41 protein-coding genes, 2 tRNA genes, 3 rRNA genes and 1 pseudogene (2 of these 47 only partly in view) are annotated in these 57671 nt (G+C 70.1%); 26 read left to right on the top strand and 21 right to left on the bottom strand.

What is annotated here, in order from left to right; all coding sequences use genetic code 11:
* The 8 genes in view from QM788_RS01325 to lipA are tightly spaced (at most 22 nt apart) and all read left to right on the top strand, a layout consistent with a single transcriptional unit that may run on beyond the window.
* Positions 1-84 carry the final stretch of a CopD family protein gene (locus QM788_RS01325; protein ID WP_415659680.1) on the top strand. The gene continues 345 nt to the left of window position 1, outside the view, so 84 of the gene's 429 nt are visible here — the last part of the coding sequence; the start codon falls outside the window, past its left edge; its stop codon occupies positions 82-84.
* 13 nt (positions 85-97) lie between these two features.
* Complete coding sequence (locus QM788_RS01330; protein ID WP_415659681.1) at positions 98-1198, top strand: VanZ family protein; 1101 nt, start codon at positions 98-100, stop codon at positions 1196-1198.
* Between the two features lie 14 nt (positions 1199-1212).
* Positions 1213-1536 carry a (2Fe-2S) ferredoxin domain-containing protein gene (locus tag QM788_RS01335; RefSeq protein ID WP_415659682.1) on the top strand — a complete coding sequence of 108 codons (324 nt, stop codon included), beginning with the start codon at positions 1213-1215 and terminating at the stop codon, positions 1534-1536.
* On the top strand, positions 1533-2156 hold the full coding sequence (locus QM788_RS01340) for an alpha/beta hydrolase (RefSeq protein ID WP_415659683.1): 624 nt from the start codon (positions 1533-1535) through the stop codon (positions 2154-2156). The genes QM788_RS01335 and QM788_RS01340 overlap by 4 nt, the downstream gene beginning before the upstream one ends.
* 22 nt (positions 2157-2178) lie before the next feature.
* Complete coding sequence (locus tag QM788_RS01345) at positions 2179-3324, top strand: D-alanyl-D-alanine carboxypeptidase family protein (RefSeq protein ID WP_415659684.1); 1146 nt, start codon at positions 2179-2181, stop codon at positions 3322-3324.
* Positions 3324-3608 carry a DUF493 family protein gene (locus tag QM788_RS01350; protein ID WP_415659685.1) on the top strand — a complete coding sequence of 95 codons (285 nt, stop codon included), beginning with the start codon at positions 3324-3326 and terminating at the stop codon, positions 3606-3608. The genes QM788_RS01345 and QM788_RS01350 overlap by 1 nt, the downstream gene beginning before the upstream one ends.
* Positions 3609-3615: 7 nt before the next feature.
* The gene (gene lipB / locus QM788_RS01355; protein ID WP_415659686.1) at positions 3616-4284 is read left to right on the top strand and encodes a lipoyl(octanoyl) transferase LipB; all 669 of its coding nucleotides are present in this window, start codon (positions 3616-3618) and stop codon (positions 4282-4284) included.
* A 2-nt stretch (positions 4285-4286) separates the two neighbouring features.
* Entirely contained in the window at positions 4287-5249 is a 963-nt protein-coding gene (gene lipA, locus QM788_RS01360; RefSeq protein ID WP_415659687.1) for a lipoyl synthase, read from the top strand.
* On the opposite strand, the gene QM788_RS01365 is transcribed toward lipA, so the two are convergent.
* Both QM788_RS01365 and QM788_RS01370 read right to left on the bottom strand, forming a co-directional pair.
* Complete coding sequence (locus QM788_RS01365; RefSeq protein WP_415659688.1) at positions 5246-5740, bottom strand: TlpA disulfide reductase family protein; 495 nt, start codon at positions 5738-5740, stop codon at positions 5246-5248. The two genes, lipA and QM788_RS01365, sit on opposite strands and share 4 nt — an antisense overlap.
* A gap of 10 nt (positions 5741-5750) precedes the next feature.
* Positions 5751-6566, bottom strand: a complete 816-nt coding sequence (locus tag QM788_RS01370) for a hypothetical protein (protein ID WP_415659689.1) — start codon at positions 6564-6566, stop codon at positions 5751-5753.
* A gap of 178 nt (positions 6567-6744) precedes the next feature.
* Between QM788_RS01370 and QM788_RS01375 the strand changes: the two are divergent.
* Positions 6745-7537: pseudogene (locus tag QM788_RS01375) on the top strand (IS5 family transposase); the annotation flags it as partial.
* Positions 7538-7551: 14 nt separating this feature from the next.
* On the opposite strand, the gene QM788_RS01380 reads toward QM788_RS01375, so the two are convergent.
* The gene (locus tag QM788_RS01380) at positions 7552-8799 is read right to left on the bottom strand and encodes a CaiB/BaiF CoA transferase family protein (protein WP_415659690.1); all 1248 of its coding nucleotides are present in this window, start codon (positions 8797-8799) and stop codon (positions 7552-7554) included.
* 71 nt (positions 8800-8870) lie between these two features.
* Between QM788_RS01380 and QM788_RS01385 the strand changes: the two genes are divergently transcribed.
* The 3 genes from QM788_RS01385 to QM788_RS01395 are packed head-to-tail and all read left to right on the top strand — an operon-like array spanning position 8871 to position 10051.
* Positions 8871-9368 carry a hypothetical protein gene (locus QM788_RS01385; RefSeq protein WP_415659691.1) on the top strand — a complete coding sequence of 166 codons (498 nt, stop codon included), beginning with the start codon at positions 8871-8873 and terminating at the stop codon, positions 9366-9368.
* Positions 9369-9377: 9 nt separating this feature from the next.
* Positions 9378-9785: a PTS sugar transporter subunit IIA gene (locus QM788_RS01390; RefSeq protein ID WP_415659692.1), complete on the top strand. Its 408-nt coding sequence runs from the start codon at positions 9378-9380 to the stop codon at positions 9783-9785.
* A complete protein-coding gene (locus tag QM788_RS01395) occupies positions 9782-10051 on the top strand; it encodes an HPr family phosphocarrier protein (protein WP_415659693.1) in 270 nt (89 codons plus the stop codon). Before QM788_RS01390 ends, QM788_RS01395 begins: the two co-directional genes overlap by 4 nt.
* 6 nt (positions 10052-10057) lie before the next feature.
* Here QM788_RS01395 and QM788_RS01400 read toward each other — a convergent pair whose 3' ends face one another.
* Complete coding sequence (locus QM788_RS01400; RefSeq protein WP_415659694.1) at positions 10058-10867, bottom strand: GNAT family N-acetyltransferase; 810 nt, start codon at positions 10865-10867, stop codon at positions 10058-10060.
* Positions 10868-10982: 115 nt separating this feature from the next.
* Between QM788_RS01400 and ptsP the strand changes: the two genes are divergently transcribed.
* The 9 genes from ptsP to QM788_RS01445 all read left to right on the top strand — a co-directional run bounded on the left by ptsP (position 10983) and on the right by QM788_RS01445 (position 22805).
* A complete protein-coding gene (gene ptsP, locus QM788_RS01405) occupies positions 10983-12764 on the top strand; it encodes a phosphoenolpyruvate--protein phosphotransferase (protein WP_415659695.1) in 1782 nt (593 codons plus the stop codon).
* 637 nt (positions 12765-13401) lie between these two features.
* A 16S ribosomal RNA gene (locus tag QM788_RS01410) occupies positions 13402-14925 on the top strand.
* Positions 14926-15116: 191 nt separating this feature from the next.
* A tRNA-Ile gene (locus QM788_RS01415) sits at positions 15117-15193 on the top strand.
* A gap of 23 nt (positions 15194-15216) precedes the next feature.
* A tRNA-Ala gene (locus QM788_RS01420) sits at positions 15217-15292 on the top strand.
* Between the two features lie 314 nt (positions 15293-15606).
* Positions 15607-18481, top strand: a 23S ribosomal RNA gene (locus QM788_RS01425).
* 182 nt (positions 18482-18663) lie between these two features.
* A 5S ribosomal RNA gene (gene rrf, locus QM788_RS01430) occupies positions 18664-18776 on the top strand.
* Together the 16S, 23S and 5S rRNA genes with 2 tRNA genes alongside form the textbook arrangement of a ribosomal RNA operon.
* 453 nt (positions 18777-19229) lie before the next feature.
* Positions 19230-19940, top strand: coding sequence for an aquaporin Z (gene aqpZ, locus QM788_RS01435; RefSeq protein WP_415659696.1), 711 nt, complete (start codon positions 19230-19232; stop codon positions 19938-19940).
* 166 nt (positions 19941-20106) lie between these two features.
* Positions 20107-21060, top strand: coding sequence for an amino acid ABC transporter substrate-binding protein (locus QM788_RS01440; RefSeq protein WP_415659697.1), 954 nt, complete (start codon positions 20107-20109; stop codon positions 21058-21060).
* On the top strand, positions 21057-22805 hold the full coding sequence (locus QM788_RS01445) for a diguanylate cyclase domain-containing protein (RefSeq protein WP_415659698.1): 1749 nt from the start codon (positions 21057-21059) through the stop codon (positions 22803-22805). Before QM788_RS01440 ends, QM788_RS01445 begins: the two co-directional genes overlap by 4 nt.
* A gap of 28 nt (positions 22806-22833) precedes the next feature.
* On the opposite strand, the gene QM788_RS01450 is transcribed toward QM788_RS01445, so the two are convergent.
* From QM788_RS01450 to QM788_RS01465, 4 genes are all read right to left on the bottom strand, one after another.
* Positions 22834-25764 (bottom strand): EAL domain-containing protein, encoded by a 2931-nt coding sequence (locus tag QM788_RS01450; RefSeq protein ID WP_415659699.1) that lies wholly within the window; start codon positions 25762-25764, stop codon positions 22834-22836.
* A gap of 171 nt (positions 25765-25935) precedes the next feature.
* A complete protein-coding gene (locus QM788_RS01455) occupies positions 25936-26916 on the bottom strand; it encodes a 4-hydroxyproline epimerase (protein WP_415659700.1) in 981 nt (326 codons plus the stop codon).
* A complete protein-coding gene (locus QM788_RS01460) occupies positions 26913-27827 on the bottom strand; it encodes a dihydrodipicolinate synthase family protein (protein WP_415659701.1) in 915 nt (304 codons plus the stop codon). Before QM788_RS01460 ends, QM788_RS01455 begins: the two co-directional genes overlap by 4 nt.
* Before the next feature lie 59 nt (positions 27828-27886).
* Positions 27887-29647 (bottom strand): methyl-accepting chemotaxis protein, encoded by a 1761-nt coding sequence (locus QM788_RS01465; RefSeq protein ID WP_415659702.1) that lies wholly within the window; start codon positions 29645-29647, stop codon positions 27887-27889.
* 143 nt (positions 29648-29790) lie between these two features.
* Here QM788_RS01465 and QM788_RS01470 point away from each other — a divergent pair, with 143 nt between their 5' ends.
* Together QM788_RS01470 and QM788_RS01475 are read left to right on the top strand one after the other, a co-directional pair.
* Complete coding sequence (locus QM788_RS01470; RefSeq protein WP_415659703.1) at positions 29791-30372, top strand: hypothetical protein; 582 nt, start codon at positions 29791-29793, stop codon at positions 30370-30372.
* 46 nt (positions 30373-30418) lie between these two features.
* A complete protein-coding gene (locus tag QM788_RS01475; RefSeq protein WP_415659704.1) occupies positions 30419-30910 on the top strand; it encodes a hypothetical protein in 492 nt (163 codons plus the stop codon).
* On the opposite strand, the gene QM788_RS01480 is transcribed toward QM788_RS01475, so the two are convergent.
* Positions 30911-32425: a malonate--CoA ligase gene (locus tag QM788_RS01480; RefSeq protein ID WP_415659705.1), complete on the bottom strand. Its 1515-nt coding sequence runs from the start codon at positions 32423-32425 to the stop codon at positions 30911-30913.
* Positions 32426-32631: 206 nt separating this feature from the next.
* Complete coding sequence (locus QM788_RS01485; RefSeq protein ID WP_415659706.1) at positions 32632-33144, bottom strand: response regulator; 513 nt, start codon at positions 33142-33144, stop codon at positions 32632-32634.
* A 195-nt stretch (positions 33145-33339) separates the two neighbouring features.
* Between QM788_RS01485 and uvrA the strand changes: the two genes are divergently transcribed.
* Positions 33340-39042, top strand: a complete 5703-nt coding sequence (gene uvrA, locus QM788_RS01490) for an excinuclease ABC subunit UvrA (RefSeq protein ID WP_415659707.1) — start codon at positions 33340-33342, stop codon at positions 39040-39042.
* Between the two features lie 207 nt (positions 39043-39249).
* The gene (locus QM788_RS01495; protein WP_415660298.1) at positions 39250-41991 is read left to right on the top strand and encodes a S9 family peptidase; all 2742 of its coding nucleotides are present in this window, start codon (positions 39250-39252) and stop codon (positions 41989-41991) included.
* A gap of 21 nt (positions 41992-42012) precedes the next feature.
* Here QM788_RS01495 and QM788_RS01500 read toward each other — a convergent pair whose 3' ends face one another.
* Positions 42013-42483, bottom strand: coding sequence for an Lrp/AsnC family transcriptional regulator (locus QM788_RS01500; RefSeq protein WP_415659708.1), 471 nt, complete (start codon positions 42481-42483; stop codon positions 42013-42015).
* A 112-nt stretch (positions 42484-42595) separates the two neighbouring features.
* Here QM788_RS01500 and QM788_RS01505 point away from each other — a divergent pair, with 112 nt between their 5' ends.
* Positions 42596-46129, top strand: coding sequence for an indolepyruvate ferredoxin oxidoreductase family protein (locus tag QM788_RS01505; RefSeq protein WP_415659709.1), 3534 nt, complete (start codon positions 42596-42598; stop codon positions 46127-46129).
* 10 nt (positions 46130-46139) lie between these two features.
* On the opposite strand, the gene QM788_RS01510 is transcribed toward QM788_RS01505, so the two are convergent.
* The 10 genes from QM788_RS01510 to QM788_RS01555 all read right to left on the bottom strand — a co-directional run.
* Positions 46140-47075 (bottom strand): transglutaminase family protein, encoded by a 936-nt coding sequence (locus QM788_RS01510; RefSeq protein ID WP_415659710.1) that lies wholly within the window; start codon positions 47073-47075, stop codon positions 46140-46142.
* Entirely contained in the window at positions 47072-49729 is a 2658-nt protein-coding gene (locus QM788_RS01515) for a circularly permuted type 2 ATP-grasp protein (protein WP_415659711.1), read from the bottom strand. The genes QM788_RS01510 and QM788_RS01515 overlap by 4 nt, the downstream gene beginning before the upstream one ends.
* On the bottom strand, positions 49726-50016 hold the full coding sequence (locus QM788_RS01520) for a type II toxin-antitoxin system RelE/ParE family toxin (RefSeq protein WP_415659712.1): 291 nt from the start codon (positions 50014-50016) through the stop codon (positions 49726-49728). Before QM788_RS01520 ends, QM788_RS01515 begins: the two co-directional genes overlap by 4 nt.
* Before the next feature lie 11 nt (positions 50017-50027).
* Positions 50028-50249: an addiction module protein gene (locus QM788_RS01525; protein WP_415659713.1), complete on the bottom strand. Its 222-nt coding sequence runs from the start codon at positions 50247-50249 to the stop codon at positions 50028-50030.
* Positions 50250-50298: 49 nt separating this feature from the next.
* The gene (locus QM788_RS01530) at positions 50299-51153 is read right to left on the bottom strand and encodes an alpha/beta fold hydrolase (RefSeq protein WP_415659714.1); all 855 of its coding nucleotides are present in this window, start codon (positions 51151-51153) and stop codon (positions 50299-50301) included.
* 62 nt (positions 51154-51215) lie between these two features.
* Positions 51216-54644, bottom strand: coding sequence for a DUF2126 domain-containing protein (locus QM788_RS01535; protein ID WP_415659715.1), 3429 nt, complete (start codon positions 54642-54644; stop codon positions 51216-51218).
* A 23-nt stretch (positions 54645-54667) separates the two neighbouring features.
* Entirely contained in the window at positions 54668-55603 is a 936-nt protein-coding gene (locus QM788_RS01540) for an alpha-E domain-containing protein (RefSeq protein ID WP_415659716.1), read from the bottom strand.
* A complete protein-coding gene (locus tag QM788_RS01545; RefSeq protein WP_415659717.1) occupies positions 55593-55751 on the bottom strand; it encodes an alpha-E domain-containing protein in 159 nt (52 codons plus the stop codon). Before QM788_RS01545 ends, QM788_RS01540 begins: the two co-directional genes overlap by 11 nt.
* 13 nt (positions 55752-55764) lie before the next feature.
* Positions 55765-57198: a circularly permuted type 2 ATP-grasp protein gene (locus QM788_RS01550; RefSeq protein ID WP_415659718.1), complete on the bottom strand. Its 1434-nt coding sequence runs from the start codon at positions 57196-57198 to the stop codon at positions 55765-55767.
* 157 nt (positions 57199-57355) lie between these two features.
* Positions 57356-57671, bottom strand: the final stretch of a protein-coding gene (locus QM788_RS01555) for a TonB-dependent receptor (RefSeq protein WP_415659719.1). 1694 nt of this gene lie beyond the right edge of the window; only the last 316 of its 2010 coding nucleotides appear in the window; its start codon lies off the right edge, out of view; the stop codon is at positions 57356-57358.

Genomic DNA, 57671 nt, shown 5'->3' on the forward strand with positions numbered 1-57671 from the left:
CACCGCTGGCTGCGTGTCTACAACGAGAGTGCCGTGCTGCTGTTCGCGGCCATCGTCGTGCTGGTGACGGTCAAGCCCTTCTGACCGGGTGCGCCGCATGCACCGACGGCAGAGTTCCGCCACCTGGCTGCTGCTGGCCCACACCGGGCTGGTGGTCTACGCGAGCCTGTATCCGTTCTGGCCGTGGCGCTGGCCGCCCGGCATGGGCTGGCCGTGGCTGTTCGGCCTGCCGTGGCCGGCGCGGTTCTGGGCGTTCGACGTCGAGGCCAACCTGCTGGGCTATGTCCCGCTGGGGGTGCTGGGCTTCGCGGCGGCGATGCGCTCGGGCTGGGGGCTGCGCTGGGCCTGCGCGATGGGGCTGCTGCCGGGGCCGCTGCTGTCGCTGCTGATGGAGACGCTGCAGTTCTTCCTGCCGGGGCGGGTGCCGTCGCTGTCGGACTGGGTGCTCAACAGCGCCGGCAGCACGCTGGGCGCGCTGCTGGGCCTGGTGCTGCACGGCCTGGGCGGCCTGCAGCGCTGGGAGGACCTGCGCGACCACTGGTTCGGCGCCAGCAGCGCGCCGGCGCTGGCGTTGCTGGCCATCTGGCCGCTGGCGCTGCTGTACCCCACGCCGCTGCCGTTCGGCCTGGGCCAGTGGCTGCCGTGGTGGCGTCAGACGCTGCTGGACGCGCTGGCCGGCACGCCCTGGGCGCTGCACTGGGGCGACGCGGTGACCGTCGAGCACGACCTGCCGCCGGGCCTGCGGGCGCTGGCCATCGGGCTGGGGCTGGTGGCGCCGGTGCTGCTGATGATCACGGTCGCGCGGCCAGGCCTGCGCCGGCTGGTGCTGGCCGGCGGCGCCATCGGGCTGGGGCTGCTGGGCACCGCCACGGCGACGGCGATGGCCTTCGGGCCGGACCATGCCTGGGCCTGGCTCAGCGACGCCACGCGGCCCGGCGTGGGCCTGGGCGTGGCGCTGTGCCTGCTGGCCTGCCTGCTGCCGTCGCGCGTCGCGGCGGCGCTGGGCCTGTTCGTGCTGTGCGCGCTGGTGGCGCTGATCAGCATCGCGCCCGGCGACCCCTACCTGGCGTTGAACCTGCAGGCCTGGGAGCATGGCCGCTTCGTCAACTTCTACGGGCTGACCCGCTGGGCGGCCTGGACCTGGCCCTTCGTGGCGCTGGTCTGGCTGACCGCGCGGCTGGTCCAGAACCCCCGGTGAGAGAATCGCCCGCGATGAGTTACTACCAACGCCATCTCTTCGTCTGCCTGAACCAGCGCCAGGGCGAGGCCAGTTGCGCCGACCACGATGCACAGGGCGCGTTCGAGCACTGCAAGGCCCGCGTGAAGCAGCTGGGCCTGGCCGGCAAGGGCGGCGTGCGCGTCAACAAGGCCGGCTGCCTGGACCGCTGCGCGGGCGGCCCGGTGGCGGTGGTCTACCCCGAGGCGGTCTGGTACTCGTGGGTGGACCACGGCGACCTGGACGAGATCGTCGAGCGCCACCTGCGCGACGGCCAGGTCGTCGAGCGCCTGGTGCTGCCGGAGAGCATCGGCCGATGAACGCGCAGACCGATAAGCGCCTCGTCCCCGGCCCGGCCGGCCAGATCGAGGTGGCCATCGACCTGCCGGCCGGCGGCGCCGCGCCGGCCGGGCTGGCGCTGATCTGCCATCCCAACCCGACGCAGGGCGGCACGATGGACAACAAGGTCGTGCAGACGCTGGCGCGCGCCTTCGTCCAGTTGGGCTGGCGCGCGGTGCGCTTCAACTTCCGCGGTATCGGCCGCAGCGAGGGCGGCTGGGACGAAGGCCGCGGCGAGGTGGACGACGCGCTGGCCGTGCTCGACGCCGTGCGCGCGCCCGGCGAGGCCTTGCTGCTGTCCGGCTTCTCCTTCGGCGGCTACGTGGCCTCGCGGGCCGCGCCGCGCGTGCGCGAGCCCGCGCGGCGGCTGGTGCTCGTCGGCCCCGCCACGAGCCGCTTCGACACCGCCCCCGTGCCGGCCGACACCGTGGTGATCCACGGCGAGGTGGACGACGTGGTGCCGCTCGCCGCCGTGCTCGACTGGGCGCGGCCGCAGAGCCTGCCCGTCACCGTCGTGCCCGGCGTGGGCCATTTCTTCCACGGGCAGCTGCCGCTGCTCAAGTCCCTGGTGGTGCGTGCCTTCGATCCCTCGAAGCTCTGACGGCCGCGCCCGAACCGATCCCATGAAACGACTGCTTGCCTCCTTTCTCGCCACCCTTTCCCTGGCCGCCCAGGCCCAGGCGCCCCAGCCGCCCGAGATCGCGGCGCGCAACTACGTGCTGATCGACCTGACCACGCACAAGACCCTGGCCGAGCGCGACGCCGACGCGCCGCAGGACCCGGCCTCGCTGACCAAGCTGATGACGGCCTACGTCGTCTTCAACGCGGTGCGCGACAAGAAGCTGACGCTGGAGCAGGCGCTGCCCGTCTCCAAGCGCGCCTGGGACGAGCGCAAGGGCGACCCCTCGCTGATGTTCATCGACACGACGATGACGCCCAAGGTCGACGAGCTGCTGCGCGGCCTCATCATCCAGAGCGGCAACGACGCCGCCGTGGCGCTGGCCGAGGGCGTGGCCGGCAGCGTCGAGGGCTTCGTGCAGCTGATGAACCGCCAGGCCCAGGCCTGGGGCCTGAAGCACACCGAGTTCCGCAACGTCACCGGCATGAGCGAGCCCGGCCACAAGGCCAGCGCGCGCGACATCGCCACCGTGGCGGCCCACATCATCACGGACTTCCCCGAGTACTACGGCTACTACTCGCAGCGCGACTACACCTACAACAAGATCCGCCAGGACAACCGCAACCTGCTGCTGCGCCGCGACCCGACGGTGGACGGCATGAAGACCGGCTACACCGCCGCCGCCGGCTACTGCCTGGTGGCCAGCGCCAACCGCGACTTCCCGAACGGCAAGCGCCGGCTGCTGTCGGTCGTCATGGGCACCGCGTCCAAGGAGGCCCGCGCGAGCGAGAGCCAGAAGCTGCTGAACTGGGGCTACACCGCGTTCGACGCCGTCAAGGTCTACGACGCCGGCAAGGCCATCGCCACCGTGCCCGTCTGGAAGGGCCAGGCCAAGGAGGCCAAGCTGGGCGCGGCGGGCGCCGTCTACGTGGCCGTGCCGCGCGGCGATGCGGCCAAGCTGCAGACGCAGGTGGAGCGCACCGACCCGCTGGTCGCGCCGCTGAACAAGGGCCAGCGCGTCGGCACGCTGCGCGTGACGACGACCGCCGGCGCGCCGGTGGCCGAAGTGCCGCTGGTGGTGCAGGAGGGCGTGCCGGAGGCCGGCCTCTTCGGCCGCGCGTTCGACGCCCTCCGCCTGTGGATCAAGTGATGGACTTGCCGCCCGACATCCCGCCCGAGCAGTCGCTCATCGAGTACCCGTCGCGGTTCCCGATCAAGGTGATGGGCGCGCACGTCGAGGGCTTCGTGGCCGCCGTCGCGCACGTGGCGCGGCAGTTCGACCCGGCGTTCGACGCCGCCACCATCGAGCAGCGCCCGAGCAAGGGCGGCAACTACCTGGGCCTGACCCTCATCGTCACGGCCACCAGCCGCGAGCAGCTCGACGAGCTCTACCGCACGCTGACCACGCACCCCATGGTCAAGGTCGTGCTTTGATGGCGCCATGATCGTCAAGCCCCTGGGGCGGGTCGATTACCTGCCCACGCTGGAGGCGATGCGCGCCTTCACGGCGGCGCGCGACGCGGACACGCCGGACGAGCTCTGGCTCTGCGAACATCCGCCGACCTTCACGCAAGGCCTCGCCGGCCGGCCGGAGCACCTGCTGCTGCCGGGCGACATCCCGGTCGTCGCCACCGAGCGCGGCGGGCAGGTCACCTACCACGGCCCCGGCCAGGTCACCGCCTACCCGCTGGTGGACCTGAGGCGGCTCGGCATCTACGTCAAGGAATACGTGTTCCGGCTGGAGACGGCGCTGATCCAGGTGCTGGACGGCTACGGCGTCACCGGCCTGCGCGTGGCCGGCGCGCCGGGCATCTACGTGCGCCCGGGCGACCCCCGCAGCCACGCGGCGCTGGCCGGCCCGGCGGACCCGGGCGATCCGTTCAGGGGCCTCGCCAAGGTGGCGGCGCTGGGCATCAAGGTCAGCCGCCACTGCACCTACCACGGCCTGGCGCTGAACGTGGCGATGGACCTGGTGCCCTTCCAGCGCATCAACCCCTGCGGCTATGCGGGGCTGGCCACCACGTCCCTCGATAAACTCGGGGTGATCACCGACTGGCCGACCGCAGCCGGCCGGCTCGCCGAGCGGCTCTCGGCCCAGCTGACCCCCTGACCATGACCGACACGACGACGACCTACGACCCCAGCGTCAAGCAAAAGGCCGAGGCCAAGACCTCCCGCATTCCGATCAAGATCGTGCCGGCCGAGGTGCTGAAGAAGCCCGACTGGATCCGCGTCAAGGCCGGCTCGCCGAGCACGCGCTTCTACGAGATCAAGAACATCCTGCGCGAGCACAAGCTGCACACCGTCTGCGAGGAGGCGAGCTGCCCGAACATCGGCGAATGCTTCGGCAAGGGCACGGCCACCTTCATGATCATGGGCGACAAGTGCACCCGCCGCTGCCCGTTCTGCGACGTGGGCCACGGCCGCCCCGACCCGCTGGACGTTGACGAGCCGCTGAACCTGGCCAAGACCATCGCCGCGCTGAGGCTGAAGTACGTCGTCATCACCAGCGTCGACCGCGACGACCTGAAGGACGGCGGCGCCGGCCACTTCGCCGAGTGCATCACGCGCGTCCGCGAACTCAGCCCGACGACGCAGATCGAGGTGCTGGTGCCCGACTTCCGCGGCCGCGCCGACCGTGCGCTGAACATCCTGAAGGCCGCGCCGCCGGACGTGATGAACCACAACCTCGAAACCGCGCCGCGCCTGTACAAGGAAGCGCGCCCGGGCTCCGACTACCAGTTCAGCCTGGACCTGCTGAAGCGCTTCAAGCAGGAAGTGCCGGGCGTGCCGACGAAGAGCGGCATCATGGTCGGCCTGGGCGAGACGGACGACGAGATCCGTCAGGTCATGCGCGACATGCGCGCGCACGACATCGACATGATCACCATCGGGCAATACCTGGCCCCGTCCGGCCACCACCTGCCGGTGCGCCGCTACGTGACGCCGGATGCGTTCAAGCAGTTCGAGCAGGAGGCCTACGACCTGGGCTTCACGCACGCGGCGGTGGGCGCGATGGTGCGCTCCAGCTACCACGCGGACCAGCAGGCCCACGCGGCGCTGAACAAGGCCTAAGCTTCCGCCAGCAGGTCTTCGATGAGCGCGTGCAGCGCCGCGAAGTCCGGCTCGCCGACGTAGCGCTTGACGATCGCGCCGCGCTTGTCGATCAGGAAGGTCGTCGGCGTCATCTGCACCGGGCCGAAGGCCTGGGCGACGGCGCCGGTGTTGTCGATGGCCACGCCGAAGGGCAGCTTGCGCGTCTCGGCGAAGCGGGCGACGAAGGCCGGCGGGTCGTAGCTCATGGCCACGGCCAGCGTGTCGAAGCCGCGGTCCTTGAACTTGCCGTGCGTGGCGACGATCTGCGGCATTTCCTTCACGCAGGTCGCGCAGCTGGTGGCCCAGAAGTTCACCAGCATCACCTTGCCGGCCCATTGCCGGGAACTGGCCGGGCGGCCGTCCAGCAGCACGTAGTCCACCGCGGGGGCCGGCTCGCGCGCGCAGCCGCCCAGTGCGGCGGCGCAGACCAGGGCGAGGGCGGTGGCGGCGAGGGTGCGGCGGGTCGGCATGGCCGCGATTCTAGGAAAACGCGCGAAGCCGCCGGGACAGCTCGGCCATCAGCAGCGGCGGCAGCGCGTCCGGCAGGTGGCGGCGCGAGATGCGCGCCAGGCCGTCGCCGGTGGCGGTGGACGGCTGCGTGCGGTGCTCGCGGTCGAACATCTCGACGAAGGCGACGTCCGGCGCGTCGCGCACGATGCCGGCGATGAGCTGGCGCAGCGCGTCGTCCCTCAGCGCGGCGTCGAACAGCAGCACGTGCGGCAGGCCCTCGCGGCAGAACTGCGCGGCCTCGGCCACGCTGGCGACGGCGTCCACCAGCAGGCCCATGTGGCGCACGGCGGCCTGGGCCTCGGCGCACAGGTCGCGGCTGGCGGCCAGGATCAGCAGCTGGCAGCCCGCCAGCGGGCGCGAGCGGCCGCCCAGGCGCCGCGCCTCGGCCTGCAGCCGGGCGTGGGTGCTGTCCGGCGGCGGCGCGTCGTCGGCCGCGAGCGGGTGGAACGGCAGCGTCGGCCGCGTGATGCCGTCCTCCTGCTCGCGCAGCGGCGGCACGCCCAGCGCGAGGGCCGCCTGCTCCAGCAGCCGCCAGGCCAGCGAGTCCGGCGCCTGCGGCCCGGCCGCCTCGCCCGGCGGTGCTGGCGGGCGCTGCAGCAGGCGCAGGCCGTGGCGGTCGACCGGGCCGGTGGCGGCGAGGGCCTGGATCTGCGCCAGCGCCGCGCTCAGCGGCCCGGCGATCTCGGCGCCCAGTTGCTGGACGATGTCCGCCCACTGGGCCGGCGTGGGCGCGGGCAGGGTGTCATGGGCGGCGCCGACGGGCGCGGAGGAAGGAGGTGTGGACATGGCCCGCGGGTGAAGGCCGTGGCGGAGGGTTCGGGGTCGTGGGCCCGCCGCGGCGCGAGGGCGCATGCTCGGGACTGCGGGCTCCCGCCTCCATCCCCCAACCCGGTGGAAGCCCTGGGTTCAGGGGTGTCTCGTCTCAGAGCGTGTTTACGATCTCATTTCCTCCGACAATTGTTGGGTGAAGAGGAAGCCGTACCCAAGCGACATCAGTCGAGAGAAGTTTGCCGAGATCGAGCCGCTGCTGCGCAGCGTTCGGCGCAGCACCAAGCCGATCAAGGTCGATCTGTACGAGGTGTTCTGCGCAGTGCTGTACCTGCTGCACACGGGTTGCCAATGGCGCTATCTGCCGCCGCAGTTCCCGAAGTGGCCCAGCGTCTATGCGTACTGGCGCAAATGGAGCGAGCCTGACCAGCACGGAGTGAGCGTGCTGGAGCAGGCTTTAAAAAAATCAGGTTGGCGCGGCCCGCGAGAGACAGGGGCGCAACGCCTGCAGCGCGTTCTTGATCGTGGACGCGCAGAGCGTGAAGAACACGGACACGGCGGGGTTCAAGGGCTATGACGCAGGCAAGAAGGTCTCGGGGATCAAGCGCCACATTGCGGTGGACACCCAGGGGCTTCCCCATGCCGTGGCGATCACGACGGCCGAAGTGACGGACCGCAAAGGAGCGCTGGCGGCATTCAAGCGCTGCAAGCCGTCGCTGGGACGGGTGCAAAGCGTGCTGACGGACAGCGGCTACACAGGCCAGCCCTTCGCGCAAGGCGTCAAGGACATCCTGGGTGAGCACGTGACGGTGCAGATCGCCAAGCGAAGCGAGTTGCACACCTTCAAGGTCATGCCCAAGCGCTGGGTTGTCGAGCGCAGCTTTGCCTGGTTGGAGAAAAACCGCAGACTGTGGAAGAACTGCGAGCGTTGGCTCAACACCAGCTTGCAGTTCGTCCATTTGGCGTTTCTGGCTCTGCTACTCAGGAGATCGTCAACACGCTCTCAGGCGACGACGCCGGCCGCGCGCCAGGCCGTGATGTCTTCCACGCTGCATCCGGCTTCGCGCAGCAGCTCGTCGCTGTGCTGGCCCAGCAGCGGCGGCGCGTGGCGGTACTGCACCGGCGTGGCCGACAGCTTCATGGGGCTGGCGATCAGGCGCAGCTGCGGCGCCAGCGGGTGCTCCAGCCCGACGACGGCGCCGCGCGCCTCGGCCTGCGGGTCGGCCAGCGCCTCGGCGATGGAGTTGATGGCGCCGCAGGGCACCTGGGCCGCCTCCAGCGCCGCCAGCCACTCGGCGCGCGGGCGCTGGCGCATCGCCGCTTCCAGCAGCGGCACCAGCACGGCGCGATGGCGCACGCGCTCGGCGTTGCTGGCGAAGCGCGCGTCCGCCGCCCACTCGGGGTGGCCGGCGATGCCGCAGAACTTGGCGAACTGGCGGTCGTTGCCCACCGCCAGGATCAGGTGGCCGTCGCTGGCCTCGAACACCTGGTAGGGCACGATGTTCTGGTGCGCGTTGCCCATGCGGCCGGGCGCCTTGCCGCTGCACAGGTAGTTGCTGCCGAGGTTGGCGAGCATGGCGAGCTGGGTGTCGAACAGCGCCATGTCGATGACCTGGCCCTGGCCGGTGGCGTCGCGGTGGCGCAGCGCGGCCAGGATGGCGACGGTGGCGTACATGCCGGTGAACAGGTCGGCCACCGCCACGCCCACCTTCTGCGGGCCGCCGCCGGGCAGGTCGTCGCGCTCGCCGGTCACGCTCATCAGCCCGCCCATGCCCTGGATGGCGTAGTCGTAGCCGGCGCGCCCGGCGTAGGGGCCGGTCTGGCCGAAGCCGGTGATGGCGCAGATGACCAGGCCCGGGTGCTCGGCCAGCAGGGTCTGCGCGTCCAGCCCGTAGCGGGCCAGGTCGCCGACCTTGAAGTTCTCCACCAGCACGTCCACCTGGCCGGCCAGCCGGCGCACGATGGCCTGGCCCTCGGGCGTGGCCAGGTCCACCGCCAGCGAGCGCTTGTTGCGGTTGGCGCCGAGGAAGTAGGCGGCCTCGGAGGTGTCGGCGCCGTCGCCGTCCTTCAGATAGGGCGGGCCCCAGGCGCGGGTGTCGTCGCCGCTGCCGGGGCGCTCGATCTTGATGACGTCGGCGCCCAGGTCGGCCAGCGTCTGCGTGCACCAGGGGCCGGCCAGCACGCGGGAGAGGTCCAGCACGCGCACGCCGGACAGCGCCTGGGGGGAGGGGGAAGCGGGGCGATGTTGCATCCCGGGATTGTCGGCCGCCCGCTGCCGATAATCCGTCGATGCGCCGCAGCCCTTTCGCCGGATTGGCCCTGATGACCTGTTTGACGGGCGGCCTGCTGGCCGCCTGCCAGCCCGCGCTGAACTGGCGCGAAGCCCGGCCGGAGGGGGCGGGCGCCGCGGCGCTGTTCCCCTGCAAGCCCGAGGTGGCGCAGCGGCCGGCCCAGGCCGGGCAGGGCGTGATGGGCCTGGCGCAGTGCGAGGCGGCGGGGCGGCGCTTCGCGCTGTCCTGGGCCGACGTGCCCGATGCCAGCCAGGCGGGCGCGGCGCTGCAGGCGATGTCGCGGTCGCTGGCCGGCAAACTGGGCCAGCCGCTGCCGGCCGGCCAGCCGCTGCAGGTGCCGGGCATGACGCCGCTGCCCGAGGCCGTGCAGCACCGCCTGGGCGGCCGCGGCATGGCGCGCCTGGCCGTGTTTGCGCACGGCGGGCGCGTCTACCAGGCGCTGCTGACCGGCGAGGCGGACGATCCGGCCGCGTGGGAGGCCTTCCTCGGCGGCCTGCGCGTCGGCAGCGCGGCCGGGGCCGCCCGCTAACATGCCGGCATGGCCCGCCTGCTCGTCATTGCCCACGCCCCGCTCGCGTCCGCGCTCCGGGAGGTGGCCCAGCACACCTTCCCGGACTGCGCGCCCACGCTGACGGTGCTGGACGTGACGCCCGACATGGGCGCCGACGACGTCGAGGCGGCCGCCCGCGCGCTGGTCGCGGCCGACCCGGCGTCCGACTGGCTGGTGCTGACCGACGTGTTCGGCGCCACGCCGTGCAACGCCGCCCAGCGCCTGGCGGGCGAGACGGTGCAGGTGCTCAGCGGCGTCAGCGTACCCATGCTGTGGCGCACGCTCTGCTACGCCGGCCAGCAGCCGCTGGCCGAACTGGCCCGCCGCGCCGCCCAGGGCGCCTCCACCGGCATCGTCGCCACGCCTCCCCTGCCTGCCTCGCCTCCCGCCGCATGATCAAGTCCACCCTCACCATCAGCAACAAGCTCGGCCTCCACGCGCGCGCCTCCGCCAAGCTGACCAAGCTGGCCGGCAGCTTCAAGTGCGAGGTCTACATGAGCCGCAACGGACGGCGCGTGAACGCCAAGAGCATCATGGGCGTCATGATGCTGGCCGCCGGGCTGGGCGCCACGGTCGAGCTGGAGACGGACGGCGACGACGAGCAGGCCGCGCAGGACCAGATCACCGCCCTCGTCAACGACAAGTTCGGCGAAGGCCAGTGAGGCGGCTCAACCGGCGGCCAGGCGGCGGAAACGCGCCGGCAGGTGCGCCGTGCGCAGCAGCAGCGGCAGGTCGGCGGTGTTGAAGTCCGGGTCCCACGCGGGTTCGCCCATCAGCCGGGCGCCGCAGCGCAGGTAGCCGCGGATCAGCGCGGGCGGCTCGACCCGCAGGTCCTGGCGCAGGTGTTCGATGGGCAGCGGCAGGCGCGGGCGGACCCGGCAGTCGATGGGCGCCAGGTGGCTGGCGGCGATCTGCTTCCACAGGCTGGCCGCGACGTGGCCGCCGTCGCGCATGCTGACGCTGGCGCAGCCGATGACGGTGTCCAGCCCGTTGCGGGCCATGAAGTCCGCCAGCGCGCCCCACAGCGCCAGGATCGCGCCGCCGCTGCGGTGGTCGGCATGCACGCAGGAGCGGCCGATCTCGGCGATGCGGTGGCGCATGCCGCGCAGCCGGGTCAGGTCGAATTCGGTGTCGCTGTAGAAGCCGCCGGCCCGCCGGGCGGCCGCCGGGGTCAGCACGCGGTAGGTGCCGACGACGGGGCCGGGCTCGCCGTCCTCGCCGGCCACGCGCACCAGCAGGTGCTCGCAGTGGGCGTCGAACAGGTCCACGTCCAGGCCGGTCGGCCCGCCCTTGGGGCGGGCCAGCCGCGCGCCCATTTCGACGGCGAAGACCTGGTGGCGCAGCGCCTGTGCCTCGCGCACCTCGGCTTCGCTGCGCGCCCAGGCGACGCTGAGCTGCGGGGAGGCGGGCGCGCGCACCGGGCGCTGCAGCAGCGGGGCATGCGACAGCGCATGCGGGACGATGAGGCTGGTGTTCATGCCCGGCATGCTGGGCCACTGGTTTGACGCGCCCGTGAAGCCGCGGTGAAAGGCCCGTGACGGGCGGCCCGCCGGCACGCGCTACATTGGCCGCTCGATCTGCGGAGTGCGAGCGATGAGCTTTCAGGTGTTCGGCATTGCGGTGTCCCGCGGCGTGGCCATCGGCCGCGCGGTGCTGGTCGCGTCCAGCCGGGTGGACGTGGCCCACTATTTCGTCACCCCCGACGAGGTGCAGCCCGAGATCGACCGCCTGCTGCGCGGGCGCGACGCCGTCGTGCACGAGCTGGCCACGCTGAAGGAGGAACTACCCGACGACGCCCCGCACGAGCTGGCCGCGCTGCTGGACGTCCACCTGATGCTGCTGCACGACGAGGCGCTGACCGGCAGCGCCAGCCAGTGGATCGTCAACCGCCACTACAACGCTGAATGGGCGCTGTCTGCGCAGCTGGAGGTGCTGGCGCGCCAGTTCGACGAGATGGAGGACGACTACCTGCGCGAGCGCAAGGCGGACCTGGAGCAGGTCGTCGAGCGCGTGCTGCGGGCGCTGGCCCAGGCGCAAGGCGACGCGCCCGCGCCGGTCACGCCGCGCGATTTCGGCGGCGAGGACCCGCTGCTGCTGGTGGCCGCCGACATCGCGCCGGCCGACATGATCCAGTTCAAGCGCAGCGTGTTCCGCGGCTTCATCACCGACATCGGCGGCAAGACCTCGCACACGGCCATCGTCGCCCGCAGCATGGACATCCCGGCCGTGGTTGGCACCCGCGAGGCATCGCGCCTCATCATGCAGGACGACTGGGTCATCATCGACGGCGACGCCGGCACGGTGATCGTCAACCCCTCGCCCATCGTGCTGGAGGAATACCGCTTCCGCCAGCGCCAGAGCGAGCTGGAGCGCGCGCGGCTGGCCCGGCTGCGCCACACGCCGGCCGTCACGCTGGACGGCGAGCAGGTCGAACTGCACGCCAACATCGAGATGCCGGCGGACGCCGAAGCGGCCGTGGCCGCTGGCGCCACCGGCGTGGGCCTGTTCCGCAGCGAGTTCCTGTTCATGAACCGCGACGGCGAACTGCCCAGCGAAGACGAGCAGTTCGCCGCCTACAAGGCCGCCGTCGAGGCGATGCGGGGCATGCCGGTGACGATACGCACCGTGGACGTGGGCGCCGACAAGCCGCTGGACCGGCTCACCGTCAACGAGCTGCGCCATGAGCATGTGCTGAACCCGGCCATGGGCCTGCGCGCCATCCGCTGGAGCCTGGCCGAGCCCAGCATGTTCCGCCAGCAGCTGCGTGCCATCTACCGCGCCAGCGCATTCGGCAAGGTGCGGCTGCTGATTCCGATGGTCGCCCACCTCGGCGAAGTGCGGCAGATCATCGAGGCGGTGAAGAAGGTGCAGCAGCAGCTCACCGATGCTGGCCATGCCTATACCCGCGTGGAGCTGGGCGTCATGATCGAAATCCCCGCGGCGGCCGTCATGCTGCCGCTGCTGCTGCGCCACGTGGACTTCGTCTCCATCGGCACCAACGACCTGATCCAGTACACGCTGGCCATCGACCGCGCCGACGAGGCCGTGGCCCACCTGTACGACCCGTGGCACCCGGCGGTGCTGCAGCTGATCGCGCAGTCCATCGCCCACGCGCGGGCGGCGGGCAAGGGCGTCAGCGTCTGCGGCGAGATGGCCGGCGACCCCGAGTTCACCGAGCTGCTGCTGGCCATGGGCCTGCGCAGCTTCTCCATGCACCCGTCGCAGATCCCTGCCGTCAAACAGCGCGTGCTGCGCGCCGACACGCAGAGGCTGTCCAGCGCGCTGCCGCGCGTGCTCGACAGCGACGACCCCAAGGCGGTTGCCGGGGAGGAGCTGGCGAGTGCCCGGTCGGCGCGGGCGGTCCCAATGCACTAGGGGCGCGGCCGCGAGCGCTTGCTGGGTCGGGAGTGGGAAGAGGCGCAGCAGAGGCGGTTTCTGAATTTTTCCTGGACTGCTTGCGTGCTTTGGATTTTCTGCGCTATAGTCGTGGGCTTCGCTGATCGCAGCGCCTAGCCGGAGACGGCGGTGATGGGATGGCGGGGAGGGCTGCAAGGCCTGGGCGAGCTTGAGAGGGCTGGCGAGTGCGAAAGGGTTCTGAAGAATTTTTTCGAAAAGCACTTGACGGTGCTGCGAAAGCGGATCAAAATCTCGCCTCTTTGCTGCTGACGGATGGTTCGACGAGTTGAGCTGTTCGAAGGTGGTGAAGGAAGCAAGTTGCTGAGTATTGCGAAAAGAAATTTTCAAAAATGCTTGACGACGCTGCAAAAAGCAGATTAGAATCTCGCTTCTTTGCTGCTGACAACAAAACGCTGTCAGCGACGCAAAACGAAGGGTCAAGGCTCTGAGGTTTGCGATGTTCTTTAAGAATTCACAGCCGATAAGCGTGGGCGTTTGAGGCGAAGTGATGTTGTCAGGTGACTGATGACGGTCCTTCGGACTTTAAACGCTCACGGAAAGAGAATGAAGCTATGCAAATAGTCTTTGTTCGATTCCGTTGAGTAAATTCAAGATCGAACTGTAGAGTTTGATCCTGGCTCAGATTGAACGCTGGCGGCATGCCTTACACATGCAAGTCGAACGGTAACAGGTTAAGCTGACGAGTGGCGAACGGGTGAGTAATGTATCGGAACGTGCCCAGTCGTGGGGGATAACTGCTCGAAAGAGCAGCTAATACCGCATACGACCTGAGGGTGAAAGCGGGGGATCGCAAGACCTCGCGCGATTGGAGCGGCCGATATCAGATTAGGTAGTTGGTGGGGTAAAGGCCTACCAAGCCTGCGATCTGTAGCTGGTCTGAGAGGACGACCAGCCACACTGGGACTGAGACACGGCCCAGACTCCTACGGGAGGCAGCAGTGGGGAATTTTGGACAATGGACGCAAGTCTGATCCAGCCATGCCGCGTGCGGGAAGAAGGCCTTCGGGTTGTAAACCGCTTTTGTCAGGGAAGAAAAGGTTCTGGTTAATACCTGGGACTCATGACGGTACCTGAAGAATAAGCACCGGCTAACTACGTGCCAGCAGCCGCGGTAATACGTAGGGTGCAAGCGTTAATCGGAATTACTGGGCGTAAAGCGTGCGCAGGCGGTTATGCAAGACAGATGTGAAATCCCCGGGCTCAACCTGGGAACTGCATTTGTGACTGCATAGCTAGAGTGCGGCAGAGGGGGATGGAATTCCGCGTGTAGCAGTGAAATGCGTAGATATGCGGAGGAACACCGATGGCGAAGGCAATCCCCTGGGCCTGCACTGACGCTCATGCACGAAAGCGTGGGGAGCAAACAGGATTAGATACCCTGGTAGTCCACGCCCTAAACGATGTCAACTGGTTGTTGGGAGGGTTTCTTCTCAGTAACGTAGCTAACGCGTGAAGTTGACCGCCTGGGGAGTACGGCCGCAAGGTTGAAACTCAAAGGAATTGACGGGGACCCGCACAAGCGGTGGATGATGTGGTTTAATTCGATGCAACGCGAAAAACCTTACCTACCCTTGACATGTCTGGAATCCTGAAGAGATTTGGGAGTGCTCGAAAGAGAGCCAGAACACAGGTGCTGCATGGCCGTCGTCAGCTCGTGTCGTGAGATGTTGGGTTAAGTCCCGCAACGAGCGCAACCCTTGTCATTAGTTGCTACGAAAGGGCACTCTAATGAGACTGCCGGTGACAAACCGGAGGAAGGTGGGGATGACGTCAGGTCATCATGGCCCTTATGGGTAGGGCTACACACGTCATACAATGGCCGGGACAGAGGGCTGCCAACCCGCGAGGGGGAGCTAATCCCAGAAACCCGGTCGTAGTCCGGATCGTAGTCTGCAACTCGACTGCGTGAAGTCGGAATCGCTAGTAATCGCGGATCAGCTTGCCGCGGTGAATACGTTCCCGGGTCTTGTACACACCGCCCGTCACACCATGGGAGCGGGTTCTGCCAGAAGTAGTTAGCCTAACCGCAAGGAGGGCGATTACCACGGCAGGGTTCGTGACTGGGGTGAAGTCGTAACAAGGTAGCCGTATCGGAAGGTGCGGCTGGATCACCTCCTTTCTAGATAGATCGCGCCTCGTGTGTTCTCAGGAGCATGCAGAGCAAGATCGACCAAGAGCGAAAGCTCAAGCACTTCGTTTTAAGCGCCCACACTTATCGGCTGTATACAACAGTGAGTGAAATCGCGTGAGCCTGTGGAGCTGGCCTCGACAGCCTGGCGATGATGCAGAGCGACGCAACAAGTTTCGCGTGGGTCTGTAGCTCAGTCGGTTAGAGCACCGTCTTGATAAGGCGGGGGTCGCTGGTTCGAATCCAGCCAGACCCACCACGAAAAGACAGAGAAGTCTGTACGGGGGATTAGCTCAGCTGGGAGAGCACCTGCTTTGCAAGCAGGGGGTCGTCGGTTCGATCCCGTCATCCTCCACCAGTTCACTCATTCAGTTGGTAAACCTTAGCGAATTATGATGTTCGCTGAGGTTTACCAGCTCTTGATCGAAAGATCGGCTGTTGTTCTTTAACAATTTGTAGAGTCGAATCAGCGTCGTTGGCGGAAAGCACCGAATGGTGCACCGTGCCGCCAGCGACATTTTGATTGCGTCAAACATAGACTTCAACTGAGCAAGAAATTGTTTAGATGAAGAACGGCGTAACGCGTGAATACTCAAAAAGCGGTCGGACTGGAGAAATCTGGTTGGATCGTGTCCTTGATCGACGGTGCAGTCAGCGCTGTCAAAGTTATAGGGTCAAGTGACTAAGTGCATGTGGTGGATGCCTTGGCGATTACAGGCGACGAAGGACGTGATAGCCTGCGATAAGCTTCGGGGAGCTGGCAAATTAGCTTTGATCCGGAGATTTCCGAATGGGGAAACCCGACCGTAAGGTCATCGCATGCTGAATACATAGGCATGCGAGGCGAACCGGGTGAACTGAAACATCTCAGTAGCTCGAGGAAAAGACATCAACCGAGATTCCGAAAGTAGTGGCGAGCGAAATCGGAGTAGCCCTCGCGTTTTAGCAGTTTGCATATCAGAACGGAATGGAAAGTCCGGCCACAGCGGGTGATAGCCCCGTATGAGAAATGTAGATTGTGGAACTAGGCGCGAATAGAGTAGGGCGGGACACGTGAAATCCTGTCTGAATATGGGGGGACCATCCTCCAAGGCTAAATACTCGTAATCGACCGATAGTGAACAAGTACCGTGAGGGAAAGGCGAAAAGAACCCCGGGAGGGGAGTGAAATAGATCCTGAAACCGCATGCATACAAAAAGTAGGAGCCCGCAAGGGTGACTGCGTACCTTTTGTATAATGGGTCAGCGACTTACATTCAGTGGCGAGGTTAACCGAATAGGGAAGCCGTAGAGAAATCGAGTCCGAATAGGGCGAATAGTCGCTGGGTGTAGACCCGAAACCAAGTGATCTATCCATGGCCAGGATGAAGGTACCGTAACAGGTGCTGGAGGTCCGAACCGACTAGTGTTGCAAAACTAGCGGATGAGCTGTGGATAGGGGTGAAAGGCTAAACAAACTTGGAAATAGCTGGTTCTCTCCGAAAACTATTTAGGTAGTGCCTCAAGTATTACCTGCGGGGGTAGAGCACTGTTTAGGCTAGGGGGTCATGGCGACTTACCAAACCTTGGCAAACTCCGAATACCGCAGAGTACAGCTTGGGAGACAGAGCACCGGGTGCTAACGTCCGGACTCAAGAGGGAAACAACCCAGACCGCCAGCTAAGGTCCCTAAAATTGGCTAAGTGGGAAACGAAGTGGGAAGGCTAAAACAGTCAGGATGTTGGCTTAGAAGCAGCCATCATTTAAAGAAAGCGTAATAGCTCACTGATCGAGTCGTCCTGCGCGGAAGATGTAACGGGGCTAAGCCAGTTACCGAAGCTGCGGATGCATAGCAATATGCGTGGTAGGAGAGCGTTCTGTAAGCCTGTGAAGGTGGGTTGTGAAGCCTGCTGGAGGTATCAGAAGTGCGAATGCTGACATGAGTAGCGTTAAAGGGGGTGAAAAGCCCCCTCGCCGAAAGCGCAAGGTTTCCTACGCAACGTTCATCGGCGTAGGGTGAGTCGGCCCCTAAGGCGAGGCAGAGATGCGTAGCTGATGGGAAACAGGTCAATATTCCTGTACCGATTGCAAGTGCGATGTGGGGACGGAGAAGGTTAGCTCAGCCGGGTGTTGGATGTCCCGGTTCAAGCGTGTAGTCGTGCTCTTTAGGCAAATCCGGAGAGCTTAGATGAGGCGTGATAACGAGGAGGCTTGCCTCCGAAGTGAGTGATACCCTGCTTCCAGGAAAAGCCACTAAGCTTCAGCTTGCAACGACCGTACCGCAAACCGACACTGGTGCGCGAGATGAGTATTCTAAGGCGCTTGAGAGAACTCTGGAGAAGGAACTCGGCAAATTGACACCGTAACTTCGGAAGAAGGTGTGCCTTTAGTAGGTGAACCATTTACTTGGGGAGCCCAATGAGGCCGCAGAGAATCGGTGGCTGCAACTGTTTATTAAAAACACAGCACTCTGCAAAGACGAAAGTCGACGTATAGGGTGTGACTCCTGCCCGGTGCTGGAAGATTAAATGATGGGGTGCAAGCTCTTGACTGAAGTCCCAGTAAACGGCGGCCGTAACTATAACGGTCCTAAGGTAGCGAAATTCCTTGTCGGGTAAGTTCCGACCTGCACGAATGGAGTAATGATGGCCACACTGTCTCCTCCAGAGACTCAGCGAAGTTGAAATGTTTGTGATGATGCAATCTCCCCGCGGAAAGACGGAAAGACCCCATGAACCTTTACTGTAGCTTTACATTGGACTTTGAACAGATCTGTGTAGGATAGGTGGGAGGCTTTGAAACCAGGACGCTAGTTTTGGTGGAGCCGACGTTGAAATACCACCCTGGTGTGTTTGAGGTTCTAACCTTGGCCCGTTATCCGGGTTGGGGACAGTGTATGGTGGGCAGTTTGACTGGGGCGGTCTCCTCCCAAAGTGTAACGGAGGAGTTCGAAGGTACGCTAGTTACGGTCGGAAATCGTGACGATAGTGCATTGGCATAAGCGTGCTTGACTGCGAGACTGACAAGTCGAGCAGGTACGAAAGTAGGACAAAGTGATCCGGTGGTTCTGTATGGAAGGGCCATCGCTCAACGGATAAAAGGTACTCTGGGGATAACAGGCTGATACCGCCCAAGAGTTCATATCGACGGCGGTGTTTGGCACCTCGATGTCGGCTCATCTCATCCTGGGGCTGTAGCCGGTCCCAAGGGTATGGCTGTTCGCCATTTAAAGAGGTACGTGAGCTGGGTTTAAAACGTCGTGAGACAGTTTGGTCCCTATCTTCCGTGGGCGCTGCAAGATTGAGAGAGCCTGCTCCTAGTACGAGAGGACCGGAGTGGACGCACCTCTGGTGTATCGGTTGTCACGCCAGTGGCATTGCCGAGTAGCTAAGTGCGGAAGAGATAACCGCTGAAAGCATCTAAGCGGGAAACTCGTCTCAAGATGAGTCTTGCCGGGGCCTTGAGCCCCCTGAAGGGTCGTTCGAGACCAGGACGTTGATAGGCTGGGTGTGGAAGCGCAGTAATGCGTTAAGCTAACCAGTACTAATTGCCCGTGAGGCTTGACCCTATAACTTTGAGAGTCTGTGCTCAGCACGTCTCGAGGTGAGGATTCAAGTTATGTCGTTCTTCAGAAGTCTGGAGACGCAATCAAAATACTGATTTCGCAGCAAATGATTGCTGTGTGCAGATGAACTCTGCTGACTCTACGAATTGGGTTTGTTGACCTTGTCAACAAGCCAACCCGTCAAGCCTGACGACCATAGCGACTTGGTCCCACTCCTTCCCATCCCGAACAGGACAGTGAAACGAGTCAGCGCCGATGATAGTGCGGATTCCCGTGTGAAAGTAGGTCATCGTCAGGCTATTTATTGAAGCCAGCCCCCGTCATCGAAAGATGGCGGGGGTTTTGCTTTTGCGGGAACGGAAATCCTCGGCCTGCCAACACTTCCTGGGCAACGAAAACCGCAATGAAAAAACCCGCCTGGGCGGGTTCTTATTTGGTTTGCGATCGCTGGGGCAGGCGTTTTAGGTGCTGCTGGGCTCCGGCGTCGACGCGTGAGACGGCGTCCGCCGCCAACCCCCGCGCGCCCCCCCCTCATTTCGAGGCGCAGCAAGCCCGGGCCGAGGCGGGAGAATGGCGGCCGGCTCGGCGCCGGCCCCTGAACCGACGGCCCGATGAGGCGCCGATTCTTTTTCACGTCAACGGAGAAGCACATGTCAACCATCGTCCATCGCGCGCGCCCCATGGGGTGCGCGCTGCCTATCGTGTCCGGCGCAGCCCGGGCTCCCCGGGTGCAGTTCACGCAGGAGGCATGATGAAAGCGCTGTTCGCTGAATTCTTCGGGACGTTCTGGCTGGTGCTCGGCGGTTGCGGCAGTGCGGTGCTGGCGGCGGCGTTCCCGCAGCTGGGGATCGGCCTGCACGGCGTGTCCCTGGCCTTTGGCCTGACGGTGCTCACGATGGCCTATGCGCTCGGCCCGGTGTCCGGGGGGCACTTCAACCCCGCCGTCACGGCGGGCCTGTGCGTGGCGGGCCGCTTCCCGGCGGCGCGCGTGGCGCCGTATGTGGTCGCTCAGGTGATCGGCGCCATCGTCGCCGGTGCCGTGCTGGCGCTGATCGCCAATGGCAAGCCTGGCTTCGACCTGGTGGCCAGCGGCTTTGCGACCAACGGCTACGGCGAGCGCTCGCCGGGCGGCTATGGCCTGGTGTCGGCGGCCGTCACGGAAGTGGTGCTGACGGCGGGCTTCCTGATCGTCATCCTCGGTGCCACCGCGTCCAAGGCCGTGGGCTCCATGGCGCCGGTGGCCATCGGCCTGGCGCTGACGCTGATCCACCTGATCAGCATTCCGGTGACCAACACCTCCGTGAACCCCGCCCGCAGCACCGGCGTGGCGCTGTTCGTGGGCGGCGGCGCGGTGGAGCAGCTGTGGTTGTTCTGGGTGGCGCCGGTGGCCGGCGCGGTCATGGCCGCGCTGGTGGCGCGCTGGCTGTTTGCCGACGACGCCCAGGCTGCCCGCGGTCGCTGACCGCCAGGCACGGCCGACCCGGGGCCCCGCGCCCGGGTCTTCTCCCGTTCACTGCAGGCTGTTTCCCGCGGCATGCCGGGCAGGTTCTGAAAGCTGCCCGCCCGCTGCTATCTTTCGCGCCGGGCGGAACACCCGGTCCGCCCGCAGCTGCCAACGGGAAGCCTCCATGCCACGTCCCCAGATCGACCCGGCCCTGCGGCTCCATCCGGCCCGGCGCATCGCCGCCATCGTCGCGGCGAACCGGGTGCGCCTGTTCCGCGGCGCGGCCGCCGTGCTGGCCTTCGTCGTGCTGGCGGGCCGTCCCGCCGCCGCGGCCACCTTCGTGATGCAGAACGAGCCCCACCTGGCCCATGCGCGGGCGCTGGTGCGGGCCGCGCTGAAGGCCAGCGGCATGCAGGCGGACTTCGTCGATGCGCCGCTGGGCAACGAGCGCCGCAACCTGCACCAGATCAGCACCGGCCAGACCCATGTGGACCTGATGCCCGCCACCCCGGCGCGGCTGCAACTGGTGCGCGAGGGCCGGCTGCGCATGATCCCGGTGCCGCTGGACCTGGGGCTGCTGGGCTACCGCATCAACCTGCTGCTGGCCTCGCAGCACGACAAGCTCGCCCACGTGAGGACCGCCGCCGACCTGGCGAACTTCACCATCGGGCAGGGCGTCGGCTGGATGGACGTGGACATCTACCGCGCCGCCGGCATCGCCACCAAGGAGATCAAGCGCTGGAGTGGCGGCGAGTTCGCCGAGCAGATGGAGGCCGGCTTCCTGGACCTGTTCCCGCTCGGCATGGAAGAGACGCTGACCTATTTCCTGCCGCATTTCCGCAAGCGCTACCCGCAGCTCGCGGTGGACACCCACGTGCTGGTGCGCTATCCGTGGTTCCGCTTCGTCTGGGTCGCGCCGGGGCCCGAGACCGATGCGCTCTACGCGGCGCTGCAGCGCGGGTTCGACCGCATCGTCGCGGACGGCAGCTTCATGCAGGTGTGGCGCCGCCACCGCACGCCGCCGTCCGACGGCCTCCTGGCCGGGCGCAGGATCATCGACATCACCAACCCCTTCTACGGCTACGACCTGGTGCCCGCGCGCTACCAGCACCTGCTGCTGCTGCGGAGGCCGCGGTGACGCCGCGCCGGCCCGCCGCCCCGGCCGTGCGGCCCGAGCTGCGCACCACGCTGCGCGCGCAGTTCGTGCGCCACCTGCTGCCGCTGATGTTCCTTGCCTTCGTGCTGGCGGCGGTGGTCACGGCCGCCGTCGTCTTCCAGCGCGAGCGCGCGCAGCAGTTGGCGCAGCGCCAGGCCACGCTGGACGGCTATGCCCATGCGCTGTCCAAGCCGCTGTGGGACTGCGACGCGGCGACGGTGCGCGGCATCGTCGACACGCTGATCCAGGTGCCCACCGTCGCCTCGGCCCGGGTACACGACGTCTGCGGCGGCAACCTGGTGGAGGCCGGACACCCGCCACCCGCCGGGCGCGGCGGCGACCTGGGCCAGGCGCCGGTGGACTACCGCGACGAGCAGGGCCGGCATTTCAAGGTCGGGCAGCTCGACATCCAGTTCAAGCCGTTGTCGACCACCGGCGCCGCCATCGACGCCTTCCTGCCGCAGCTGGCCATCTTCGGCGTCATGCTGGGCGCCATGCTGGCGGGCGCGTCCGCCGTGTTCCGCCGCACCATCGGCGGCCGGCTGGCGAAATTCCGGCTCGCCATCCTGGCGCACCGCTCCGTGCAGCAGAACGAGGCGCTGCTGGGCCAGCGCGCGTCGCGCCGCCACGACGAGCTGACCGACGTGTTGCTGGCCTATGACGAGCTGATGCGCGAGCTGGACGCCCGGTTCGCCCGGCAGGCCACGCTGGCGCAGTGCGCGCGGGCGCTGCTGTCCTCGTCGACGGCCGGCCCCCGGCCGCTGGCCGGCGTGCTCGCCGACGTGCTCAAGACCCTGGACGCGGACCGCGCCTACCTGGCCGAGAACGTCGCGCCCGCGGGCGCCATGCCCGCGGCGGCCATCACGACGCTGGCGGGTGCCGACCTGCCCGACGACGCCCGGCACGCCCAGCCCTACGGCCCCGGCCTGCAGCGCTGGCAGGCCTGCTTCGAGGAGCGCACCGGCGTCATCGGCCGCGTGCCGGACCTGCCCGAGCCCGAGCGCCAGGCCCTGGCGGCACAGGGCGTGCGCAGCTTCGCGGCGCTGCCGGTGTGGGGCCACAGCCAGTGGCATGGCTACCTGTGCGTGCAGGACCTGCGGACGGGGCGCGACTGGTCGGAGAGCGAGAGCATCTTCCTGCGCACCGTGGCCGACATGGTCGGCGCCTTCCTCGAAGACCAGCAGCATGCGCAGGAGCTGGCCCGCGCCGTGCAGCGGCTGCGGGACAGCGAGGTCGAGCTCAAGCGCCTGGCGCGCGAGGACGCGCTGACCGGCCTGGCCAACCGCGTGGCGCTGGAGGAACAGCTGCCGCGCGCCGTGCGCCGGGCGTTGCGCGACGGCCGCCAGGGCTTCGTGCTGCTGCTGGACCTGGACGGCTTCAAGCCCATCAACGACACCCACGGCCACGCAGCCGGCGACTTCGTGCTGAAGACCGTGGCGAGCCGGCTCAGCGCCGCCGTGCGCAACACCGACCTGGTCGCGCGGCTGGGCGGCGACGAGTTCGTCGTCGTCATCGAAGGGCAGGGCACCGCCGCGGACCTGCCCGGGCTGCTCGCCAAGCTGCGCGAGGCGATCGAGGCGCCCATCGCCTGCGAGGGCGTGGTGCTGCGCGTGTCGGCCAGCATCGGCGTGGCCTGCTTTCCGGAGCACGGCACCGACAGCGCGCCGCTGCTGGCGCACGCGGACGGCGACATGTACGACGGCAAGCGGGAGCGGCAGGGCCGCTGAGCAGCCCCCCCCGAACGGGCGAGCCTGCTCAGCGGCCCGACGTGACGGCCTCCCGGGCCGGCAGCTGCGGCAGCGCCTCCAGGCCGGCCGGCACGGGCGACGGCCGGCCGAAGAAAAAGCCCTGGAAGGCATTGCAGCCGTGGTTGCGCAGGAACTCGAACTGCTCGTCCGTCTCCACGCCCTCGGCCACCACCTGCAGCGCCATGGTGTTGGCCAGCGACAGGATGGTCCGCGCGATGGCGGCGTCGCTGGTGTCCAGCGTCACGTCGTCGACGAAGGAGCGGTCGATCTTCAGCTGGTCCAGCGGCAGCTGGCGCAGGTAGCTGAACGATGAATAGCCGGTGCCGAAGTCGTCCATCGAGAAGCGCACGCCCAGCGCGCGCAGGGCCTCCATCTTCTCGATGGTCTGCTGCAGGTCCACGTGGAACATGCTCTCGGTCAGCTCCAGGCGCAGTAGCCGCGGGTTGGCGTCGGCGTCCTGGATGGCCTGCATGACCTTGGCGACGAAGTCGTGGTCCTTGAACTGCCGCGCGCTGACGTTGACGGCCAGCGTCCACCGCGAGGCCACCGGATGGGTGCTCCAGGCCTTCAGCTGCGCGCAGGCCGCCTCCAGCACCCACTGGCCGATCTCGAAGATCAGCCCGGTCTGCTCCGCGGCCTGGATGAAGTCGCCCGGCGGCACCATGCCGCGGCTCGGGTGGCGCCAGCGGATCAGCGCCTCGTGGCCGATCACCGCCGTGTCGCGGTCGACGATGGGCTGGAAGTACAGCAGGAACTCGCCGTTGGGCAGCGCGTCGCGCAGGTCGGCCAGCAGGCTGGCGCGGGCCAGCACCTCGGCCTCCAGCGGCGGGTCGAAGACGCTGATGCGGTTGCGCCCCTGCGCCTTGGCGCGGTAGAGCGCCATGTCGGCGCGTTTGAGCAGGTCGTTGTGCCGCGCGGCCGCGTCGTTGAAGACGACGATGCCGATGCTGGACGAGGTGTTGATGGTCACCTCGTCGAAGTGGTAGGGCAGGCCCAGCGTGCCGCGCGCCTTCTCGGCGATGCCGGTGACCTGCGCCAGCGCGTCGTCTTCGTTCTGGCTGAGGTCGTTCAGGATGACGACGAACTCGTCGCCGCCCACGCGCGCGACCGTGTCGATCTGGCGCACGCAGCGGCCCAGGCGCACGGCCACCTGGCGCAGCAGGTCGTCGCCGCGGTCATGGCCCAGCGTGTCGTTGACTTCCTTGAAGTTGTCCAGGTCCAGCAGCAGCAGCGCCGCGTGGTGGCCCGTCTGCTCGCAGCCGCGCTCGGCCGCCCGCAGCCGCTCGACCATCATGCGGCGGTTGGGCAGCTCGGTCAGCGCGTCGTAGAAGGCCATGCGCTCGACGCTCTGCTCGGCCAGCTTGCGCCGGGTGATGTCGGCCCGGATGGCGATGTACTGTACCGGCCGGCCGTCCTCGCCGACGAAGGGCACGATGGTCGTGTACACCCAGTACAGCGAGCCGTCCTTGGCGCGGTTGCAGATCTCGCCGTTCCAGACCTCGCCGGCGGAGATGGTCCGCCACAGGTTCTGGAAGAACGCCGGCGGGTGGTGGCCGGAGTTGATGATGCGGTGCGTGGCGCCCACCAGCTCCTCGCGCTCGTACTGCGAGATCGCGCAGAACTTGTCGTTCACCCGCGTGATCACGCCGCGCGCGTCGGTGAAGGCGACGATGGCGTGCGCGTCCAGCGCCGCGCGCAGCTCGCCCACCTCGGTCAGCGACGCAACCAGTTGCTGCTGCACGCGCTCCCGCTCGGTGCGGTCGAACACCATCGCCAGGATGCCCAGCACGCCTTCTTCGTCGGCGGCGCGGATCGGCGTGACGACGGCGCTCTTGTGCCGCGTCTCGCCGCCGCGGCTGCGCGCCACGAAATCCACCTCGGCGTGGTCGCCGTCCAGCGCGCGGTACATCGCGCCGTTCATCGGCTCCAGCCATTCGGCGGGCAGCATCTCGCTGTGCTGCAGGCCAATGACGTGCTGCGCCGGCTGCCCCAGCGTCTCGCCGAACGACGGGTTGGCCAGGCGGCAGCGCAGCTGCGTGTCGAACTGCGCCGCGGCGGCCGGCACGCTGGCGAACATCGCGCCGAGCTGGGCCTGCTGCTCGCGGTTGACCTGCTCGGACAGCGCCAGCTGCCGGTACGGCGCCTCCACGCAATAGGCGAAGGTGGCGCGGTAGATGAAGCCGTAGGACACCAGCTTGCACAGGTGGCCCAGCGCCGCCAGCTGGCCCTCGGGCGACGGGCCGCCCGCGAAGGCGACCTGGCCCACGCCGATGAAGAAGCCGCTGGCCGACAGCAGCGCCAGCCGCTCGTCGCCGGCCGCGATGGCGCGGCGCCACAGCAGCACCGCGAGCACGAAGCCGGCGGCGGCCAGCGCCTGGTCGATGTAACCCGTCAGCGCGGTGGCGCCCACGCCCGGCACGTACAGCCGCGGCAGCAGCCCGCCCTCGAACTCGGCGAGCAGGTACAGCGCGGCGATGGTCAGGCCGGCGAGCGCCAGCCAGGCGGCCTGCCGGAACGGCAGGCGCAGGCCCCAGGCCAGCGCGACGAGGGTGCCCAGCTCGGCGACGCGGCCGCAGAACCAGAAGAAGATCGCCAGCTGCATGCCCGGCGTCGAGAACAGCGGCGGCATGCCCTCGAAGCTGAAGGCGTGCAGGAAATCCAGGCCCATGACCACGCCGAACCCGTACAGCAGGATCTTCGTGAACGAGGTGTTGCTGCGGTCCAGGCTGTGCCAGGCGGTGGCCGTCACCAGCGCCGCGACCGTGACCGCGAGCAGCTCCAGCGCCAGGTGCATCACCGCCAGCTGGTCGCTGCGCGAGAAGACGTGGACCGCTTCGTGGGGCAGGTGGTTGGCCAGCGCCAGCACCACCACCGTCAGCGCGCAGATCACCGCGATCCGGCGGAACGCGGCCTCGAGCTTGCCGTCGTTGGCCGCCATCAGCCGGCCCTTCCTGGGCTGCGCGCCGGCTGCGGGACGCGGGGAAAGCCATCGACTGCGGGCACGGCGGGAGCGGGGTTCAACGGCTTGTTCAAACGGAGAGGCCTGCCGGAGGGCAGGCAGCTTATCGAGCGCGGGAGACTATACAAATCGGAACGGAATTGACAGGTTCTAAATGGCCGGAAACCGGGGATTTTCGCCATCCCGGGGCGGCAGCGGCAGGCCCCAGCCGAACGGGTCCGCCGGGTCGATCAGCAGCGTGGCCTCGGCGCTGATGAAGGCCTGGCCGCGGATCGTCGGGACGATGCGGCCGGCTCCGGCCTCGTCGTACCAGCCCTCGAACACGCTGCCGATGACGCTGGCCTGGCGCCACACCGCCCCCGGCGCGAGCTCGCCGCGCGCGGCCAGGCAGGCCAGCTTGGCGCTGGTGCCGGTGCCGCAGGGCGAGCGGTCGTACTGGCGGCCGGGGCACAGCACGAAGCTGCGCGAGTCGGCCAGCGCGGGGTCGGCGTCGGCGAACAGCTCGATGTGGTCGATGGCCGCGCCGTCCGCGCCGCGGTGGCCCTGGGCGTGCAGCGCCTCGCCCAGCATCGCGGCGTAGTCGGTCAGCGCGCCGACGCGCCCGGGCGTGATCGCCTGGCCGTGGTCGGCGCACAGGAAGAACCAGTTGCCGCCCCAGGCGATGTCGCCGGTGACCGTCTGGCCGGTCGGCAGCGTGACCGCCACGCCGGCCGCCAGCCGCCAGGCCGGCACGTTGCGCACGCTGACCCGGCCGTCGCCGTGCAGCGTGGCGCGCACGGCGCCCACCGGCGTCTCGATGACGTGCTCGCCCGGCGCGATCCGGCCCAGGTGCGCCAGCGTGGCGACCAGGCCGATGCTGCCGTGGCCGCACATGCCCAGGTAGTCGGCGTTGTTGAAGAAGATGACGCCGGCCGTGTGCGCCGGGTCGGCCGGCGCGCACAGCAGCGCGCCCACCAGCACCTCACTGCCGCGCGGCTCCAGCAGCGTCGCGCGGCGCCAGCGGTCGTGCTCGCGGGCCAGCCGCTCGCGGCGCTCGGCCATGGGGCCGGTGCCGAGGTCGGGGAAGCCGGCGACGACCACGCGCGTGGGCTCGCCGCCGGTGTGGGAGTCGATGACCTGGATGCGCTTCATGCGACGGAGCAGCAATTTTCGGGCCGCGTCGCCAGCGCCTGCGCCACCAGCGCCTGGACGCGCTCGCGCTCGGCGCCCACCAGCGGCAGCCGCGGGCGGCGCATGTGCTCGCTGCCCACGCCGACCAGCGCGTCGATGAGCTTGAGGTTCTGCACCAGCTTGGTGGACACGTCCAGGTGCAGCAGCGGCGTCATCCAGCGGTAGATCGCGCGCGCCTCGTGCCAGCGGCCGGCCTGCATCAGCTCGAACAGCGCCACCGTCTCGCGCGGGAAGGCGCAGCCCACGCCGGCCAGCAGCCCGTCGCAGCCCAGCGCCAGGCCCTCGAAGGCGAGGTCGTCCACGCCCATGAAGAGCTGGTAGCGGTCGCCCAGCAGGTTGCGCAGGTCGGTGATGCGGGTCACGTCGCCGCTGCTTTCCTTGATGGCGGCGATGTGCTCGCAGTCCGCCAGCTCGGCGAAGTGCTCCGGCCTGAGGTCCACCCGGTAGGCCACCGGGTTGTTGTAGACCATCAGCGGCCGCTGCGCGGCGGCGGCGAAGGCGCGCACATTGGCCATGGCCTCGCGCGCGTCGGCCACGTAGATGACCGAGGGCATGACCATGTAGCCGGCCACGCCCAGCGCGTTGCCGCCCTCGATGAAGCGCAGCGCCTCGCGCGTGCTGGTCTCGGACACGGTGGCCAGCACCGGCACGCGGTCCGCGGCGGCGTCCAGCGCGCAGCGCGCCACGGCCAGCTTCTCGTCCAGCGTCAGCGTGCTGGCCTCGCCCAGCGAGCCGCAGCAGACGACGCCGTGGATGCCGTTGCGGACCTGGAAGTCGATGTGCCGCGCGGTGCCGGCGAAGTCCAGGCTCTCGTCGGCGTGGAACTTGGTGGTGACGGCGGGGAAGACGCCGCGCCAGGGAGAGGTCTGCATCGCGGTGGGGCTCCGGTGATCAGGGAGCCCCATGTTCGCTCAACCGGAAACGCCGGGGATCAGAAGCTGGTCCAGTCGCCGTCGTCCGCGGTGGTGGCCAGCGCCGGCGCCGGGGCGGGCGCGGCCTTGGCCACCGTGGGCGCGGGCGCCGGGCGGGCGCCGGGGCGCGGCGCGGCGGGCGTGGCGGCGGCCTTGGGCTGGGCCGGCGCGGCCGCCTTGGGCTGCGGCTGCTGCGGGCGCTTGGCCGCCGCCTTCGCGGCCGGCGCGGCCACCGCGTCGAGCTTGAAGGCCGACACCGTCTCGGCGAGCTGGCCGGCCTGCACGCGCAGGCTCTCGGCCGCAGCGGCGCTTTCCTCCACGAGGGCGGCGTTCTGCTGCGTCACCTGGTCCAGCTGGCTGACCGCATCGCCGATCTGGCCGATGCCCTTGCCCTGCTCCACGCTGGCGGCGCTGATCTCGCTGATCAGGTCGGCCACGCGCTGCACCTGGCCGACGACCTCGCCCATCGTGCGGCCGGCCTCGCCCACCAGCGAGTTGCCGGCTTCGACGCGCTCGACGCTGGCGCCGATCAGCGTCTTGATCTCGCGCGCCGCCTCGGCCGCGCGGCCGGCCAGCGAACGCACCTCGCCGGCCACCACCGCGAAGCCGCGGCCCTGCTCGCCGGCCCGCGCCGCTTCCACGGCCGCGTTCAACGCCAGGATGTTGGTCTGGAAGGCGATGCCGTCGATGGTGCCGATGATCTCGGCGATCTTCTTGGAGCTGTCGGTGATCTGGGCCATGGTGTCCACCACCTGGCCCATCACCTGGCCGCCGCTCTCGGCCACGCGCGCGGCGTTGCCGGCGAGCTGGGCCGCCTGGCGGGCGGTGTCGGTGTTGTGGTTGACGGTGGCGCTGAGCTGCTCCATGGACGCGGCCGTCTGCTGCAGGTTGCTGGCCTGCTCCTCGGTGCGCTGGCTCAGGTCGGCATTGCCCTGCGCGATCTGGCCGCTGGCCGTGGCCACGCTGTCGGCGTTGCCGCGCACCGTGCCGACGATGCCCACCAGCGAGTCGTTCATGCGCTGCAGCGCGTTGAGCAGTTGGCCGGCCTCGTCCTTGCGCGCGGTGCTCAGGTGCAGGCGCAGGTCGCCCGTGGCCACCGTCTCGGCCGCCTGCACGGCCTGCTGGATGGGCGCGACCACCGAGCGCGTGATCAGCCAGGCCAGCGCGGCGCCGATCGCGGCGGCGAGCGCCGCCGCGACGACGACGGCGATGGCGGCGAAGTCGACCAGCTTGTCGGTGCCCGCCGCCGCGTCCTTCATCAGCTCCTTCTGGTAGGCGGTCAGCGCGTCCAGCGAGCGGCCCAGGCGCTCCTGCGCCTGGCGCATGTCGCCGTTCATCATTTCGCGGGCGCCGTCCTTGTCGCCTGCGCGGTTCTGCGTGACCACGCGATCGACGAAGCCGACGTAGGCCGTCCGGGCCCCCTCGGTTTCCTGCAGCAGCTGCTGGCCCTTGTCGGCCTTGATGGTGTCGTCGAGCCGCTTGAGCAGCTCGATGTTGCGGCTGCGCCGCTCGGCGATGAACTCTTCCTCGCGCTTCACGGCGCCCTCGTCCGTCGCCAGCAGGATGTTGCGGGCCGCCATGGAGGTGGTGTTGACGTTGTCCTTGAACTGGCCGAGCTGCTCGACCTTGACCATGCGGTCGTCCACCATCAGGTCCAGCTCGTCGTTGATCTGGGTGAGGGCGTTGCGGGCATAGCCGGCCAGCAGCACGGTGAAGGCGATGGAGACGGCGAAGGCAAGGGCCAGCCGCTGGCCGATGCGCATATCGGTGAGGAATTTCAAGTGGTTTCTCCTTGGCATTGGCAGAAATGGCGGGGGGCGGGGTAGTCTGGCATCCTGGCGGCGGCATCGCGCATGGCCGGGCGGCCGCATTGCGCTGCCGCGAGCCATCGCCGTGACTTTGTGCCGCACCCTTGGAAACCCGCATGAGCACGAACAGCAACACTCCCTTCGGCGACCGCGTGCTGGCCCTGGTGGCCGAGCCGCCGCAGGCCGGCGTCGCGCGCAGCCCGCGCCCCGCAGACGCCGCAGCGCGCGCCATCGAGGCCGCATCCGCCAAGGCCGCGCTGGCCGCCGGGGCGCTGGCGCTGCCGCCCGGCCCGCTGGGCTGGGCCACCATCGCGCCGGAGATGCTGGCCGTCTGGCGCATCCAGCGCCAGCTGGTGGCCGACATCGCCGCGCTGTACGGCCGCAGCGCCCAGCTGGGGCCGGCGCAGATGATGTGGTGTTTGTTCCGCCACACGGCCGCGCAGGCGCTGCGCGACCTGGGCGTGCGCGTGGGTGAGCGCGTCATCGTGCGCCCGGCCACGCAGTTGCTGCTGCAGCGCGCGGCGGGCGCGGTGGGCGTGCAGTTGGGCAAGCAGGCGGCCGGCCGGGCGCTGTCGCGCTGGGTGCCGCTGGCCGGCGCGGCCGGCGTGGGCGCTTACGCCTGGTGGGACACCCGGCAGGTGGGCCGCGCGGCGCTGCAGCTGTTCGAGCAGGAGCAGGTCATCGACAACCCGGTGTGAGCGCCGGTGCCGGGCGAGGGCGCGGGTTCTGACACACTCCGGGCCCATGCCCCTGCCCGCCATCCTCGACATCGAAGCCTCCGGATTCGGCCCGGGCAGCTACCCCATCGAAGTGGGCTTCGTGGCCCCGGACGGCGCGCTGTTCTGCGCGCTGGTGCGCCCCGAGCCCGACTGGCTGCATTGGGACGCCGCCGCCGAGGCGCTGCACGGCATCAGCCGCGAGCTGCTGCTGCGCCACGGCCGCCCGGCGCGCTGGCTGGCCGAGCAGATCAACCAGCGCCTGGCCGGCCAGACCGTCTACTGCGACGGCTGGGGCCAGGACTACCCGTGGCTGGCGCGGCTGTACGACGCGGCCGGGCTGTCGCCCGCCTTCCGGCTCGACGACCTGCGCCGGCTGCTCAGCGAGCCCGAGGCGCGGCGCTGGGGCGGCGTGACCGAGGCCGTGCGCGCCCGCCAGCAGATTGGCCGCCACCGCGCCAGCAGCGACGCGCGCGTGCTGCAGCTGGCGCTGGGCGAGATCAAGCGCTGCGCGGCCTGATCAGCCCGGCGCGAACAGCGCCGCGTGCCGCTCGCGCAGCAGCTGCTTCTGCACCTTGCCCATCGCGTTGCGCGGCAGCTCGGGTGCGACGATGACGCGCTTGGGGCATTTGAAGCCGGCGATGCGGGCCTTCGTCGCCTCGATCAGGGCCTCGGGGTCGGGTGCTGCGGCGCCCGCGCGCGGCGTGACGACGGCGACGACGGCCTCGCCGAAGTCCGGGTGCGGCACGCCGATGACGGCCGACTCGCCCACGCCCGGCAGCTCGTTCAGCACCGCCTCCACCTCGGCCGGGTAGACGTTGAAGCCGCCGCTGATGACGAGATCCTTGCTGCGGCCGACCAGCGTCAGGTAGCCGTTCGCGCCGAGGCGGCCGACGTCGCCGGTGTCGAACCAGCCGTCGGCGGTGAAGGCCTCGGCCGTCTTCTGCGGCAGCTGCCAGTAGCCGCCGAACACGCTGGGGCCGCGCACCTGCACGTGGCCGGGCTCGTCCACCGCGCAGGGCGTGCCGTCGTCGCGCACGATGCGCAGGCCGACGCCCGGCAGCGCCGGGCCGACGGTGCCGGCGAGGCGTTCGCCGTCCTCGGGCCGGCAGGGGTTGGAGCTCAGCATCAGCGTCTCGCTCATGCCGTAGCGCTCCAGGATGGCGTGGCCGGTGCGCGCCTGCCAGTCGCGCCAGGTCTCGATCAGCAGCGGCGCCGAGCCGCTGACGAACAGGCGCATGCGGCGCGCGTCCAGGGCCTTTTCCTGCAGCAGCCGCACATACATGGTCGGCACGCCCATGAAGACCGTGGCCTCGGGCAGCCGGGCGGCCACGGCCGGCGCGTCGAACCTGTTGAACCACAGCATGAGGCTGCCGTTCAGCAGCGCGCCGTGCGAGGCGACGAACAGGCCGTGCACGTGGAAGATCGGCAGCGCGTGCAGCAGCACGTCGTCGGGCTGCCAATCCCAAAAGTCTTTCAGCGTTTCGGCGTTCGACAGCAGGTTGCCGTGGCTCAGCATCGCGCCCTTGGCAAGCCCGGTCGTGCCGCTGGTGTAGAGGATGGCGGCGAGGTCGCCGGCCTCGCGCGCGGCGGGCTGCTGCACGTCGCCCATCTGCAGCGCGCGGTCCAGCAGCGTGCCGCTGCGGTCGTCGTTCAGCGTGAACACCCAGCGCACGCCGTGCTGGAAGGCCAGCTTGCTCGCCCAGCCGAAGTTGCGCCCGGCGCACACCAGCACGCCGGGCGCCGCGTCGGTGATGAAGTGCGCCAGCTCGCCGGCCTGGTAGGCGGGGTTCAGCGGCAGGTAGACGAGGCCGGCGCGCAGCACCGCGAGGTAGAGCATCAGGCCCTCGACGCTCTTGTCGGCATGCACGGCGACGCGGCTGCCTGGGGCCAGGTCCAGCCGGCCCAGCCAGTTGGCCAGCATCGCGCTGCCGCGCTCCAGGTCGCGCCAGCTGTAGCGCTCGCCGCCGCTGTCGATGGCGGTCGCGTCGAGGTCGGCCGGGAAGCCGGCGCGCAGGGCGGTGTAGAGGTTCATGCGCGGGACTTTAGGGTCAGACCGCGACGACGCCGAACTCGTCGATGAGGTGGTCGAGCGCCGGGTTCAGGCAGCCTCGGCGCCATCGCCTGGGGTGTCAGGCCCCAGTGCCGGGCCAGCGTCCTGGCGGGCACGATTTCGCCGGACGCGACCCAGGCCACCTTGGCCGCCTCGCCCCTGGCGGTGGCGGGCGCGGCCGTGGCGGCTCAGCTCGGCTCGGGCAGCTTGAGCCAGCGCTGCAGCCGGGTACGCAGCGCGACGAAGTCCAGCGGCTTGGTCAGGTGCTCGTCCATGCCGGCATCCAGGCTGGCGGCGACGTCGGCGTCCAGCGCATGCGCGGTCAGCGCGAGGATGGGGAAGCTGGGCAACTGGCCGTCGCGCTGCAGCGCGCGCAGGCGGCGGGCGCATTCCAGGCCGTCCATGCCGGGCATCTGGATGTCCATCAGCACCAGGTCGGGCGGGGTGGCGGTGCAGGCGGCCAGCGCTTCCAGGCCGTTCCGGGCGAGGCGGGCCTGCACGCCCATCAGCGCCAGGAACTCCAGCGCGACGACCTGGTTGATGTGGTTGTCCTCCACCAGCAGCACCTGGCGCGGGCGGATGGTGGGCGACAGGTCCGACGGGCCGGGCTGCGGCGCGTGCGCGTCGCCCTGGCCGGCCGGGGCATTCAGCCAGGCCGGGTGCAGTGGCGCGTCAACGACGGGCTGTCTGGAGTGGTCCATCCCATGTCCTCGAATGATCTTGTTGTATGCCCCGCGAGGCAGCGGCGATTGTTGCCGCTGCCCCGGCCGGACGCAACCGCCAGCCCCGCGTTTGCGGTGCGGGCCGCTGCCGCCGCCGGCGCGGGGCGGGCGTGCTGACAAGTCCGGGCGGCGGCGCTTCCTACACTGCTGGCCTTCGCAGTTCCGACCCCCACCATGTCCGACGGCCTGATCCGCATCCGGGGTGCCCGCCAGCACAACCTCAAGAACCTCGACCTCGACCTGCGTACGGCCGAGCTGACCGTCGTCACCGGCCCGAGCGGCTCGGGCAAGTCCAGCCTGGTGTTCGACACGCTCTATGCCGAGGGCCAGCGGCGTTATGTCGAGACGTTCTCGGCCTATGCGCGCCAGTTCCTGGACCGCATGGACCGGCCGGCCGTGGACAAGGTGGACGGCGTGCCCCCGGCCATCGCCATCGACCAGACCAACCCGGTGCGCACCAGCCGCTCGACGGTCGGCACGATGACGGAGTTGAACGACCACCTGAAGCTGCTGTTCGCCCGCGCCGCCGAACTGTTCGACCGCCGCACGGCGCTGCCGGTGCGGCACGACACGGCGCAGAGCATCTATGCGGAGCTGATGGCGCGCACGGCGCAGGACGACCCGCGCCTGGTGCTGACCTTTCCCGTCGAACTGCCGGGCGGCACGACGCCCGAGCAGGCCGAGCAGTGGCTGGCGGCGAGCGGCTTCACGCGCATCCAGGCGCAGCGCGAGGTCGGCGGTCCGAGCGGCGACGGGCCGTCCCGAGCCGCGAGCGCCCCCTCGGGGGGCAGCGCAGCCGCGCCAGCGGCAAGCGTGGGGGCACGTCGAACGGTGCTGGACGTGGTGGCCGACCGCTTCCGCATCCAGGGCGCGGACCGGCAGCGGGCGATGGAGGCCATCGAACTCGCGCTGAAGCGCGGCGGCGGGCGGCTGTCCGTGCATGCGGGCGACGCGGGCGAGACGCTGTGGCGGTTTTCCACGGGCCTGCACTGCCCGGAGAGCGACCTGCGCTACGCCGACCCGCAGCCGGCGCTGTTCTCGTTCAACTCGGCCTTCGGCGCCTGCGAGGCTTGCCGGGGCTTCGGGCGCGTCATCGGCGTGGACCTGGGGCTGGTGATCCCGGACGAGCGCAAGACGCTGCGCAGCGGCGCGATCAAGCCGATGCAGACGCCGGCCTGGAAGGAGTGCCAGGACGATCTGCTGAAGTACGCCGGCGAGGCCGGCATCCCGCGCGACACGGCGTGGAAGGATTTGTCGCCGGCCCAGCGCGAATGGGTCATCGAGGGCACGCCGAACTGGAAGGGCAACTGGAACAAGCAGTGGTATGGCGTCAAGCGCTTCTTCGACTACCTGGAGAGCAAGGCTTACAAGATGCACATCCGCGTGCTGCTGTCCAAGTACCGCAGCTACACGGAGTGCCCGGCCTGCCGCGGCGCGCGGCTGAAGACGGAGGCGCTGCTGTGGCGCGTCGGCGCCAAGGCGCTGGCCGATGCGGCGCTGCCGCCCGAGCAGCGCTTCATGCCGGTCGGCGTGGACTGGACGCGCGAGCAGCTGGAGGCGCTGCCGGGCCTGAGCCTGCACGACCTGATGCAGCTGCCCATCGCCCGGCTGCGCGCCTTCGTCGATGCGCTGCAACTGCCCAGCACGATGCTGGACGAGGCGCTGAAGCTGCTGCTGGACGAGATCCGCCACCGCAGCCGCTACCTGTGCGACGTGGGCCTGGGCTATCTGACGCTGGATCGCCAGAGCCGCACGCTGTCGGGCGGCGAGGTGCAGCGCATCAACCTGACGACGGCGCTGGGCACCTCGCTGGTCAACACGCTGTTCGTGCTGGACGAGCCCAGCATCGGCCTGCACCCGCGCGACATGGGCCGCATCGTGCAGGCCATGCAGCGGCTGCGCGACGCGGGCAACACGCTGGTCGTCGTCGAGCACGACCCGGCCGTCATGCTGGCCGCCGACCGATTGATCGACATGGGCCCCGGCCCCGGCGAGCGCGGCGGCGAGATCGTCTTCGACGGCACGCCCGACACCATCCGCGCGGCCGACACGCTGACCGGCGCCTACCTGGGCGCGCGCAAGCACGTCGGCATGGGGCTGAAGCGGCTGGTGGAAGAGAGCACGCCCCGCCTCATCCTCGAAGGCGTGCGCGAGCACAACCTAAATGGGGTCAGTGTCGAATTTCCGCTGGGGCGGCTGGTGGTCGTCACCGGCGTCAGCGGCTCGGGCAAGAGCACGCTGATGCAGGACGTGCTCTATCCCGCGCTGGCGCGCCAGTTCGGCAAGGCGACCGAGGCGCCCGGCGCGCACGAGCGGCTGCTGGGCGCGGACCACCTCGCCGACGCGGTGTTCGTCGATCAGTCGCCGATCGGCAAGACGGCGCGCTCCAACCCGGCGAGCTACGTCGGCGCCTTCGACGAGATCCGCAAGCTCTTCGCCACCGCGCCGCTGGCCGTGGAACGCAGCTATTCGGCGGGCATGTTCAGCTTCAACGCGGGCGACGGCCGCTGCCCGACCTGCGGCGGCTCGGGCTTCGAGCACGTCGAGATGCAGTTCCTGAGCGACGTCTACCTGCGCTGCCCGGACTGCGACGGCAAGCGCTTCCGCGCGGAGATGCTGGACGTGAAGCTGGCGTTCGGCGGACGCGAATTGAGCGTGTCCGACGTGCTGGAGCTGACCGTCGCCGAGGCCGTCGATTTGTTCGGTGCGCATCGCGGCGTCGTCGCCAAACTGCAGCCCATCGTGGACGTGGGCCTGGAGTACGTGAAGCTGGGCCAGCCGGTGCCGACGCTGTCCGGCGGCGAGGCGCAGCGGCTGAAGCTCGCCGGCTTCCTCGCCGAGGCGGCGGCCAGCCCGCGCTTCGGCGTCGCGAAGAAGGGCACGCTGTTCCTGTTCGACGAGCCGACCACCGGCCTGCACTTCGACGACATCGCCAAGCTGATGCGCGCACTGCGCAAGCTGCTGTCGGCCGGGCATTCGCTGATCCTCATCGAGCACAACCTCGACGTGATCCGCGCGGCCGACTGGCTCATCGACCTCGGCCCCGAGGGCGGCGAGCAGGGCGGCGAGGTGGTCTGCGTCGGCACGCCGGAGGCCGTGGCGAAGCACCCGAGCTCGCACACCGCCGCCGCGCTGCGCGACTACGCGCTGCACATGGACAGGCCCGCCGTCGCGGTGGCGGAGGGGCGGCCGCTGCAGCAACTCGTGCGCGCGCGGCGCGCGGCCGATGAAGCGATCAAGATCGTCAACGCCCGCGAGCACAACCTGAAGGGCATCAACGTCGAGATTCCGCGCGGCCGGTTCAACGTGGTGACGGGCGTCAGCGGCTCGGGCAAATCGACGCTGGCCTTCGACATCCTGTTCAACGAGGGCCAGCGCCGCTACCTCGAATCGCTGAACGCCTATGCGCGCAGCATCGTGCAGCCGGCCGGCCGGCCCGAGGTGGACGCGGTGTGGGGCATCCCGCCGACGGTGGCCATCGAGCAGCGCCTGTCGCGCGGCGGCCGCAAGAGCACGGTGGCGACGACGACCGAGGTCTGGCACTTTCTGCGCCTGCTGTACGTGAAGCTGGGCGTGCAGCACTGCGTGCACGACGGCGCGCCGGTGCGGCCGCAGAGCGTCGAGAGCATCGCGGCGCAACTGCTGCGCGACTACCGCGGCCAGCACGTCGGGCTGCTGGCGCCGCTGGTCGTCAACCGCAAGGGCGTCTACACCGATCTCGCCAAATGGGCCAAGGGCCGGGGCCACACGCATCTGCGCGTGGACGGCGAGTTCCTGCCCACGTCGCCGTGGCCGCGCCTGGACCGCTTCAAGGAGCACACGCTGGAGTTGCCGGTCGGCGACCTCGTCGTCACGCCCGAACGCGAGGCCGAGTTGCGCGCGCTGCTCGCGAAGGCGCTGGACGCCGGCAAGGGCGTGCTGCACCTGCTCAGCCCGCTGGACGGGCTGAAGCTGGACGACGGCGGCACCGGCGCGGGCGTGGGCACGGTGAAGGTGTTCTCCACCAAGCGCGCCTGCCCGGTCTGCGGCACCAGTTACCCCGAACTGGACCCGCGCCTGTTCTCCTACAACTCCAAGCATGGCTGGTGCACGAGTTGCGTCGGCACCGGCCTGCAATTGAGCCGCGAGCAGCGCCGCGCGCTGGACGACAGCCAGCAAGCCGACGACAACCGGGGCCGCGAGCAGAGCTTCCCGGCCGAGGAGGCCGAGGTCGAGGGCCTGACCGACGCGCCCTGCCCGGACTGCCATGGCACGCGGCTGAACCCGACCGCGCGCTCGGTCGAGTTCGAGGGCCAGGGCATCGGCGCGGTGGCCGCGTGGAGCGTCGGCCAGGCGCGCGCGTGGGTGCAGGGCCTGCGGCTCGAAGGGCGGGAGGCGGACATCGCGCGCGACGTGGTGGCCGAGATCCTCGGCCGGCTGGAGTTCCTCGAAGAAGTGGGCCTGGGCTATCTGACGCTGGACCGCGCCGCGCCGACGCTCTCCGGCGGCGAGGCGCAGCGCATCCGCCTGGCGGCGCAGTTGGGCAGCAACCTGCAAGGCGTCTGCTACGTGCTGGACGAGCCGACCATCGGCCTGCATCCGCGCGACAACCGCATCCTGCTGAAGGCGCTCGGCACGCTGGGCGACAAGGGCAACACGCTGGTCGTCGTCGAGCACGACGAGGACACGATCCGCCGCGCCGACCACATCATCGACGTGGGGCCGGGCGCGGGCAAACGCGGTGGCCGCATCGTCGCGCAGGGCACGGCGGCGGAACTGGCGGCGGTGGCCGATTCGACGACCGGGCGCATGCTGGCGAAGCCGCTGCTCCACCCCTTGCAGCCGCGCCGCGTGGTCGATGGCGACACGCCGAAGCTGACCGTGCTGAACGCTGCGCTGCACAACCTGAAGGCCGTCACCGTGGACGTGCCGCTGCAGCGGCTGGTGGCGGTGACGGGCGTGTCCGGCTCTGGCAAATCCACGCTGGCGCGCGACGTGCTGCTGGCGAACATGGCCGTCGCGGTGCCCTTGCGCAAGGCACCTTCGTCATGGGTGGGTTGTGATGGCATCGAGGGCCATGCGCAGGTGGACCGGGTGCTCGAAGTCGATCAGACGCCGATCGGCAAGACGCCGCGCTCCTGCCCGGCGACCTACATCGGCTTCTGGGACGCGATCCGCAGGCTGTTCGCCGAGACGCTGGAGGCCAAGGCGCGCGGCTATGCGCCGGGGCGCTTCTCGTTCAACACCGGCGAGGGGCGCTGCCCCGGCTGCGAAGGGCAGGGCATGAAGACCATCGAGATGAGCTTCTTGCCCGACGTGAAAGTGCCCTGCGACCAGTGCCACGGCCAGCGCTTCAACCCGGAGACGCTGGGCGTCACCTGGCGGGGCAAGAGCATCGGCGACGTGCTGGCGATGGAGGTGGACGAGGCGGTCGAGTTCTTCGCGGCGATGCCGTCGATCGCGCATCCGCTGCAGTTGTTGAAGGACGTGGGGCTGGGCTATCTGACGCTGGGGCAGCCGTCGCCCACGCTGTCGGGCGGCGAGGCGCAGCGGATCAAGCTGGTGTCCGAACTGGTCAAGGTGCGTGACGACGTGACGCGGCGGGGGCAGAAGGCGCCGCATACGCTGTACGTGCTGGACGAGCCGACCGTGGGGCTGCACATGGCCGACGTGGAGAAGCTGATCCGCGTGCTGCACCGGCTGGTGGCGGGCGGGCATTCGGTCGTCGTCATCGAGCATGACCTGGATGTGATCGCCGAGGCGGATTGGGTGTTGGATCTCGGGCCGGAAGGCGGGGATGCGGGGGGGCGGGTTGTGGTCGCTGGCACGCCGGAGGCTGTGGTGACTAGTGGCAGTCATACGGGGGGGGCGTTGGAGCCGGTGCTGGCTCGGGGGTAGCGTTTGCTGGCTGCTGGCTGCTGGCTGTGGTTGCTTTTGCGAGGAGCCTTTCGACCCGGCGCGGTGCACCGAACTGCAAAGGCTCCCCGCAAAAGCAACCAACCCCCCCGAATCCATTCGTGACGAATGGCCCACCCCACCCCCATTCCTAAAATCCGCCGCCCCCAACCCCAGGGGGCGCCCATTCAGGAGACCCCCTTGAAGCCCGTGACCTTCGCTGCCACCAGCAGCCTGGCCCTAGCCCTGGCCTTCGCATCCCTCACGCCGCTGCAGGCGCAGACCGCGCCCGCCACCCCCACCCCCACGCTGGAACAGATCTTCCGCGCCCAACCCTATCGCGGCGAGCCCGCCAAGGACGCCGCCTTCAGCCGCAGCGGCCGCTACCTGGCCTATCGGTGGAGCCCCTTCGGCGAGCCGGGCGCCGACCTCTGGATTCACGACACCCAGACCGGCAAGACCCAGCGCATCACCTCGCCCCAGGTCATGACCGCCTTCGATGCGCCCGAGGACCTGGAGCGCTTCGACAAGAAGCTCAAGCAGCGCAATACCGAATGGGCCGAGCGCCAGGCGAAGGAAGAGGCCCAGCAGGCTTACCTGCGCGGCGACCAGGTCGATCTGTCGCAATGGGAAACCGCCGCGATCAAGACGCTGAAGCAGGAACTGGCCGACAAGAAGGCCAGGGACGACGCGCAGAAGGCCGCCGACAAGGCCGAGGCCGACGCCGAGAAGCAGGCGATGGCCGCACTCGCCGCCAAGCGCGCCGGCAAGCCCGTTCCCGCCGCCGCGCCCGCCTCCGCCGCTTCGGCCCCCGACAAGCCGGACGACAAAGAGAAGGCCCTCTGGGAACTCCGCGACGAACTGAAGAAAAAGCTCGCCCGCGACAAGCTCAAGCCCGGCGACCTCTACCCCGGCATCGCGCAATTCGTCTGGGCGCACAAGGCCGACGAACTGGTGTTCCAGTACCGCGGCGGCCTCTACCGCTGGCGCGCGGGCGACAAGGCCCCGGGCCCGCTGCTCGCCACGCAGCGCCAATTGCGCGTCGTCGCCTACACGCCGGACGACGCCGGCTTCGTCTTCATGGACGAGACGCGCGTGCTGCGCGCCCGCTTCGGCCAGGGGGGCGTGCAGGTGCTCAACCGCGAACTGATCCACCCGGACGACGCGCAGAAGAAATACCGCATCGAGCAGACCGCCCTCAGCGAGGACGGCCGCTGGCTGTCGCTGCAGGCCAGCGCGACGCCGCTGGACGCCGACGGCAAGCCCGTGCCGGACGCCGGCCGCAAGGTCGAGATCATGAACTACGACGGCCGCTGGGCCACGGCCAAGAAGGTCGAGCGCGAGGTGTCGGACGACAAGCGCCGCATCAAGCCGCTGGCCCTCTACATCCGCGCCGTGCCGCAGGCCGGCGACGCGCCGCGCAAGCAGCCCGCGCCGGTGTTCACGAACGCGGGCGGCGACGTCTGGTTCGAGATGAGCGACGTGGCCTGGGCGCGCGACGGCCGCCACTACGCCTTCACGACCTGGGAGCGCGAGAAGGAGTTGCTGCGCGTCTATGTCGGCCGAACTGACTGCCCCCGGCCGGCGGGTACGCCGGCCACCCCCCGCGGGGGTGACGCAGGGCTTGGGAGCGGCCCGGCGCCCTGCGTCGCCGACGAAACCGCCAAGCCCGACCTCGTGCTGGAGCGCCGCGGCGACGTGGGCCACGAGGTCGTCAACGTGCTGAACCCGCAGTTCACGCCGGACGGCAAGACCCTGGTGCTGACGCTCGACGAGGCCGGCTGGCGCCAGCCCTGGGCCCTCGACGTGGCGACCCGCGCGCTGCGCCCGCTGCTGAAGGGCGAGTTCGAGGCGCACGACGTCGTCGGCTTCACGGCCGACAGCCGGGCCATGTTCGTGCTTGCCAATGCCGGCGACGCGGCGGCGATGAATCTGTTCCGCGTGGACCTGGCCAGCGGCGCGATGAAGCCGCTCGGCGCGGCGGGCGAGTACCACCGCGCGGCGGCCGCGTCGGCGGACGGCCGCTGGGTCAGCGCCGTGGCCGGCAACTGGGCGCAGCGCCCGGAGCTGAAGCTGCTGGCCGGCGACGGCCGCGCCAACGCCGCGAAAACGCTGACCGACAGCGCCGACCCCGCCTGGGCCGCCGTCAACGTCATGCGGCCCGAGCGCTTCCACTACGCCAACCGCCACGGTGACCGCGTCGAGGGCTATGTCTTCAAGCCCGCCGGCTGGCAGGCAACCGACAAGCGCCCCGCCGTGGTCTATGTGTACGGCGGCCCGCTGAACGACCGCCACATCGTCGAGGCCGACAGCTTCCAGCCCACCGCCTACCTGTTCGGCATGTACATGGCGGCCAGGCACGGCTACGTCACCGTCGCCGTCGATCCGCGCGGCCACAGCAACTACGGCCGCAAGTTCTCCGACGCGAACTGGGAGCGCCCCGGCGAGCCGCAGGCCGAGGACCTGGAAGACCTGGCCAAGCTGCTGCCTGCGAAGTTCGGCGTCGATGCGGCCCGCATCGGCCTGAACGGCTGGAGCTTCGGCGGCTTCCAGACCCAGTACACGATGTACACGCGGCCCGACCTGTTCGCCGCCGGCATCGCCGGCGCCGGCCCGACCGAATGGGAGAACTACAACAGCTGGTACAGCGGCCGCACCATCGGCCCGGTGGACCGCAGCAAGCCGGTGCTGCGCAAGTACTCGCTGCTGCCGCTGGCCAAGGGGCTCAGGAAGCCGCTGCTGCTGGTGCACGGCATGCAGGACCCCAACGTGCTGTACCAGGACACCGTCAACGTCTACCGCGAGCTGCTGGACGCGGGCAAGGAGTCGCTGGTGGAGCTGTTCCTGGACCCGGACGGCGTGCATGCGCTGGGCGGCGTGGTCAAGCCGGCCGGCTGGCACCGCAAGTACGAGGCCTTCTGGCTGCGCAACCTGGGGCGCGCGGCCCCGTGAGCCCGGCGGGCTGCCGGGCCGTCAGCCGACCGGCAGCGCCGTCTCGTACTTCACCTCGCGCAGCACCACGTTGCTGCGCACGCTGGCCACGCCGGGCAGCTTGAAGATGTGCTGCTGCAGGAACAGGTCGTAGGCCTTCATGTCGGCGGCGACCACCTTGATGACGTAGTCGGCCTCGCCGGTGATGGCGTGGCATTCGATGATCTCGCGCCGGGTGCCGACGAGCCGCTCGAACTGCTCCACCGCGCCCTCGTTGTGCCGCACCAGGCTGACGTGGGCCAGCACGCAGATCGACAGGCCGACCTTCTCCCGGTCCACCAGCGCGACCTGGCGGCGGATCACGCCGCGGTCCTCCAGCTCCTTGACGCGCCGCCACACCGGCGTGGCGGACAGGCCCACCCGGTCGGCCAGCGCCTGCGTGGACAGCCGCGCGTCGGCCTGCAGCGCTTCCAGGATCTGCAGGCTCGCGCGGTCCAGTGCGTTCGTTTCCATGGATCTCCTCTTTTGAGAGGAATCATCTCACCCGCACGGTGGCGGGCCGGGAATGAGGCAAGTTCTTTCGGTCACACGGCGAAAAAATCCCTCTCCCACCGAGGAGCCCCCGATGTCCGCAGCCGCCGCCACCGACACGTCCCCCGCCCTGCGCCCCTACCAGCTCGGCGACAACCTCGCGGCCGGGGGCGGCGCGGTCTTCCTGACCGGCACGCAGGCGCTGGTGCGGCTGCTGCTGGCGCAGAAGGCGCTGGACGAGCGCGCCGGGCTGAACACGGCCGGCTTCGTCTCCGGCTACCGCGGCTCGCCGCTGGGCATGGTGGACCAGCAGCTGTGGAAGGCGAAGAAGCGCCTGGACGCCGCGCACGTCGAATTCCTGCCCGCGATCAACGAAGACCTGGCCGCCACCGCCTGCCTCGGCGTGCAGCGCGTCGCGCTGGACCCGCAGCGCACCGTCGATGGCGTGTTCGCGATGTGGTACGGCAAGGGTCCCGGCGTGGACCGCTCGGGCGACGCGCTCAAGCATGGCAACGTCTACGGCACGAGCCCGCTGGGCGGCGTGCTCGTCGTCGTGGGCGATGACCACGGCTGCGTCTCCAGCAGCACGCCGCACCAGAGCGACCAGGCGCTGCAGGCCTGGAGCATGCCCCTCGTCCACCCGGCCAACGTCGCCGAATACCTGGAGTTCGGCCTGTACGGCTGGGCCTTGAGCCGCTTCTCGGGCGCCTGGGTCGGCTTCAAGGCGATCTCCGAGGTCGTCGAGAGCGGCATGACGGTGGACCTGGACGCCGTGCCGCTGGACTTCGGGCACGCGGTCGACCACGTCGCGCCGACGAATCTGCACATCCGCGCGGTGGACCTGCCGTCGCTGGAGCTGGAGTCGCGCCTGGCGCACAAGCTCGACGCGGTGCGCGCCTTCGCCCGCGTCAACAGCATCGACAAGCACATCGTCACCAGCCCCGCCGCCACGCTGGGCATCGTCACCGTCGGCAAGGCGCACTACGACTTCATGGAAGTGCTGCGCCGCCTCGACCTCGACCCCAACGCGCTGGCCGCGGCCGGCGTGCGCGTCTACAAGGTGGGCCTGGTGTTCCCGCTGGAGCCGACGCGCATCACCGAGTTCTGCGCCAACCTGACCGACGTGCTCGTCATCGAGGAGAAGGGCCCGGTCGTCGAGCGCCAGATCAAGGAACTGCTCTACCACCTGCCGGACTTCCAGCGCCCGCGCGTCGTCGGCAAGACCGACGAGCAGGGCCACCCGGTGCTGAGCGCCCTCGGCGAGCTGCGCCCCAGCCGCATCATGGGCACGGTGGCCGACTGGCTCGCGCGGCTGAACCCGGCGCTGGACCGCCACCACCTCGTCGTCGATTTCCTGACGCCGCAGCTGCTCTCCAACGCCGCCGACGCGGTGCGCCGCCAGCCCTATTTCTGCTCCGGCTGCCCGCACAATACTTCTACCCGCCTGCCCGAGGGCTCGCGCGCGCTGGCCGGCATCGGCTGCCACTTCATGGCGAGCTGGATGGAGCGCGGCACCTCGGGCCTGATCCAGATGGGCGCCGAGGGCGTGGACTGGGCCGCGCACTCCCGGTTCACGAAGGAAAAGCACGTCTTCCAGAACCTCGGCGACGGCACCTACTACCACTCGGGCTACCTCGCCATCCGCCAGGCCATCGCGGCGCGCGCCAACATCACCTACAAGATCCTCTACAACGACGCCGTGGCGATGACCGGCGGCCAGCCGGTGGACGGCAGCACCAGCGTGCCGCAGATCGCGCGCCAGGTGGAGGCCGAGGGCGTCAAGCGGCTGTGCATCGTCTCCGACGAGATCGGCAAATACGACGGCCACCACGCGCTGTTCCCGGCCGGCACCACCTTCCACGACCGCAGCGAACTGGACGCCGTGCAGCGCGAACTGCGCGACATCGAAGGCGTCACCGTGCTGATCTACGACCAAACCTGCGCGGCTGAAAAACGCCGCCGCCGCAAGAAGACGGAATTCCCCGACCCGCCGAAGCGCATCTTCATCAACGAGGCCGTCTGCGAGGGCTGCGGCGACTGCGGCGTCGCGTCGAACTGCCTGAGCGTGGTGCCGGTCGAAACCGACTGGGGCCGCAAGCGCGCGATCGAGCAGAGCAGCTGCAACAAGGACTTCTCCTGCGTCAACGGCTTCTGCCCGAGCTTCGTGTCCGTGCATGAGCCCGTGCTGCGCAAGAAGGCCGGCGCGCGCTACACGCCGCAGGACCTGGCGCGCGAGATTGCCGCCCTCGCGCCGCCCGCGCCGTGGCGCTGGACGGGGCCCTTCGACCTGCTGGTCACCGGCGTCGGCGGCACCGGCGTCGTCACCGTCGGCGCGCTGGTGACGATGGCGGCCCATCTCGAAGGCAAGCAAGCCTCGGTGCTGGACTTCATGGGCTTCGCGCAGAAGGGCGGCGCGGTGCTGAGCTTCGTGCGCGTCGCGCCGACGCTGGACCTGCTCAACCAGGTGCGCATCGACACCCAGCAGGCCGACGTGCTGCTGGCCTGCGACCTGGTGGTCGGCGCATCGCCCGACGCGCTGGGCACCGTCAAGGCCGGCCGCACCGTCATCCTCGCCAACACGCACGAGCTGCCCACGGCCGGCTTCGTGCGCAACCCCGACGCCTCGCTGCAGGCCGGCTCGCTGCTGGACAAGATGCGCTTCGCGGTCGGCAGCGACGAACTGCTCGCCCGCGTCGATGCGCAGAGCATCGCGCAGCGCCTGATGGGCGACACGCTGCCCAGCAACATCGTCATGCTGGGCGCCTGCTGGCAGCGCGGCCTGGTGCCCGTCGGCGAGGCGGCGCTGATGCGCGCCATCGAGCTGAACGGCGTCGCCGTCGAGGCCAACAAGACCGCCTTCGCGCTCGGCCGGCTCGCCATCGCGGCGCCGGATGCGATCCAGCGCCTGGCCGGCGACGTGGACGTCGTCAAGCTCTTCAACTACGACCGGCTCGACGGGCCGGACGGGCTGATCGAGCGGCGCGCGCAGTTCCTGGCCGACTACCAGGACGCCGCCTACGCGCAGCGCTACCGCGCGCTGGTCGCCCGCGTGCGCGAGCAGGAGGCCCGGCTCGGCCAGGGCCAGCGGCTGACGCAGGCCGTGGCCCGCCACTACGCCAAGCTGCTGGCGATCAAGGACGAGTACGAGGTCGCGCGGCTCTACACCGACGGCCGCTTCATGGCCGCGATGCAAGCGCAGTTCGAGGACTGGAAGTCCCTGAGCTTCCACCTCGCGCCGCCGCTGCTCGGCACGAAGAAGATGGAACTCGGCGCCTGGACCTTCACGCTGTTCAAGCTGCTGGCCCGGCTCAAGCGCCTGCGCGGCACGGTGCTCGATGTCTTCGGCCGGACCGGGGAGCGCCGGATGGAGCGGCAGCTGATCGCCGACTACGAGGCGCTGATCGACGAGATCCTGCCCGCGCTGACGGCCGCCAACCTGGCCACCGCCGTCGAGCTGGCCCGCCTGCCCGAGAAGATCCGCGGCTACGGCCCTGTGAAGCAGGCCAACGTCGCCGCCGTGAAGACGCAGTGGCAGGCGCTGCTGGACCGCTTCCACGGCCGGGCCGCCGCGCCGGCGCCCCAGCCCGTGGCGCCGCCGGTGCGCGTGAAGGGCGTGGCCGAGCTGTGACGCCCGGCGGCTAGGGTGCCGGGGCGTCGCAGGGCGCGACGCTGACGGCCACTGCCAGCTGCGCGACGCCGCCGCCGCGCAGCACGCCGCGCAGCGGCGCGACGTCGGCGTAGTCGCGGCCCCAGGCGAGGGTGACGTGGTCCAGCCCGGCGGGCACGGCGTTGGTCGGGTCCAGCGCCAGCCAGCCCTGCTCGGGGCACCACAGCTCCACCCAGGCGTGCGAGGCGTCCGCGCCCACCAGGCGCGGCTGGCCGGCCGGCGGGCGGGTGAGCAGGTAGCCGGACACGTAGCGCGCCGCCAGGCCCAGCGCGCGGCAGGCGGCGATGAAGACGTGGGCGAAGTCCTGGCACACGCCGCTGCGCTGCGCCAGCGCGTCGGCCGCGCGCGTGGCGACGGTGGTGCTGTGCGGCAGGTAGCGCAGGTCGGCGTGGATCTGCCGCATCAGCGCCAGCCCGCCCGCGGCCACCGTGCGGCCCGGCGTGAACGCGCGGCGGGCGTAGGCGGCCAGCGCCTCGTCGGGCAGCGCATGGGGCGAGGCCAGCGCGAACTCGTCGGCCGGCTGCAGCGCGCGGCCGGCGCGGTAGCGCAGGCCGGCGGCCACGCCCTCCCAGGCCGGGCCGCGGCCGGCCTCGGGCAGCGGGCGCGGCTGCAGCTCGGCCTCGAAGCGGCTGTCCACCACCAGCCGCTCGTGCATGCGCGCATGGCCGAAGCTGAAGTGCTGGTTGCCCCAGGGGTCGCGGCGCAGGCGGCGCGCCAGCCCGGCGGCGTTCGGCGCCAGGCCCTCCGGGCTCCAGGCGTCGGGCAGCGGGTCGATGTCGAGCCGCCAGCCCTGCACGCGCTGCCAGGGCGTGTCGCGCGGCACCAGGCAGGCGGCGTGGTGCGCCCACTCCACCGCGGCCTCGTAGGCGTATTCGGTGACGTGGCGGACGGCGAGCCGGACGGTCATTGCCACACCCGCTGCTCGGCGCCGATGACGTGCGCGAAATAGCGCTGGCTGATGAGGCCGGACAGCTCGCCGGCCTGGGCCGCCGCGCGCCGCAGCTGCGTGACCAGCGCCGGCCCCGGGGCGGCCAGCTCGGCCAGCGGCCAGGCCTCGGGCACGGGCAGGCCGGCGGCGACCGCGGCGGCCCAGTCGGGGTCGTGGCGGGCGAGCTTGGCGAAGCGCTCGCGCAGCGTGCGCGCCACCCAGGCCAGCGAGCGCGGGTTGTCGGTGTTGTGCACCAGCAGGTGCAGCAGCGGCGGCGCCTCGCGGCGGGCCTGGAACTGCGCGCGGTAGGTGATCGTGGAGTCGAACACGCCCAGCAGCAGCGCGAAGCCTTCCTCGCTCAGCGCCAGCGGGGCCGGCCCGGCGCCGCCCTGCGCGAAGGTCTCGGCCAGCACCTCGGCGTGGAAGGACAGCCGCTCGATCTGCCGGCCGATGGACAGCAGGCGCCAGCCGTCGTCGCGGGTCATGCGGTCGGTCTGCGCGCCGGTGATGGCGGCCAGGTGGGTGTCGGCGCGGGCCAGCACGTTCAGCACGTCGGTGGCGGGGGCGGCCTGCGCGGGGTTGTCGAGCACGGCGCGCAGGTGCTGCTCGAACTGCGCGGCGGCCTCGTGGATGAGCCGCCAGGCCTCGGGCGACAGCCGCTCGCGCAGCGCCTGCGCGCAGCCCTGCAGCGCGCGCAGGTTCCAGCCGACGCCGTGGGCGCCGGAGTCCGGCAGCAGCGCGGCCAGCAGCGCCCGCCCGAAGCCGGCGGGGTCGTCCGGCGCCCCCGGCGCGCCGGGGGCGAGCAGGCCGTGGCGGCGCGCGAGCGCGTCCAGCAGCGGCAGCATGGGCGCCGGCATCGCGCCGCGCTGCCCCATCAGGCTGGCGTCGATGAGGTGGCGCGCCAGCCGCGCGCTGCTCTCGGCGCGCTCGGTGTAGCGGCCCAGCCAGAACAGGTTCTCGGCGGCGCGGCTGGTCACGGTCCAGTGCACCTGCGCCATGTCGGCGGCCTGCAGCGGCTGCGGCAGCAGCGTGGTGGCGTCGACCTCGCCGTCGGTCATGACCCAGGTGTCGGCCGTCAGGCTGCCGTGCTGGATGGACAGCCAGGCGTCGGCCAGCGCGTCGCGCTTGGGCGCGACGCGGGCGAGGCCGCCGGGCAGCACGGTCCAGCCGCCCTGGCCGTCGGTCAGCGCGAACACGCGCAGCACGGCGCCGCGCGGCTCCAGCGCGCCGCGCGTCCAGACCGGCTGCTTGGCGGGCTTGACGCGGGCCTGCAGCGTGTAGGCGGTGGGGTCGGCGTCGATGCGCTCGGCCAGCGCGCGCAGCGCGTCGCCGTCCAGGTCGGCGGCGACGATGGGCGTGAAGCTGCGCGTGGTGCTGCTGGCGGCGAAGGTGGGCACGACGATGAACTCCGCCAGCCGCGGCCGCAGCGCGCGCCAGGCGCTGTCCTCGCCGCACCACCAGGTCTGGATGGCCGGCAGCCGCAGCGCCTCGCCCAGCAGCGCCTCGGCCACGCCGGGCCAGAAGGCGGTGAGGCCGGGGCTCTCCAGCCAGCCGGCGCCGGGCGCGTTGGCGATGACGACCTCGCCCGCGCGCGCGGCCTGCAGCAGGCCGGGCACGCCGAGCATGGAGTCGGCGCGCAGCTCCAGCGGGTCCAGCCAGTCGTCGTCCACGCGGCGCAGCAGCACGTGGACGCGCTCCAGGCCGGCCAGCGTCTTCAGGTAGACCTTGTCGGCGCGCACGGCCAGGTCGGCGCCCTCCACCAGCGCGATGCCGAGGTAGCGGGCGAGGAAGGCCTGCTCGAAATAGGTCTCGCTGCGCGGCCCGGGCGTCAGCAGCGCCACGCGGCTGCGCTCGCCGGCGGGGGACAGCCGCGTCAGCGCGCGGATGAAGTCGCGGTAGCTGGCCGCCAGGCGCTGCACCGCCATCTGCCGGAAGGCCTCGGGGAACTGCTGGGCGATGATGAGCCGGTTCTCCAGCACATAGCCCAGGCCCGAGACGGCCTGCGTGCGCTGGCCGGCCACCCACCAGTGGCCGTCGGCGCAGCGCGTCAGGTCGAAGGCCAGCAGGTGCAGGTGCACGCCGCCGGCCGGCGGGCTGCCATGCATGGCGCGCAGGTACTGCGGGTGGGCCAGCACCAGCGAGGCCGGCAGCAGGCCCTGCTGCAGCAGGCGGCGCTCGCCGTAGGCGTCGGCCATGGCGGCGTCCAGCAGCCGCGCGCGCTGGGCGACGCCGGCCTCGATGCCGCGCCACTCGTCGGGCTCGATCAGCATGGGCAGCAGCTCCAGCGGCCAGTGCCGGGCCAGCGCCGGGCCGTCCTGGCCCGGCAGCGGCGGGGCGTCGCTGTGGACGTTGTAGCTGGCGCCGTCCTCCAGCACGCGGCGCTGCACGCGCAGGGCCTTGGCCGACAGATCCCGCCAGCCCGCCGCGCCGCCGGCCGCGAAGAAGCGCTGCCAGCGCGGGGCCAGGCCGCCCTGCGGTTCGCCGGGCTGGTTGACCTGGCCGGTCAGCTCGTAGAAATGGCCGTCGCGGCAGCGCAGCGCGGCGGCCTGCGCGAGCGCCAGCGGGTCGGGCGCCAGCGCCTGGGCCTCGGGCTCGTCGGGGAGCAGGCTCCACTGGCTGGGGGCGGGGGTCATCGGCGCAGCCGCCACGCCGTGGGCTCGCGGCGATGCTGGAAGACCGCGATGACGACGAGTTCATCCGGCAGCGCGTCGAACACGACGGTGTATGGGAAGCGCTTCACCAGCACGCGCCGCACGTTGTCTTCCACGAGCGGGTGGGCAAGCGGCCGCGACGCGGCCGCTTGCACCGCGGCGTCCACGGCCAGCAGGAAATCCCGGTCCAGCCCCGGGGCGCGCTGGCGGTACCAGTCGGCCGCGTCCAGCACTTCCTGGCGCGCCTGCGGCCGGAACACGATGCGCATCGGTCGGCCCGTCATCCGGCCCGCGCCAGGCCTTCGGCCAGCACCTGTTCCCATGGAACGGTGTTGGCGGGCTCCCGCCGGTGTTCTTCACGGCGCAGTCGCACCTCGGCCAGTTGAGGCGCGCTCAGCGGCGCATCGTCGGTGTCGGCCGCGATGCTTTCCCAGATGTCGTCCACCAACTGCAGGCGCTCGGCCACGGTCAGTTTGCGGAGTTCGGCGATGTCGATGGCCATGGCGGCGCTCCTGGAAGGCGGAGCCGGGATTTTGCCGCCGCCACCCGGCTCACGGACGCGCCGGCTGCAGAAAGGCCCGCAGCACGCGCTCGGTCGCGTCGGGCGCGTCGCGCCACGGCCCGTGGCCGGTGCCGGCGAAGCGCTCGAACCGCACCCGCGCCGCCGGCAGCGCGGCGACGATCTCCTCGGCGTCCTCCGGCGGCGTGACGGGGTCCTGCTCGCCGGCCATGACCAGCACCGGGCAGGCCACGCCGGCCAGACCGGGGCGCAGGTCCATGCCGGGCAGTTCGGTGCGGGTGTGGTCGAACAGGATCTCGGGGCTGAACAGCGCCCAGCCGGCCGCGTCGGCGGGCTTGGGCGTGGTGTTGTAGAGGTGGCGGCAGTGCTGTTCGTAGGTGGCCCAGGTCGCCGGGCCGGGCTGCTCCCAGAACGCGCGCGCGGCGGCCGCGGCCTCCGGCCCGCCGAGGCGGCCGAAGTGGTGGACCTTGCGCGCCAGCCCGAAATGGTGCGAGGTGCTGGACAGCACGGCCCGGCCCGGGTGCGCCGGATGCCGCGCCAGGTAGCGCTGCACGACGAAGCCGCCGAAGCTCTGGCCCAGCACGACCGGCTTGACCAGCCCCAGCGCGTCGCACAGCCGCACGATGTCGTCGGCGAACACGTCCAGGCGCATCTCGTCCAGCGGCCGCGGGTCGCTGCGGCCGTGGCCGCGCAGGTCGAAGTAGACGACCTGGCAGAGGTCCGCGAAGCGGCTGAAGAAGGGCCGGAAGCCGGTGTGGTCGAACCCCGGGCCGCCGTGGACGAGCACGAGCGCGGGCTTCTCGCGCAGCACCGGGCCCTCGGGAGCGAGGCCCAGGCCCTCGATGTCGACGAAGAGGCGGATGCCGGGCTGGATTTCGATGCGCATGGCCGTTGGCGGTGGGGGCGGTCACGCTAGCGTACGACACCGCCCCGGGCGGCCGCGCGGCCTCACCCCGGCTTGCGCAGGTCCAGCGTGAACGGGAACTCCAGGCTGCGCCGCGGCTCGCCCACGTCGACGCGGCCCGGCGTGTGGCCGAGCACGAAGAAGCGCGCCAGCCGCCGGCTCTCGGCCTCGTAGGCGTTGACCGGCAGCGTCGCGTAGTTGCGCCCGCCCGGGTGGGCGACGAAGTAGCGGCAGCCGCCCAGGCTCTTGTGCTGCCAGGTGTCCACCAGGTCCACCGTCAGCGGCGCGTGGATGCCGATCGTCGGGTGCAGCGCCGACGGCGGTAGCCACGCGCGGTAGCGCACGCCGCAGACGTACTCGCCGACGCGGCCGGTGGGCTGCAGCGGCAGCGGCTGGCCGTTGACGGTGATGCGGTGGCGCGGGTCGACGAGGCCGCTCACATGCACTTCCAGCCGCTCCAGCGAGGCGTCCACGTAGCGCACCGTGCCGCCGGCCGTGCCTTCCTCGCCCATCACATGCCAGGGCTCCAGCGCGCCGCGCAGCGTCACGTGCACGCCGCGCGACGCGAATTCGCCGACCTTCGGGAAGCGGAACTCGAAGTGCGGCGCGAACCAGGCCGGGTCCAGCGCGTAGCCGGCCTCGGCCATGTCCTGCATGACGTCGGTGAAATCCTCGTGCACGAAGTGCGGCAGCAGCCAGCGGTCGTGCAGCTCGGTGCCCCAGCGCACCAGCGGCGCGCGGTAGGGCCGGCGCCAGAAGCGGGCGATCAGCGCGCGCAACAGCAGCTGCTGCACGATGCTCATGCGCGCATGCGGCGGCATCTCGAAGGCGCGCAGCTCCAGCAGGCCGAGGCGCCCGGTCGGGGCGTCCGGCGAGTAGAGCTTGTCGATGCAGAACTCGCTGCGGTGGGTGTTGCCGGTCACGTCCACCAGCACGTTGCGCAGCGTCCGGTCGATCAGCCAGGGCGGCGCGTCGTCCTCCAGCCGGTGGATCTCGCCGAGCGCGATCTCCAGCTCGCGCAGCTGGTCGTTGCGCGCCTCGTCCACGCGCGGCGCCTGGCTGGTCGGGCCGATGAACAGGCCGCTGAACAGGTAGCTCAGCGACGGGTGGTTGTGCCAGTAGGCCAGCAGCGACGCGAGCAGCGAGGGCCGGCGCAGGAAGGGCGAGTCGGCGGGCGTCGCGCCGCCGAGCACGAAGTGGTTGCCGCCGCCGGTGCCGCTGTGGCGGCCGTCCATCATGAACTTCTCGCTGGACAGCCGCGTGAGCCGCGCGGCCTCGTACAGGAACTCGGTGTGCTGGACCAGCTCGCCCCAGTCGTGCGCCGGATGGATGTTGACCTCGATGACGCCCGGGTCGGGCGTCACGGCCAGCAGCTTCAGCCGCGGGTCGCGCGGCGGCGGGTAGCCCTCGAGCACGATCTTGTAGCCGGTGTCCTCGCAGGCGGCCTCGACGGCGGCCAGCAACTCCAGGTAGTGCTCCAGCCGCTCCAGCGGCGGCATGAAGACGTAGAGCACGCCGCTGGCCTGCCCCTGGTTCTCCGCCGCCGGGCCGTTGGCGCGGCGCGGGTCGCGGGCCTCGACGCACAGCGCGGTGCGGGTGATCCAGTGCGCGCTCTCGAAGCGCAGCGGCGCCGTGGGGTCGGCCGAGGCCTGCCACGGCGAGTCGCCGGGCGCGAAGCCGGCGCCGGCCGGCGCGCCGCCGTCGCGCCGCAGCCCGGGCGTCGGGCCGGCGGACGTGACACCCTGCGTCTGCAGGCGCAACGCCGCCGCGGCCGGCAGCGCGCCGCGCGGGGCGAAGGGATCCTGCTCGATCAGGTAGGGGTAGTCGCCGCGGCTGACCCAGGGCAGCGAATCCAGCGGCAGCCGCCAGCCCATCGGCGAGTCGCCGGGGAAGAGGTAGAGCCGTTCGTCGCGCAGGTGCCAGGGCCCGGTCTGCCAGCGCGGGCCGGCCAGCGCCGGATCGCCGCCGGCGTGGCGGATCGGCAGCACGTAGCCGACCACGTGCGACAGGCCCTGTTCGAACACGCGGCGCAGCCGCGCGCGCTCCAGCTCGTCGTCCAGCCGCGCGTCGAAGGGATCGACGTTGACCGGCAGGCGGCGCTCGCGCCACAGGTAGTACCAGGTGTCTTCGTAGCCCGGCCGCACATGGGTGTCGGGCAGGCCGAGCCGCTTCGTCAGCGCGGCCATGAAGGTCCGGGCGTGCTCGCTGGTGTAGGCATGGCCCTCGCGTTCGTCGGCGAACCAGTCCGGGTTGCGCCAGCAGGGCTGGCCGTCGGCGCGCCAGCAGATGGACAGCGCCCAGCGCGGCAGCTGCTCGCCGGGGTACCACTTGCCCTGGCCGAAGTGCAAGAAGCCGCCCTGGCCGTACTCGTCGCGCAGCCGGTGCGTGAGCTGCTGGGCGTAGAGGCGCTTGGTGGGGCCGAGCGCCTCGGTGTTCCATTCCGGCGCGTCGCGGTCCTCGACGGCGACGAAGGTGGGCTCGCCGCCCATGGTCAGCCGCACGTCGCCGGCCTGCAGGTCGCGGTCCACCTGTTCGCCCAGGCGCAGCACGTCGGCCCATTGCGCGTCGGTGTAGGGCCGGGTGACGCGCGGCGACTCGTAGATGCGCGTGACGCTCATCTCGTGGCCGAACTCGACCTCGCACTTGTCCACGCCGCCGCTGATGGGCGCGGCGCTGCCGGGCGTGGGCGTCGCGGCCAGCGGGATGTGGCCCTCGCCGGCCAGCAGGCCGGAGGTGGGGTCCAGGCCGATCCAGCCGGCGCCGGGCAGGTAGATCTCGCACCAGGCGTGCAGGTCGGTGAAGTCCACCTCGGTGCCGCTGGGGCCGTCCAGCGCCTTCTCGTCGGGCGCGAGCTGGATCAGGTAGCCCGACACGAAGCGCGCCGCCAGGCCCAGGTGGCGGGCCAGCTGCACCAGCAGCCAGCCGGAGTCGCGGCAGGAGCCGGAGCCCTTCTCCAGCGTTTCCTCCGGCGTCTGCACGCCGGGCTCCAGGCGGATCAGGTAGGAGACGCTGTTCTGCACGCGCTGGTTCAGGTCCACCAGGAAGTCGATGGTGGCGCGCTCGTCGCGCGGGATGTCGGCGAGATAGGCGGCCAGCCGCGGCGTCAGCGGCTCCACCTGCAGGTAGGGCGCCAGCTCGATCTGCTGCGCCTCGTCGTAGGCGAACGGGACGGTCTGCGCGTGCGGCTCCAGGAAGAAGTCGAACGGGTTGTAGACCGCCATCTCGGCGACCAGGTCCACCGTGACGGTGAACCCGGTCGTCTTCTCCGGGAACACCAGCCGCGCCAGGTAGTTGGCGAACGGGTCCTGCTGCCAGTTGATGAAGTGGTTCTCGGGCTCGATGCGCAGCGAGTAGCTCAGCACCGGCGTGCGGCAGTGCGGCGCCGGGCGCAGGCGCACGACCTGCGGGCCGAGGTTGACCGGGCGGTCGTAGCGGTAGCGGGTGACGTGCTTGAGGGCGACGTGGATGGCCATGTCAGTTCCTGGTCCGGGGGTGTTCAGGCAAGGAAATCCTTGGAGATCGCGCCTCCGAGGTCGGCCACGTCGGCCAGGAAACCGTCGAGGAAGGGGTGCAGGCCGGTGGCCAGGATCTCGTCGATGCGGCCATAGGCGAGCGCGGCCTCCAGCCGGCCGGCGCGGCGCAGCGTCTCGGCCGACTGCGGGTTGGCCACGCGCTTCAGGTTGGCCAGCATGCGCGTCATGCAGTGCGACAGCGAGCGCGGCATGTCGGGCCGCAGGATCAGCAGCTCGGCCACCTTGTCGGGCTGGATGACGTTGCTGTAGACCTTGCGGTAGATCTCGAAGCCCGACACCGAGCGCAGCACGGCGGACCAGTAGTAGAAGTCGCGCGCCGCGTCGGGCCCGCCCTGGGACTGCTCCTGGCGGTAGAACTTGACGTCCAGCAGCCGCGCCGTGTTGTCGGCCCGCTCCAGGAAGGAGCCGATGCGGATGAAGTGGAAGGCCTCGTCCTGCAGCATGGTGCCGACGGTCACGCCGCGCGACAGGTGGCTGCGGTACTTGACCCACTCGAACAGCGCCGACGGGTCGCGCGCGAGCGCCCCTTCGCGCAGCAGGCGGCGGAACTCCAGCCAGGTCTGGTTCATCGTTTCCCAGACCTCGGTCGTCAGCGAGCCGCGCACCGCGCGCGCGTTCTCGCGCGCGGCGCGCAGGCAGTTGAAGATGGACGAGAGGTTGTTCTCGTCGGCCACCATGAACTCCATGACGCTGCGGCCGTCGATCGCCGGGTATCTGGCGCCGTACAGGCCGTTCAGCTCGGAGATGGACAGCAGGCTGCGCCAGGTCTGCGCCGACGCGTCGGCCGACTGCGGCTGCAGCGAGGTCTGGTAGGCGATGTCCAGCATGCGGGCGGTGTTTTCGGCCCGCTCGATGTAGCGGCTCAGCCAAAACAGGTGGTCAGCGGTCCTAGACAGCATGCTTCGACTCCCGTTCGTTGGCCGAAAACCCCGGGCGCGCCGTCGCGCGCGGCGGTGTTTTGGCTTCGCCACGAGCGCTGCGCGCTCGACCCGCCCGCTCGATGCAGCGGCTCAGCCAGAAAAGGTGGTCAGCGGTTCTAGAAAGCATCTCGTGGTCTCCCTCAGTCTTCCAGCACCCAGGTGTCCTTGGTGCCGCCGCCCTGGCTGCTGTTGACCACCAGCGAGCCCTCCTTCAGCGCGACGCGGGTCAGCCCGCCCGGCACCATGCGCACCGACGCGCCCGACAGCACGAAGGGCCGCAGGTCGATGTGGCGGGGCGCGATGCCGTTCTCGACGAAGGTCGGGCAGGTGGACAGCGACAGCGTCGGCTGCGCGATGTAGTTGCCCGGGTTGGCGAGCAGCTGCGCGCGGAAGGCCTCGATCTCGGCCTGGCTGGCCGCCGGCCCGACCAGCATGCCGTAGCCGCCGGCGCCGTGCACCTCCTTCACCACCAGCTCGGCCAGGTGCGCCAGCACATAGGCCAGGTCGTCCTTCTCGCGGCAGACGTAGGTGGGCACGTTCTGCAGGATGGGCTTCTCGCCGAGGTAGAACTCGATCATCTTCGGCACGTAGGGGTAGATGGACTTGTCGTCCGCGATGCCCGTGCCGATGGCGTTGGACAGCGTCACCTTGCCGGCCTTGTAGGCCTCCACCAGCCCGGCGCAGCCGAGCTGCGAGTCGGCGCGGAAGACCTGCGGGTCGAGGAAGTCGTCGTCGATGCGGCGGTAGATCACGTCCACGCGCTTCGGGCCGCGCGTCGTGCGCATGTAGACGAAGCCGCCATCGACGAACAGGTCCTGCCCCTCGACCAGTTCCACGCCCATCTGCTGCGCGAGGAAGGCGTGCTCGAAGTAGGCCGAGTTGTACATGCCCGGCGTCATGACGACGACGGTCGGGTCGGCCACGCCCGAGGGCGCCACGCTGCGCAGCGTGTCCAGCAGCAGGTCGGGGTAGTGCGCCACCGGCGCGATGCGGTGGCTGGCGAACAGCTCGGGGAAGAGCCGCATCGACATCTTGCGGTTCTCCAGCATGTAGCTCACGCCGCTGGGCACGCGCAGGTTGTCCTCCAGCACGTAGTAATCGCCGCTGCCGTCGGCGTTGCCGGCGCGCACGATGTCGACGCCGGCGATGTGGCTGTACACGCCGCCCGGCACGTCCACGCCCATCATCTCCTTGCGGAACTGCGCGTTGTTCAGGATCTCGTCGGCCGGCACGATGCCGGCCTTCAGGATCTCCTGGCCGTGGTAGACGTCATGGATGAAGCGGTTCAGCGCCGTCACGCGCTGCGCCAGGCCGGCCTGCATGGACGTCCATTCGGCCGCCGGGATGACCCGCGGGATCAGGTCGAAGGGGATCAGCCGCTCCGTGCCCTCCCCGGAATCCTTGTCGCCGTAGACGGCGAAGGTGATGCCCACGCGGCGGAAGATCAGCTCCGCCTGGGCGCGCCGCTCGCGCATCAGCGACTCGGGCTGCCCGGCCAGCCAGCGGGCGTAGGACTCGTAATGCGCACGGGTGCCGGAGCCCGTGGCGTTCATCTCGTCAAAAGCGGTCTGCATCGTTGCTCCTCGTCTCAGCCACCGCAGCAAGTTCCGCGCCTGACCATGGCGGCGGTTCTGGTGCGCGGCGGCACTGTCGGGGTGCAGGATGCCCGATGGCCGTGCGGCCAGGCACCGGATTTACACCGGCCACCCGGGCGCACGGCGCCGGCCGGGGTCAGAAGCGGACCTGCAGCCCGGTGCTGGCCGAGCGCCCCGGCTGCGGCGCCAGGCCGCGGATGGTGGGCACCGCGGTCGCGTTCCAGGCCAGCTTGTTGCCGAGGTTGTCCAGCTTCAGGAACCACAGCGCATCGGCGCCGCCCCAGCGCAGCTGCCGCGCCAGCGACAGGCGCACGGTGCCGTAGCCCGGCGTCGGCGTGTCGAACTCGGCGACGCGCGTCTGCCGCGCCGCGCCGCGCCATTCCAGCCGGCCCGACCAGTCGCCGTGGCGCGCCTCCAGCCCCAGCATCGCGCGCAGCGGCGCCAGGCGCGGC

The organism is Roseateles sp. (assembly GCF_047654785.1).
GTDB lineage: Bacteria > Pseudomonadota > Gammaproteobacteria > Burkholderiales > Burkholderiaceae_C > Pelomonas.

Coding starts and splice junctions, on each gene's coding strand:
- QM788_RS01515 (WP_415659711.1), bottom strand. CDS start 49,729: ATGACCCCCGCCCCCAGCCAGTGGAGCCTGCTCCCCGACGAGCCCGAG.
- QM788_RS01385 (WP_415659691.1), top strand. CDS start 8,871: ATGACCTGTTTGACGGGCGGCCTGCTGGCCGCCTGCCAGCCCGCGCTG.
- QM788_RS01330 (WP_415659681.1), top strand. CDS start 98: ATGCACCGACGGCAGAGTTCCGCCACCTGGCTGCTGCTGGCCCACACC.
- QM788_RS01540 (WP_415659716.1), bottom strand. CDS start 55,603: ATGCTGTCTAGGACCGCTGACCACCTGTTTTGGCTGAGCCGCTACATC.
- QM788_RS01475 (WP_415659704.1), top strand. CDS start 30,419: ATGCCCCTGCCCGCCATCCTCGACATCGAAGCCTCCGGATTCGGCCCG.
- QM788_RS01485 (WP_415659706.1), bottom strand. CDS start 33,144: ATGGACCACTCCAGACAGCCCGTCGTTGACGCGCCACTGCACCCGGCC.
- aqpZ (WP_415659696.1), top strand. CDS start 19,230: ATGAAAGCGCTGTTCGCTGAATTCTTCGGGACGTTCTGGCTGGTGCTC.
- QM788_RS01345 (WP_415659684.1), top strand. CDS start 2,179: ATGAAACGACTGCTTGCCTCCTTTCTCGCCACCCTTTCCCTGGCCGCC.
- QM788_RS01480 (WP_415659705.1), bottom strand. CDS start 32,425: ATGAACCTCTACACCGCCCTGCGCGCCGGCTTCCCGGCCGACCTCGAC.
- QM788_RS01440 (WP_415659697.1), top strand. CDS start 20,107: ATGCCACGTCCCCAGATCGACCCGGCCCTGCGGCTCCATCCGGCCCGG.
- QM788_RS01510 (WP_415659710.1), bottom strand. CDS start 47,075: ATGACCGTCCGGCTCGCCGTCCGCCACGTCACCGAATACGCCTACGAG.
- QM788_RS01455 (WP_415659700.1), bottom strand. CDS start 26,916: ATGAAGCGCATCCAGGTCATCGACTCCCACACCGGCGGCGAGCCCACG.
- QM788_RS01470 (WP_415659703.1), top strand. CDS start 29,791: ATGAGCACGAACAGCAACACTCCCTTCGGCGACCGCGTGCTGGCCCTG.
- QM788_RS01395 (WP_415659693.1), top strand. CDS start 9,782: ATGATCAAGTCCACCCTCACCATCAGCAACAAGCTCGGCCTCCACGCG.
- lipB (WP_415659686.1), top strand. CDS start 3,616: ATGATCGTCAAGCCCCTGGGGCGGGTCGATTACCTGCCCACGCTGGAG.
- QM788_RS01340 (WP_415659683.1), top strand. CDS start 1,533: ATGAACGCGCAGACCGATAAGCGCCTCGTCCCCGGCCCGGCCGGCCAG.
- QM788_RS01380 (WP_415659690.1), bottom strand. CDS start 8,799: ATGCAACATCGCCCCGCTTCCCCCTCCCCCCAGGCGCTGTCCGGCGTG.
- QM788_RS01550 (WP_415659718.1), bottom strand. CDS start 57,198: ATGCAGACCGCTTTTGACGAGATGAACGCCACGGGCTCCGGCACCCGT.
- QM788_RS01525 (WP_415659713.1), bottom strand. CDS start 50,249: ATGGCCATCGACATCGCCGAACTCCGCAAACTGACCGTGGCCGAGCGC.
- QM788_RS01335 (WP_415659682.1), top strand. CDS start 1,213: ATGAGTTACTACCAACGCCATCTCTTCGTCTGCCTGAACCAGCGCCAG.
- QM788_RS01450 (WP_415659699.1), bottom strand. CDS start 25,764: ATGGCGGCCAACGACGGCAAGCTCGAGGCCGCGTTCCGCCGGATCGCG.
- QM788_RS01460 (WP_415659701.1), bottom strand. CDS start 27,827: ATGCAGACCTCTCCCTGGCGCGGCGTCTTCCCCGCCGTCACCACCAAG.
- QM788_RS01350 (WP_415659685.1), top strand. CDS start 3,324: ATGGACTTGCCGCCCGACATCCCGCCCGAGCAGTCGCTCATCGAGTAC.
- ptsP (WP_415659695.1), top strand. CDS start 10,983: ATGAGCTTTCAGGTGTTCGGCATTGCGGTGTCCCGCGGCGTGGCCATC.
- QM788_RS01505 (WP_415659709.1), top strand. CDS start 42,596: ATGTCCGCAGCCGCCGCCACCGACACGTCCCCCGCCCTGCGCCCCTAC.
- QM788_RS01530 (WP_415659714.1), bottom strand. CDS start 51,153: ATGCGCATCGAAATCCAGCCCGGCATCCGCCTCTTCGTCGACATCGAG.
- QM788_RS01390 (WP_415659692.1), top strand. CDS start 9,378: ATGGCCCGCCTGCTCGTCATTGCCCACGCCCCGCTCGCGTCCGCGCTC.
- QM788_RS01545 (WP_415659717.1), bottom strand. CDS start 55,751: ATGCTTTCTAGAACCGCTGACCACCTTTTCTGGCTGAGCCGCTGCATC.
- QM788_RS01520 (WP_415659712.1), bottom strand. CDS start 50,016: ATGCGCATCGTGTTCCGGCCGCAGGCGCGCCAGGAAGTGCTGGACGCG.
- lipA (WP_415659687.1), top strand. CDS start 4,287: ATGACCGACACGACGACGACCTACGACCCCAGCGTCAAGCAAAAGGCC.
- QM788_RS01370 (WP_415659689.1), bottom strand. CDS start 6,566: ATGTCCACACCTCCTTCCTCCGCGCCCGTCGGCGCCGCCCATGACACC.
- QM788_RS01365 (WP_415659688.1), bottom strand. CDS start 5,740: ATGCCGACCCGCCGCACCCTCGCCGCCACCGCCCTCGCCCTGGTCTGC.
- QM788_RS01400 (WP_415659694.1), bottom strand. CDS start 10,867: ATGAACACCAGCCTCATCGTCCCGCATGCGCTGTCGCATGCCCCGCTG.
- uvrA (WP_415659707.1), top strand. CDS start 33,340: ATGTCCGACGGCCTGATCCGCATCCGGGGTGCCCGCCAGCACAACCTC.
- QM788_RS01535 (WP_415659715.1), bottom strand. CDS start 54,644: ATGGCCATCCACGTCGCCCTCAAGCACGTCACCCGCTACCGCTACGAC.
- QM788_RS01500 (WP_415659708.1), bottom strand. CDS start 42,483: ATGGAAACGAACGCACTGGACCGCGCGAGCCTGCAGATCCTGGAAGCG.